The organism is Enterobacter sp. RHBSTW-00318 (assembly GCF_014101375.1).
Taxonomy (GTDB): domain Bacteria; phylum Pseudomonadota; class Gammaproteobacteria; order Enterobacterales; family Enterobacteriaceae; genus Enterobacter; species Enterobacter ludwigii.
The window spans coordinates 4702880-4756438 of record NZ_JABXQH010000001.1; the positions used below are offsets into that span (position 1 = coordinate 4702880).

At 49.2% G+C, this 53559-nt stretch carries 68 protein-coding genes and 1 other annotated feature (2 of these 69 only partly in view); of the genes, 37 read left to right on the forward strand and 31 right to left on the reverse strand.

Translation table 11 applies throughout. The features are described from left to right. The 22 genes from wcaJ to ugd all read left to right on the forward strand — a co-directional run. Nucleotides 1-204, forward strand: partial view of an undecaprenyl-phosphate glucose phosphotransferase gene (wcaJ, locus tag HV157_RS23065; RefSeq protein ID WP_014170813.1) — the 3' end only. The gene continues 1191 nt to the left of window position 1, outside the view; 204 of the gene's 1395 nt are visible here — the last part of the coding sequence; its start codon lies beyond the left edge, outside the window; its stop codon occupies nucleotides 202-204. A 1-nt stretch (nucleotide 205) separates the two neighbouring features. Further along, nucleotides 206-1684: a colanic acid undecaprenyl disphosphate flippase WzxC gene (wzxC, locus tag HV157_RS23070; protein WP_025203689.1), complete on the forward strand. Its 1479-nt coding sequence runs from the start codon at nucleotides 206-208 to the stop codon at nucleotides 1682-1684. Nucleotides 1685-1701: 17 nt separating this feature from the next. Beyond that, nucleotides 1702-2982: a colanic acid biosynthesis pyruvyl transferase WcaK gene (gene wcaK / locus HV157_RS23075; protein WP_182268975.1), complete on the forward strand. Its 1281-nt coding sequence runs from the start codon at nucleotides 1702-1704 to the stop codon at nucleotides 2980-2982. Further along, a complete protein-coding gene (wcaL, locus tag HV157_RS23080) occupies nucleotides 2979-4199 on the forward strand; it encodes a colanic acid biosynthesis glycosyltransferase WcaL (protein WP_149376393.1) in 1221 nt (406 codons plus the stop codon). The genes wcaK and wcaL overlap by 4 nt, the downstream gene beginning before the upstream one ends. A 12-nt stretch (nucleotides 4200-4211) precedes the next feature. Continuing rightward, the gene (wcaM, locus tag HV157_RS23085) at nucleotides 4212-5603 is read left to right on the forward strand and encodes a colanic acid biosynthesis protein WcaM (RefSeq protein WP_182268976.1); all 1392 of its coding nucleotides are present in this window, start codon (nucleotides 4212-4214) and stop codon (nucleotides 5601-5603) included. Between the two features lie 177 nt (nucleotides 5604-5780). Then, nucleotides 5781-6677, forward strand: a complete 897-nt coding sequence (gene galF / locus HV157_RS23090) for a GalU regulator GalF (protein WP_020883269.1) — start codon at nucleotides 5781-5783, stop codon at nucleotides 6675-6677. 354 nt (nucleotides 6678-7031) lie between these two features. Next, nucleotides 7032-8117: a dTDP-glucose 4,6-dehydratase gene (gene rfbB, locus HV157_RS23095; protein ID WP_182268977.1), complete on the forward strand. Its 1086-nt coding sequence runs from the start codon at nucleotides 7032-7034 to the stop codon at nucleotides 8115-8117. Continuing rightward, on the forward strand, nucleotides 8117-8980 hold the full coding sequence (gene rfbA, locus HV157_RS23100) for a glucose-1-phosphate thymidylyltransferase RfbA (protein ID WP_182268978.1): 864 nt from the start codon (nucleotides 8117-8119) through the stop codon (nucleotides 8978-8980). The genes rfbB and rfbA overlap by 1 nt, the downstream gene beginning before the upstream one ends. A 14-nt stretch (nucleotides 8981-8994) precedes the next feature. Then, complete coding sequence (rfbC, locus tag HV157_RS23105) at nucleotides 8995-9546, forward strand: dTDP-4-dehydrorhamnose 3,5-epimerase (protein ID WP_182268979.1); 552 nt, start codon at nucleotides 8995-8997, stop codon at nucleotides 9544-9546. 2 nt (nucleotides 9547-9548) lie between these two features. Beyond that, entirely contained in the window at nucleotides 9549-10373 is an 825-nt protein-coding gene (locus HV157_RS23110) for an SDR family oxidoreductase (RefSeq protein WP_182268980.1), read from the forward strand. A gap of 1 nt (nucleotide 10374) precedes the next feature. Beyond that, nucleotides 10375-11871: an oligosaccharide flippase family protein gene (locus tag HV157_RS23115; protein ID WP_182268981.1), complete on the forward strand. Its 1497-nt coding sequence runs from the start codon at nucleotides 10375-10377 to the stop codon at nucleotides 11869-11871. Between the two features lies 1 nt (nucleotide 11872). Beyond that, nucleotides 11873-12382, forward strand: coding sequence for an acyltransferase (locus HV157_RS23120; RefSeq protein WP_182268982.1), 510 nt, complete (start codon nucleotides 11873-11875; stop codon nucleotides 12380-12382). Beyond that, nucleotides 12379-12969, forward strand: a complete 591-nt coding sequence (locus HV157_RS23125) for an acyltransferase (RefSeq protein ID WP_182268983.1) — start codon at nucleotides 12379-12381, stop codon at nucleotides 12967-12969. The genes HV157_RS23120 and HV157_RS23125 overlap by 4 nt, the downstream gene beginning before the upstream one ends. Further along, nucleotides 12959-13852, forward strand: coding sequence for a glycosyltransferase family 2 protein (locus tag HV157_RS23130; protein ID WP_198922407.1), 894 nt, complete (start codon nucleotides 12959-12961; stop codon nucleotides 13850-13852). Before HV157_RS23125 ends, HV157_RS23130 begins: the two co-directional genes overlap by 11 nt. Further along, complete coding sequence (locus HV157_RS23135; RefSeq protein ID WP_182268984.1) at nucleotides 13849-15093, forward strand: hypothetical protein; 1245 nt, start codon at nucleotides 13849-13851, stop codon at nucleotides 15091-15093. The genes HV157_RS23130 and HV157_RS23135 overlap by 4 nt, the downstream gene beginning before the upstream one ends. Beyond that, nucleotides 15077-16114 (forward strand): glycosyltransferase family 1 protein, encoded by a 1038-nt coding sequence (locus HV157_RS23140; RefSeq protein ID WP_182268985.1) that lies wholly within the window; start codon nucleotides 15077-15079, stop codon nucleotides 16112-16114. Before HV157_RS23135 ends, HV157_RS23140 begins: the two co-directional genes overlap by 17 nt. Beyond that, nucleotides 16114-16710 (forward strand): DapH/DapD/GlmU-related protein, encoded by a 597-nt coding sequence (locus HV157_RS23145; protein WP_182268986.1) that lies wholly within the window; start codon nucleotides 16114-16116, stop codon nucleotides 16708-16710. Before HV157_RS23140 ends, HV157_RS23145 begins: the two co-directional genes overlap by 1 nt. Before the next feature lie 40 nt (nucleotides 16711-16750). Then, nucleotides 16751-17722 (forward strand): hypothetical protein, encoded by a 972-nt coding sequence (locus tag HV157_RS23150; protein WP_182268987.1) that lies wholly within the window; start codon nucleotides 16751-16753, stop codon nucleotides 17720-17722. Nucleotides 17723-17725: 3 nt separating this feature from the next. Next, a complete protein-coding gene (locus tag HV157_RS23155) occupies nucleotides 17726-19153 on the forward strand; it encodes a mannose-1-phosphate guanylyltransferase/mannose-6-phosphate isomerase (RefSeq protein ID WP_182268988.1) in 1428 nt (475 codons plus the stop codon). 10 nt (nucleotides 19154-19163) lie between these two features. After that, a complete protein-coding gene (gene cpsG, locus HV157_RS23160) occupies nucleotides 19164-20534 on the forward strand; it encodes a colanic acid biosynthesis phosphomannomutase CpsG (RefSeq protein ID WP_182268989.1) in 1371 nt (456 codons plus the stop codon). Nucleotides 20535-20701: 167 nt separating this feature from the next. Next, nucleotides 20702-22108 (forward strand): NADP-dependent phosphogluconate dehydrogenase, encoded by a 1407-nt coding sequence (gndA, locus tag HV157_RS23165; protein WP_182268990.1) that lies wholly within the window; start codon nucleotides 20702-20704, stop codon nucleotides 22106-22108. Nucleotides 22109-22335: 227 nt separating this feature from the next. Then, complete coding sequence (gene ugd, locus HV157_RS23170) at nucleotides 22336-23502, forward strand: UDP-glucose 6-dehydrogenase (RefSeq protein ID WP_020883283.1); 1167 nt, start codon at nucleotides 22336-22338, stop codon at nucleotides 23500-23502. A 51-nt stretch (nucleotides 23503-23553) separates the two neighbouring features. Here the strand turns inward: ugd and HV157_RS23175 are convergent, their stop codons facing one another. Then, complete coding sequence (locus HV157_RS23175) at nucleotides 23554-24558, reverse strand: NAD-dependent epimerase (protein ID WP_182268991.1); 1005 nt, start codon at nucleotides 24556-24558, stop codon at nucleotides 23554-23556. Between the two features lie 193 nt (nucleotides 24559-24751). On the opposite strand from HV157_RS23175, the gene wzzB reads away from it, so the two are divergent. Then, a complete protein-coding gene (gene wzzB / locus HV157_RS23180; RefSeq protein WP_182268992.1) occupies nucleotides 24752-25732 on the forward strand; it encodes an LPS O-antigen chain length determinant protein WzzB in 981 nt (326 codons plus the stop codon). A gap of 40 nt (nucleotides 25733-25772) precedes the next feature. Here the strand turns inward: wzzB and hisIE are convergent, their stop codons facing one another. The 9 genes from hisIE to hisL all read right to left on the reverse strand — a co-directional run bounded on the left by hisIE (nucleotide 25773) and on the right by hisL (nucleotide 32989). Next, nucleotides 25773-26384: a bifunctional phosphoribosyl-AMP cyclohydrolase/phosphoribosyl-ATP diphosphatase HisIE gene (gene hisIE, locus HV157_RS23185; RefSeq protein WP_014170795.1), complete on the reverse strand. Its 612-nt coding sequence runs from the start codon at nucleotides 26382-26384 to the stop codon at nucleotides 25773-25775. Then, nucleotides 26378-27154, reverse strand: coding sequence for an imidazole glycerol phosphate synthase subunit HisF (gene hisF, locus HV157_RS23190; protein ID WP_032680652.1), 777 nt, complete (start codon nucleotides 27152-27154; stop codon nucleotides 26378-26380). Before hisF ends, hisIE begins: the two co-directional genes overlap by 7 nt. After that, entirely contained in the window at nucleotides 27136-27873 is a 738-nt protein-coding gene (hisA, locus tag HV157_RS23195) for a 1-(5-phosphoribosyl)-5-[(5-phosphoribosylamino)methylideneamino]imidazole-4-carboxamide isomerase (protein WP_182268993.1), read from the reverse strand. Before hisA ends, hisF begins: the two co-directional genes overlap by 19 nt. Continuing rightward, entirely contained in the window at nucleotides 27873-28463 is a 591-nt protein-coding gene (hisH, locus tag HV157_RS23200) for an imidazole glycerol phosphate synthase subunit HisH (protein WP_032680653.1), read from the reverse strand. The genes hisA and hisH overlap by 1 nt, the downstream gene beginning before the upstream one ends. Next, nucleotides 28463-29530 (reverse strand): bifunctional histidinol-phosphatase/imidazoleglycerol-phosphate dehydratase HisB, encoded by a 1068-nt coding sequence (gene hisB, locus HV157_RS23205; protein WP_025203709.1) that lies wholly within the window; start codon nucleotides 29528-29530, stop codon nucleotides 28463-28465. Before hisB ends, hisH begins: the two co-directional genes overlap by 1 nt. Further along, entirely contained in the window at nucleotides 29527-30588 is a 1062-nt protein-coding gene (gene hisC, locus HV157_RS23210; protein WP_182268994.1) for a histidinol-phosphate transaminase, read from the reverse strand. The genes hisB and hisC overlap by 4 nt, the downstream gene beginning before the upstream one ends. Continuing rightward, nucleotides 30585-31889, reverse strand: a complete 1305-nt coding sequence (hisD, locus tag HV157_RS23215) for a histidinol dehydrogenase (RefSeq protein ID WP_182268995.1) — start codon at nucleotides 31887-31889, stop codon at nucleotides 30585-30587. Before hisD ends, hisC begins: the two co-directional genes overlap by 4 nt. 5 nt (nucleotides 31890-31894) lie before the next feature. After that, nucleotides 31895-32794: an ATP phosphoribosyltransferase gene (gene hisG, locus HV157_RS23220; protein WP_126547631.1), complete on the reverse strand. Its 900-nt coding sequence runs from the start codon at nucleotides 32792-32794 to the stop codon at nucleotides 31895-31897. 45 nt (nucleotides 32795-32839) lie between these two features. Continuing rightward, nucleotides 32840-32963: a sequence feature (His leader region), on the reverse strand. Beyond that, the gene (gene hisL, locus HV157_RS23225; RefSeq protein ID WP_001364200.1) at nucleotides 32939-32989 is read right to left on the reverse strand and encodes a his operon leader peptide; all 51 of its coding nucleotides are present in this window, start codon (nucleotides 32987-32989) and stop codon (nucleotides 32939-32941) included. Its footprint overlaps the feature before it by 25 nt. A gap of 174 nt (nucleotides 32990-33163) precedes the next feature. Between hisL and HV157_RS23230 the strand changes: the two genes are divergently transcribed. The 4 genes from HV157_RS23230 (at nucleotide 33164) to plaP (ending at nucleotide 36588) form a co-directional block, all read left to right on the forward strand. Next, nucleotides 33164-33988: an SDR family oxidoreductase gene (locus HV157_RS23230; protein WP_014170788.1), complete on the forward strand. Its 825-nt coding sequence runs from the start codon at nucleotides 33164-33166 to the stop codon at nucleotides 33986-33988. Nucleotides 33989-34029: 41 nt separating this feature from the next. Then, entirely contained in the window at nucleotides 34030-34959 is a 930-nt protein-coding gene (locus tag HV157_RS23235) for a LysR substrate-binding domain-containing protein (protein WP_182268996.1), read from the forward strand. A gap of 218 nt (nucleotides 34960-35177) precedes the next feature. Next, nucleotides 35178-35240 carry a membrane protein YoeI gene (gene yoeI, locus HV157_RS23240; protein ID WP_099458931.1) on the forward strand — a complete coding sequence of 21 codons (63 nt, stop codon included), beginning with the start codon at nucleotides 35178-35180 and terminating at the stop codon, nucleotides 35238-35240. Then, nucleotides 35230-36588 carry a putrescine/proton symporter PlaP gene (plaP, locus tag HV157_RS23245; protein WP_014170786.1) on the forward strand — a complete coding sequence of 453 codons (1359 nt, stop codon included), beginning with the start codon at nucleotides 35230-35232 and terminating at the stop codon, nucleotides 36586-36588. The genes yoeI and plaP overlap by 11 nt, the downstream gene beginning before the upstream one ends. A 59-nt stretch (nucleotides 36589-36647) precedes the next feature. On the opposite strand, the gene sbcB is transcribed toward plaP, so the two are convergent. Continuing rightward, complete coding sequence (gene sbcB, locus HV157_RS23250; RefSeq protein WP_182268997.1) at nucleotides 36648-38072, reverse strand: exodeoxyribonuclease I; 1425 nt, start codon at nucleotides 38070-38072, stop codon at nucleotides 36648-36650. Nucleotides 38073-38253: 181 nt separating this feature from the next. Between sbcB and HV157_RS23255 the strand changes: the two genes are divergently transcribed. Next, nucleotides 38254-39432: a site-specific integrase gene (locus HV157_RS23255; protein WP_182268998.1), complete on the forward strand. Its 1179-nt coding sequence runs from the start codon at nucleotides 38254-38256 to the stop codon at nucleotides 39430-39432. On the opposite strand, the gene HV157_RS23260 is transcribed toward HV157_RS23255, so the two are convergent. From HV157_RS23260 to HV157_RS23340, 17 genes are all read right to left on the reverse strand, one after another. Further along, complete coding sequence (locus HV157_RS23260) at nucleotides 39413-39604, reverse strand: AlpA family phage regulatory protein (protein WP_028018495.1); 192 nt, start codon at nucleotides 39602-39604, stop codon at nucleotides 39413-39415. The two genes, HV157_RS23255 and HV157_RS23260, sit on opposite strands and share 20 nt — an antisense overlap. A gap of 10 nt (nucleotides 39605-39614) precedes the next feature. Further along, nucleotides 39615-39815 carry a hypothetical protein gene (locus tag HV157_RS23265; RefSeq protein ID WP_182268999.1) on the reverse strand — a complete coding sequence of 67 codons (201 nt, stop codon included), beginning with the start codon at nucleotides 39813-39815 and terminating at the stop codon, nucleotides 39615-39617. A gap of 191 nt (nucleotides 39816-40006) precedes the next feature. Further along, nucleotides 40007-40192, reverse strand: coding sequence for a hypothetical protein (locus HV157_RS23270; protein WP_160863170.1), 186 nt, complete (start codon nucleotides 40190-40192; stop codon nucleotides 40007-40009). Then, nucleotides 40192-40410: a TraR/DksA family transcriptional regulator gene (locus HV157_RS23275; RefSeq protein WP_182268264.1), complete on the reverse strand. Its 219-nt coding sequence runs from the start codon at nucleotides 40408-40410 to the stop codon at nucleotides 40192-40194. Before HV157_RS23275 ends, HV157_RS23270 begins: the two co-directional genes overlap by 1 nt. 2 nt (nucleotides 40411-40412) lie before the next feature. Continuing rightward, complete coding sequence (locus tag HV157_RS23280; RefSeq protein WP_182268265.1) at nucleotides 40413-40682, reverse strand: hypothetical protein; 270 nt, start codon at nucleotides 40680-40682, stop codon at nucleotides 40413-40415. A gap of 88 nt (nucleotides 40683-40770) precedes the next feature. Then, nucleotides 40771-40962 (reverse strand): DUF1382 family protein, encoded by a 192-nt coding sequence (locus HV157_RS23285; protein WP_096216705.1) that lies wholly within the window; start codon nucleotides 40960-40962, stop codon nucleotides 40771-40773. Beyond that, a complete protein-coding gene (locus HV157_RS23290; RefSeq protein ID WP_047352291.1) occupies nucleotides 40959-41255 on the reverse strand; it encodes a DUF4406 domain-containing protein in 297 nt (98 codons plus the stop codon). Before HV157_RS23290 ends, HV157_RS23285 begins: the two co-directional genes overlap by 4 nt. Continuing rightward, nucleotides 41255-41470: a hypothetical protein gene (locus HV157_RS23295; protein ID WP_063137349.1), complete on the reverse strand. Its 216-nt coding sequence runs from the start codon at nucleotides 41468-41470 to the stop codon at nucleotides 41255-41257. The genes HV157_RS23290 and HV157_RS23295 overlap by 1 nt, the downstream gene beginning before the upstream one ends. Then, on the reverse strand, nucleotides 41467-42018 hold the full coding sequence (locus tag HV157_RS23300) for a phage N-6-adenine-methyltransferase (protein WP_182269000.1): 552 nt from the start codon (nucleotides 42016-42018) through the stop codon (nucleotides 41467-41469). The genes HV157_RS23295 and HV157_RS23300 overlap by 4 nt, the downstream gene beginning before the upstream one ends. Next, nucleotides 42015-42494: a hypothetical protein gene (locus tag HV157_RS26460; protein WP_341767519.1), complete on the reverse strand. Its 480-nt coding sequence runs from the start codon at nucleotides 42492-42494 to the stop codon at nucleotides 42015-42017. The genes HV157_RS23300 and HV157_RS26460 overlap by 4 nt, the downstream gene beginning before the upstream one ends. Continuing rightward, nucleotides 42491-43063 (reverse strand): hypothetical protein, encoded by a 573-nt coding sequence (locus HV157_RS23315; protein WP_182269001.1) that lies wholly within the window; start codon nucleotides 43061-43063, stop codon nucleotides 42491-42493. Before HV157_RS23315 ends, HV157_RS26460 begins: the two co-directional genes overlap by 4 nt. Beyond that, nucleotides 43063-43884 (reverse strand): PD-(D/E)XK nuclease-like domain-containing protein, encoded by an 822-nt coding sequence (locus tag HV157_RS23320; RefSeq protein ID WP_182269002.1) that lies wholly within the window; start codon nucleotides 43882-43884, stop codon nucleotides 43063-43065. The genes HV157_RS23315 and HV157_RS23320 overlap by 1 nt, the downstream gene beginning before the upstream one ends. Nucleotides 43885-43897: 13 nt before the next feature. After that, nucleotides 43898-44182, reverse strand: coding sequence for a host nuclease inhibitor GamL (gene gamL / locus HV157_RS23325; RefSeq protein ID WP_182269003.1), 285 nt, complete (start codon nucleotides 44180-44182; stop codon nucleotides 43898-43900). 8 nt (nucleotides 44183-44190) lie between these two features. Then, nucleotides 44191-45228 (reverse strand): hypothetical protein, encoded by a 1038-nt coding sequence (locus tag HV157_RS23330; protein ID WP_182269004.1) that lies wholly within the window; start codon nucleotides 45226-45228, stop codon nucleotides 44191-44193. 83 nt (nucleotides 45229-45311) lie between these two features. Further along, nucleotides 45312-45515 carry a hypothetical protein gene (locus HV157_RS23335; RefSeq protein ID WP_047500187.1) on the reverse strand — a complete coding sequence of 68 codons (204 nt, stop codon included), beginning with the start codon at nucleotides 45513-45515 and terminating at the stop codon, nucleotides 45312-45314. A 9-nt stretch (nucleotides 45516-45524) separates the two neighbouring features. Then, the gene (locus HV157_RS26340; RefSeq protein WP_047500189.1) at nucleotides 45525-45731 is read right to left on the reverse strand and encodes a phage encoded cell division inhibitor protein; all 207 of its coding nucleotides are present in this window, start codon (nucleotides 45729-45731) and stop codon (nucleotides 45525-45527) included. Nucleotides 45732-45882: 151 nt separating this feature from the next. Next, nucleotides 45883-46122 carry a hypothetical protein gene (locus HV157_RS23340; protein ID WP_225990819.1) on the reverse strand — a complete coding sequence of 80 codons (240 nt, stop codon included), beginning with the start codon at nucleotides 46120-46122 and terminating at the stop codon, nucleotides 45883-45885. A 766-nt stretch (nucleotides 46123-46888) separates the two neighbouring features. On the opposite strand from HV157_RS23340, the gene HV157_RS23345 reads away from it, so the two are divergent. Then, nucleotides 46889-47098 (forward strand): hypothetical protein, encoded by a 210-nt coding sequence (locus HV157_RS23345; RefSeq protein WP_023303584.1) that lies wholly within the window; start codon nucleotides 46889-46891, stop codon nucleotides 47096-47098. Here HV157_RS23345 and HV157_RS23350 read toward each other — a convergent pair. Next, on the reverse strand, nucleotides 47085-47405 hold the full coding sequence (locus tag HV157_RS23350; RefSeq protein WP_103142820.1) for a hypothetical protein: 321 nt from the start codon (nucleotides 47403-47405) through the stop codon (nucleotides 47085-47087). The genes HV157_RS23345 and HV157_RS23350 overlap by 14 nt on opposite strands. A gap of 298 nt (nucleotides 47406-47703) precedes the next feature. On the opposite strand from HV157_RS23350, the gene HV157_RS23355 reads away from it, so the two are divergent. After that, nucleotides 47704-47901 carry a hypothetical protein gene (locus HV157_RS23355; RefSeq protein ID WP_048206836.1) on the forward strand — a complete coding sequence of 66 codons (198 nt, stop codon included), beginning with the start codon at nucleotides 47704-47706 and terminating at the stop codon, nucleotides 47899-47901. 38 nt (nucleotides 47902-47939) lie between these two features. Here HV157_RS23355 and HV157_RS23360 read toward each other — a convergent pair whose 3' ends face one another. Both HV157_RS23360 and HV157_RS23365 read right to left on the reverse strand, forming a co-directional pair. Continuing rightward, a complete protein-coding gene (locus HV157_RS23360) occupies nucleotides 47940-48347 on the reverse strand; it encodes a hypothetical protein (RefSeq protein WP_045621983.1) in 408 nt (135 codons plus the stop codon). Between the two features lie 237 nt (nucleotides 48348-48584). Further along, nucleotides 48585-49274, reverse strand: coding sequence for a helix-turn-helix transcriptional regulator (locus HV157_RS23365; RefSeq protein ID WP_016042178.1), 690 nt, complete (start codon nucleotides 49272-49274; stop codon nucleotides 48585-48587). A gap of 110 nt (nucleotides 49275-49384) precedes the next feature. Here HV157_RS23365 and HV157_RS23370 point away from each other — a divergent pair, with 110 nt between their 5' ends. The 7 genes from HV157_RS23370 to HV157_RS23400 all read left to right on the forward strand — a co-directional run. After that, complete coding sequence (locus HV157_RS23370; protein WP_016042179.1) at nucleotides 49385-49612, forward strand: helix-turn-helix domain-containing protein; 228 nt, start codon at nucleotides 49385-49387, stop codon at nucleotides 49610-49612. Between the two features lie 29 nt (nucleotides 49613-49641). Then, nucleotides 49642-50208: a toxin YdaT family protein gene (locus tag HV157_RS23375; protein ID WP_001514165.1), complete on the forward strand. Its 567-nt coding sequence runs from the start codon at nucleotides 49642-49644 to the stop codon at nucleotides 50206-50208. 88 nt (nucleotides 50209-50296) lie between these two features. After that, nucleotides 50297-50464 (forward strand): hypothetical protein, encoded by a 168-nt coding sequence (locus tag HV157_RS23380; protein WP_013095956.1) that lies wholly within the window; start codon nucleotides 50297-50299, stop codon nucleotides 50462-50464. Further along, the gene (locus HV157_RS23385; RefSeq protein WP_182269005.1) at nucleotides 50451-51536 is read left to right on the forward strand and encodes a replication protein; all 1086 of its coding nucleotides are present in this window, start codon (nucleotides 50451-50453) and stop codon (nucleotides 51534-51536) included. The genes HV157_RS23380 and HV157_RS23385 overlap by 14 nt, the downstream gene beginning before the upstream one ends. Then, entirely contained in the window at nucleotides 51533-52906 is a 1374-nt protein-coding gene (locus HV157_RS23390) for a replicative DNA helicase (protein ID WP_059596192.1), read from the forward strand. The genes HV157_RS23385 and HV157_RS23390 overlap by 4 nt, the downstream gene beginning before the upstream one ends. 4 nt (nucleotides 52907-52910) lie before the next feature. Beyond that, on the forward strand, nucleotides 52911-53207 hold the full coding sequence (locus HV157_RS23395) for a protein ren (protein ID WP_182269144.1): 297 nt from the start codon (nucleotides 52911-52913) through the stop codon (nucleotides 53205-53207). Beyond that, on the forward strand, nucleotides 53204-53559 hold the 5' portion of the coding sequence (locus HV157_RS23400) for a hypothetical protein (RefSeq protein WP_182269006.1). Its footprint extends 139 nt past the window's final position; 356 of the gene's 495 nt are visible here — the first part of the coding sequence; it begins with the start codon at nucleotides 53204-53206; the stop codon falls past the right edge of the window. Before HV157_RS23395 ends, HV157_RS23400 begins: the two co-directional genes overlap by 4 nt.

The following is a 53559-nucleotide window of genomic DNA, read 5'->3' on the forward strand; positions in this document are numbered from 1 at the left end:
TACATGTTGCGCCATAAAGTGAAGCCAGGCATTACCGGCTGGGCGCAGATCAACGGCTGGCGCGGCGAGACCGACACGCTTGAAAAAATGGAAAAACGCATCGAATTCGACCTGGAGTACATCCGTGAATGGAGCCTCTGGTTCGATATCAAGATCGTCTTTCTGACCATCTTCAAAGGTTTCGTGAACAAAGCGGCGTACTAAGATGAGCTTACGTGAAAAAACCATCAGCGGCGCCAAATGGTCAGCGATGGCGACCATTGTCATCATTGGCCTCGGCCTGGTGCAGATGACGGTGCTGGCGCGCATTATCGATAACCACCAGTTCGGTCTGCTGACCGTCTCGCTGGTGATTATCGCGCTGGCCGATACGTTGTCTGACTTCGGCATTGCTAACTCGATTATCCAGCGCAAAGAGATCAGCCATCTGGAACTGACCACGCTCTACTGGCTGAACGTTGGGTTGGGGGTGTTCGTTTTCGTGCTGGTGTTCCTGTTGAGCGATACCATCGCCAGCGTGCTGCACAACCCCGATCTGGCACCGCTGATGCGTACGCTCTCGTTTGCTTTTGTGGTGATCCCGCACGGGCAACAGTTCCGCGCGCTGATGCAGAAAGAGCTGGAATTCAACAAGATTGGGATGATCGAGACCAGCGCCGTTCTCGCAGGATTTACCTTTACCGTGGTCAGCGCCCATTTCTGGCCGCTGGCCATGACCGCTATCCTCGGGTATCTGGTTAACTCTGCCGTGCGTACGCTGCTGTTCGGCTACTTTGGTCGCAAGATTTACCGTCCTGGGCTGCATTTCTCTCTCGCTTCGGTGTCATCCAACCTGCGTTTTGGTGCGTGGCTCACCGCCGACAGCATCATCAACTATGTCAATACCAATCTCTCTACGCTGGTGCTGGCACGCATCCTCGGGGCGAGCGTCGCGGGGGGGTACAACCTGGCGTACAACGTCGCGGTAGTACCACCAATGAAGCTCAACCCGATTATCACCCGCGTACTGTTCCCGGCGTTCGCCAAAATTCAGGATGACACCGAGAAGCTGCGCGTCAATTTTTACAAGCTGCTCTCTGTGGTGGGCATTATCAATTTCCCGGTTTTGCTGGGGCTGATGGTGGTCTCGAGCAACTTCGTGCCGCTGGTGTTTGGCGAGAAGTGGAACAGCATTATCCCGATCCTGCAGTTACTGTGCGTGGTGGGGCTGCTGCGATCCGTTGGCAACCCGATTGGCTCACTGCTGATGGCTAAAGCGCGGGTTGATATCAGCTTCAAATTCAACGTGTTTAAAACGTTCCTGTTTATTCCGGCGATTATCGTCGGTGGGCATATGGCCGGCGCCATTGGGGTCACGCTGGGTTTTCTGCTGGTGCAGATCATCAACACCGTTCTGAGCTACTTCGTGATGATCAAGCCGGTGCTGGGCTCCAGCTACCGGCAGTACATTCTGAGCCTGTGGCTGCCGTTTTATCTGTCACTGCCTACCCTTGTGGTGAGCTATGGACTGGGCATCGTGCTCACTGGCCATCTGCCGCTCGCGGCCATGCTGGCAATACAGGTCGCAGCAGGTGCACTGGCGTTTGGCGTGATGATTGTGCTGTCACGTAATGCGCTGGTGGTGGAGATGAAGCGCCAGTTTTGCCGTAACGAAAAAATGAAAACGCTGCTTCGCGCAGGCTAGTTATTTAAGAGGCCATTATGAAATTACTTATTCTTGGCAACCATACCTGCGGCAACCGTGGCGACAGCGCCATTCTGCGCGGTTTATTGGATGCGATTAACACCCTTAAGCCTGAGACTGAAGTGGACGTGATGAGCCGTTATCCGGTCAGCTCTTCCTGGTTATTGAACCGCCCGGTAATGGGCGACCCGCTCTACAGCCAGATGAAGCAGCACAACAACGCTGCCGGCGTAATGGGACGCGTGAAGAAAGTTCTGCGCCGTCGCTATCAGCACCAGGTGTTGCTGTCCCGTGTAACTGATACCGGCAAGCTGCGTAACATCGCCATTGCTCAGGGCTTCACGGATTTCGTTCGACTGCTGTCGGGCTACGACGCCATTATTCAGGTCGGCGGATCGTTCTTCGTCGATCTTTACGGTGTGCCGCAGTTTGAGCACGCACTTTGCACATTCATGGCGAAAAAACCGCTGTTTATGATTGGTCACAGCGTCGGGCCGTTCCAGGATCCGCAGTTTAACCAGCTGGCAAACTATGTCTTCGGCCACTGCGATGCCCTGATCCTGCGTGAGTCGGTAAGCCTCGATATGATGAAACGCAGCGAGATTGACACCTCTAAAGTGGAACACGGGGTGGACACCGCCTGGCTGGTGGATCATCAGGACGACAGTTTCCAGGCGAGCTACGCAGTGCAGCACTGGCTGGACGTGGCGGGGAAACAGAAAACGGTCGCCATCACCCTGCGCGAACTTGCACCGTTTGATAAACGTTTAGGCACCACCCAGGCGGCGTATGAGAAAGCGTTTGCTGACGTGGTTAACCGTGTGCTGGACAGCGGATACCAGGTGCTGGCGCTTTCAACCTGTACCGGCATCGACAGCTATAACAAAGATGACCGCATGGTGGCGCTGAGCCTGCGCAACCTGGTAAACGATCCGTCCCGTTATCACGTGGTGATGGACGAACTGAACGACCTCGAGATGGGCAAATTGCTCTCAGCCTGTGACCTCACCGTGGGCACGCGTCTGCACTCGGCGATCATTTCGATGAACTTTGGCACGCCGGCCATTGCGATTAACTACGAGCACAAGTCAGCCGGCATTATGCAGCAGCTTGGCATGCCTGAAATGGCCGTTGATATTCGTCATCTGCTGGATGGTTCGCTTGGCGCGATGGTGGGCGATACCCTGGGGCAACTGCCTGCCATCAATGAACGCCTGGCCGTCGCGGTGAAAGCCGAGCGCGAGAAGGGAATTGGGATGGTGAAATCGGTGCTCGACCGCGTCCGGGAGGGGAAATGAAGGTTGGTTTCTTCTTACTGAAATTTCCGCTGTCGTCTGAAACCTTTGTGCTGAACCAAATCACCGCGTTTATCGATATGGGATACGACGTGGAGATCATCGCCCTGCAAAAGGGCGATACACAAAATACCCATGCGGCGTATACGCAGTATGGACTGGAGGCGAAAACCCGCTGGCTGCAGGACGAGCCCTCAGGAAGAGTAAATAAGCTGCGCCACCGGGCCAGCCAGACCTTACGCGGGATCCATCGTGCGTCGACCTGGCGCGCGCTGAATATTTCCCGCTATGGCGCGGAATCTCGCAACCTGATCCTGTCCGCCATTTGTGGTCAAACGGCGCAGCCGTACCGCGCCGATGTGTTTATTGCTCACTTTGGCCCGGCGGGCGTGACCGCCGCCAAACTGCGTGAGCTGGGGGTGATTGACGGTAAGATTGCGACCATCTTCCACGGTATCGACATCTCCAGCCGCGAAGTATTGAACCACTACACGCCGGAGTATCAGCAGCTTTTCCGCCGTGGCGACATGATGCTGCCCATCAGCGACCTGTGGGCCGGGCGTCTGAAAAACATGGGCTGTCCGCAGGAAAAAATCACCGTTTCGCGTATGGGCGTGGATTTAGAGCGCTTTACCCGCCGCCCGGTCAAGGTGCCGGGAAAACCGCTGCAGATAATCTCTGTTGCGCGTCTGACGGAGAAAAAAGGTCTGCACGTCGCCATCGAAGCCTGCCGCCAGCTGCGAGCGCGCGGTGTGGATTTCCGCTATCGCATTCTCGGTATTGGCCCGTGGGAGCGTCGTCTTCGCACGCTTATCGAACAGTATCAGCTGGAAGATTACGTGGAGATGCCAGGTTTTAAGCCAAGCCACGAGGTGAAGGCCATGCTGGATGAGGCGGATGTATTCCTGCTGCCTTCCGTGACCGGCGCCGATGGCGATATGGAGGGGATCCCGGTTGCGTTAATGGAGGCGATGGCCGTCGGTATTCCGGTGGTGTCGACCCTGCACAGCGGGATCCCGGAGTTAATCAAGTCTGATTACTCCGGCTGGCTGGTACCGGAGAATAATGCGATGGCCCTTGCGGATCGTTTAGCCGAATTTAGCGGCATCGACCAACAGGCGCTGGAGCCTGTTATCCACAACGCCCGACAAAAAGTTGAAGCAGATTTTAACCAGCAGGTGATTAATCGCCAGTTAGCGAGCCTGCTGCAAACGTTGTAACGCCGAGGTTGTATGCTGAAAAAGATTACCCGACGCACCTTTGTCTCTTCTTTATCCGTCCTGGCGGCTACGCCGCTGCTGTCGTCCCGCATTGCGCGGGCGGCAACCGGAAAGACGGTCTCTGTTAACCAGTACAATAACAACGACTGGATCGCCGCCTTTAAGCAGGCGTTTAACGAAGGCGACACCGTTGTTGTCCCTGCCGGGCTCACCTGTAAAAACATCAATACGGGCATTTTCATTCCTGACGGTAAAACGCTGCTGATCCGCGGTGCGTTAACGGGCAATGGTCGCGGACGCTTCGTGCTGCAGGAAGGCAGTAAAGTGATTGGTGAAGGTGACGGCCGCACGGAGAACATTACGCTGGACATTCGCGGTTCAGACTGTGTGATTAAAGGGCTGGCAATGAGCGGCTTTGGACCGGTGACGCAGATCTACATTGGCGGCAAAAAGCCGCGCGTCATGCGCAACCTGCTGATTGATAACATCAGCGTAAGCCAGGCGAACTACGCCATCCTGCGCCAGGGATTCCATAATCAGATAGATGGCGCGCGCATCACTAACAGTAAATTCAGCCATCTCCAGGGCGACGCGATTGAGTGGAACGTCGCCATTAATGACCGTAACATCCTGATCTCCGATCATGTGATTGACAACATTAACTGTACGAACGGCAAGATCAACTGGGGCATCGGCATTGGTCTCGCCGGCAGCACCTACGACAACGATTATCCGGAAAGGCAAACCGTGAAGAACTTCGTGGTGGCAAATATCACCGGCAGCAACTGTCGTCAGTTAGTCCACGTCGAAAACGGTAAGCACTTTATTATTCGCAATATTAAGGCCAAGAATATCACTCCTGACTTCAGCAAGAAGGCGGGAATAGACAACGCCACGGTAGCCATTTATGGCTGTGATAATTTCATTATTGATAATGTCGATATGGTCAATAGTGCCGGCATGCTGATCGGCTACGGTGTAATAAAGGGCGACTATCTCTCGATACCTCAGAACTTTAAGCTGAACGACATTCGCCTGGATAATCGCCAGCTTGCGTACAAACTGCGCGGAATACAAATTTCCTCCGGCAACGCCACCTCCTTTGTGGCCATCACCAACGTTGAGATGCAGCGGGCTACGCTTGAGTTGCACAACAAACCGCAGCACCTCTTCTTGCGTAATATCAACGTGATGCAGGAAGCTGCCGTCGGCCCGGCGCTGAAGATGAATTTCGACCTGCGTAAGGATGTCCGAGGCAAGTTTATGGCTAAAGATGAGACCTTACTGTCGCTGGCGAACATCAAGGCTGTGAATGAGAAAGGGCAGAGCTCCGTGGATATTGACCGCGTGGACCAGCAGGTGGTGAATACGGAGCGGCTGAATTTTGCGCTCCCGCACAGATAATCGACAATTGTCTTTTTTTGCGACTATTCCTGGCACAGAAACGCGATCTATTCAGATTACAACTACTGTTTTTTGTGATGTGGTCCCCTAACATCATATAAGAATCACGGCAAATCATGCTGGCGAAAACAGGTTAAAGAGCTATAATTCGTCAACCATTTTAAGGTGGAAGAAATAATGATTAATTTGAAAGCAGTCATTCCGGTAGCAGGCCTGGGCATGCATATGTTGCCAGCCACAAAAGCCATTCCTAAAGAGATGCTGCCGATTGTCGACAAACCGATGATTCAATACATTGTCGATGAAATTGTTGCTGCAGGGATCAAAGAAATCGTCCTGGTTACGCACTCCTCCAAGAATGCGGTAGAAAACCACTTCGACACCTCTTACGAACTCGAAGCGTTGCTTGAGCAGCGCGTAAAACGCCAGCTGCTGGCTGAAGTGCAGTCTATCTGTCCTCCTGGCGTAACTATCATGAACGTGCGTCAGGCGCAGCCGCTGGGTCTGGGCCACTCCATTCTTTGCGCACGCCCGGTCGTGGGTGACAACCCGTTCATCGTTGTACTGCCGGATATCATTATCGACAGCGCATCTGCCGATCCGCTGCGTTACAACCTTGCGGCAATGGTGGCGCGCTTCAACGAAACGGGCCGTAGCCAGGTACTTGCTAAGCGCATGAAAGGCGATCTCTCCGAGTACTCTGTTATCCAGACTAAAGAAGCGCTGGAAACGGAAGGGCAGGTGAGCCGTATCGTTGAGTTTATCGAGAAACCGGATCAGCCGCAGACGCTGGATTCTGACCTGATGGCCGTCGGCCGTTATGTTCTCAACGCGGATATCTGGGCCGAGCTGGAAAAAACCGAGCCGGGTGCCTGGGACCGCATCCAGTTGACCGATGCGATTGCTGAACTGGCTAAGAAGCAGTCTGTTGATGCGATGCTGATGACCGGTGACAGTTACGACTGCGGTAAGAAACTGGGCTATATGCAGGCATTTGTGAAGTATGGCCTGCGTAACCTGAAGGAAGGTCAGAAGTTCAGAAGCCGGATTGAGAAGTTGCTGGCTAACGACTGATTCACATCTTTTCACTTTATATAAGCGGTAGTCGGTATTTTGGTGTTGTAACATAACCAGAATGCGGGCTACCGCTTTTTGTTATTAATTTGAGTGATAACAGAGAGTTATCTGATTTAAATCTCGACAAATTTGTAACGATTTGTGCTTGTTTCTGATGCCATTTAGGACGACAATTAACGCCAGTTTTTTGTCTGTATCCAGACAAGAAAAATCATTTAATCAAACATCGCTCAGTGCACTGGTAGCTTTCAAGCCAGGGGCGGTAGCGTGCTTAATTTCTGAAAGCGTTAATAAACGATCGGATTTCAGAGCGCCAGTATCCAGACATTTCCAACAGGCGGAATAGATAACGTGAAAATTCTTGTGACGGGTGGAGCCGGCTTTATCGGCTCAGCGGTTGTACGACATATTATTAAGAATACCCAGGACGACGTCGTCAATGTGGATAAGCTGACTTATGCCGGCAACCTTGAGTCGCTTAGTGAAGTCAGTGACAGCGAACGATATGCTTTTGAACATGCGGACATTTGCGACAAAGACGCCTTGGAACGTATCTTCGCAAAGCATAAACCGGATGCGGTAATGCATCTGGCTGCTGAAAGTCACGTCGATCGTTCAATTACCGGCCCGGCCGCGTTTATTGAAACGAATATCGTCGGCACTTATGTGCTGCTGGAAGCCGCTCGCGCGTACTGGTCAATGTTGGATGAGCAGGCGAAGAAAGCGTTTCGTTTCCATCACATCTCTACCGACGAAGTGTATGGTGATTTACCGCATCCTGATGAGCATCCGGCATCAACTGAGCTGCCACTCTTTACGGAAACTACCGCGTATGCACCTAGCAGCCCATATTCAGCGTCGAAAGCATCCAGCGACCATCTGGTTCGCGCCTGGCTGCGTACCTACGGTTTCCCGACCATTGTCACCAACTGTTCAAACAACTACGGCCCATACCACTTCCCGGAAAAGCTGATCCCGCTGGTCATCCTGAATGCGCTGGACGGTAAAGCACTGCCTATTTACGGCAAGGGCGATCAGATTCGTGACTGGCTGTATGTAGAAGATCATGCGCGTGCACTATATACCGTAGTCACTCAAGGGAAACCGGGGGAGACGTACAATATTGGCGGCCATAACGAAAAGCAAAACCTCGATGTGGTCCATACCATTTGTGATTTGCTGGATGAAATAGTGCCGAAAGAAGGTTCATATCGTGATCAGATAACTTATGTTAAAGATCGGCCTGGGCACGATCGTCGTTATGCTATTGATGCAACTAAAATTGGCAATGCACTAGGTTGGCATCCTCAAGAAACTTTCGAGAGTGGTATTCGTAAAACAGTTATGTGGTATTTATCAAATGAATCGTGGGTAAATAATGTTAAAAGTGGAGCATATGCTTCATGGCTTTCAAAACAATATGGAGATAATAAATAATGAAAGGCATTATTCTTGCGGGAGGTTCCGGTTCGCGTTTGCATCCGATTACATTAGGTACGTCTAAGCAGTTGTTACCTATTTATGACAAACCAATGATTTATTATCCACTGTCGGTGCTGATGCTTGCTGGTATTCGCGACATTTTATTGATTACTACACCGGAAGATCAGGCAAGCTTCAAACGTATTCTTGGCAACGGTAATCAGTTTGGTATCAATTTACAATATCAGGTTCAACCCTCTCCAGATGGGCTCGCTCAAGCATTCATTTTGGGTGAAGATTTCATCGGTGAAGATAGTGTTTGCCTGGTACTAGGTGATAATATTTTCTTTGGTCAGTCTTTTGGTAAACAACTTAAGCACGCAGTCGAAAATCTTAATGGTGCGACGGTCTTTGGTTACAAAGTTATGGATCCGGAACGTTTTGGGGTCGTTGAATTTGATAAAGATTTTAATGCAATCTCCATAGAAGAGAAACCAAAAGCGCCCAAATCAAATTGGGCTGTTACCGGTCTTTATTTCTATGATAACCGTGTAGTTGACATTGCTAAGAAAGTAAAGCCTTCAGAGAGGGGCGAGCTTGAAATAACAAGTGTTAACCAAAAATATCTTGAGATGGGTGAACTGAGAGTTGAGCAGCTAGGTCGTGGTTTTGCCTGGCTGGATACAGGTACGCATGACTCGTTACTTGAGGCATCACAATTCGTGCAAACTGTCGAAAAACGGCAGGGCTTTAAAATTGCGTGCCTCGAAGAAATTGCATACAACCAGGGATGGTTAGATAAAGAAACGATCAAGTCTATTGGTGACTCTTTATCTAAAACTGGTTACGGTAACTACTTGTTAAATCTTGTCAAATAAGAGTCCATTTCATCATGAATGTTATAAAAACAAAGCTGGAAGGTGTGCTGGTAATTGAACCCCGAGTTTTCGGTGATGAACGTGGTTTCTTCTATGAGACATTTCATGTAAAACGCTACAAAGAAGTGGGCATTAAAGAAGAATTTGTTCAGGATAACCGCTCTCGTTCAGCAGGAGGCGTGCTCAGAGGACTCCATTTCCAGAAAACAAAACCCCAGGGAAAATTGGTAACCGTTACCCAAGGGGAAGTTTTCGATGTCGCGCTTGATCTCCGTCCTGATTCAGCAACATTTGGGCAGTATGAAGCGATTATGTTAACCGGAGATAATAAAATTCAGTTTTACATCCCGCCCGGTTTTGCTCACGGCTTTTGCGTGTTAAGTGATAGTGCTGATTTCCAATATAAATGCACGGATTTCTATGACCCATCTGATGAAGGCGGATTAATCTGGAATGATACAAGTGTGAATATTGATTGGCCTATTAAAAATCCAATTCTTTCAGAGAAAGACAAAATTCTTCCTTCATTAGTTCAAATAACAAAAAATATTAAGGAGGGATGGTAAATATGGCTCAGTATACAGTCATTGGTGGACGAGGGTTCATTGGTAACGAAATCGTCGACCAGTTAAAAAAACTAAAACATGATGTTTGGGTACCTCAACGGGACGAACAAACCCTTTTTACAAAAGACCTGGGTATCGTTATTTATTGTGCCGGCAATGGTGATTGTCAAAACACACCATTTAATGTCTTTCAGGCAAACTGCGCACTTTTGTCTGATATTTTACAGCATTCGAAATTTAACCGCTTGGTGTTTATGTCCTCTACTCGTGTTTACATGAATGGTAATGACACACAAGAAAATGCTGATTTGGTTGTTTGCCAGGATGATGCTCGTCGTTTGTTTAATCTGACGAAACTGGTATCAGAAGAGCTATGCCTGAAAAGTGGGAAAGATATTGTCATTGTCAGACCGAGTAATGTTTATGGCGTAGCATTGAATAGCCCGTTGTTCTTACCATCAATTACTCGTAATGCAATTAATAACGGCCATATCGATATGTTTATTGATCGCCATTATGAGAAAGATTATGTGTCTGTTGAAGACGTAGCACTAGCTTGTATCAATTTATCTCAGTATAAGAATGCATCGGGTAAAATTTATAACATAGCCGCTGGGTATAATATTTCGGCAGAACAGATAGCTAATGTACTGATTCAAACGACGAATTGTACTGTAACATGGCACGAGTGTAATTTCCCACGTGAAGTTTTCCCGGTCAACGATATCAGTGCTCTTGAATCAGCGATCCCAAACTATAATCCAAAAAACGTACTTGATGATATTGACTCGATGGTGACTCGTTTTCGATCAGAAATGGTAAATTAAAATGAGTGGTTTCAATCGACTCATAAAAAATGCCATATCAAATGTAATAAACGGTTTTTCGAATGTGATTTTGGGGATAATTATATCCCCATTATTGATCAAAATACTGTCAATAAATGACTTTGCTATATGGTCGCTGGCTTTACAAGTTGGTGCTTTCTTCTCTTTGATCGGTTTTACAGGACAATTATCTGTTGCACGTTATATTACATTAGCAAAAGCACAACTTAATGAATTGCAAGTGCATCGTGTTATAAAGTATGGCTTAACTGTTTCTTCAATTGGAGTGCTGATCTCAATTGCGATACTTTTTATAAGTTATGTAAATTTTTATTCCATTTTTGAAGCCATTAATCATAATGACTCTCCATCTGCGCCTACTGTGTTCTTCATAGTTTCATTATCCTTTATATTGGGCTTAATCACGTCTTCTTTTAATGGATATTTTACAGGTGTAGAGAGGAATGAAATCCCCGCAATTATAAATTTTGTTTCGCGTATTATACTTGGCATCGGGATATATTTTTCAGCCAAACATAGTATGCTCACAATGGCGTGGGTTTATTTAACAATAAATATGCTGTCTTATATTATAATTTATTGTTTATATAGGAATTTCAGTATTACAAATAAAACGGACAAAAATCGACTTGACGATTCATTGTCAGGTGCTAGTTTTGGTTGTTTTTTGAATTATTGCTTAGGGGTCTTCGTTTTTAATTTGTCGACCTTTTTAATTGTTAATCTCAATAGTGTACTTGTCGGAAAGTTTGCCTTTAAAGAATATGCATATTATGCATTGTCAATAACTTTAGTTACTGCAGTAGTTGGCTTTCTCAATGCAGCGATCACCCCAGTATTGCAACCCTTAGTAAAAATGGTTCATGCGGATGATAAAAACAAACTCGACCGTTTTGTTTATATGTTATCACAGACGCTATTTTACCTTACTTTCTTTATTCTTATTGCAAATTTCGTCATTGGTGATTACATAATGAAATTGTGGGTAGGTGATAATGTGGCAATCATGACCTATCCTATCTTTTCTTTATTACTTCTTACTAACTTAACTCGCTTAATCAGTTCACCACTTGGACTTGTGTATCTTGCAAAAGGGAAACAGAATGAAATTATGTATTTACCTTTGCTAGAAGGCATAGTTAGTGTAGCCCTTACATATGCCTTTGTTAAAACGTATGGAATATATGCCTCCGCTATATCGTTAGGAATCTCGACTATTCTTATTATGCTTATTTATTCATTTAAGCTGATAGATATTTCTGCAATAGAAACCAGTAAAGGTCGTTATCGATTATTACTTGCGGGTGGGCCACTAATTCTATTTACTGTTATTACAGCGCTTGTCAAACTAAAGATGGAATTTATAGATTACGAAGAAAAGCAGTTATTTTTAATTTTTATGTTAGTAATATTGTTAATTATTGCAAATATGATTTATAAGAATGTAAAAATAATAAAGGCATTATTAGGGGGTTAATATGTTTAGCAGAATTAAAAGTCTATTTTATAAGATAAAATATCTATATTTTTTAGATCGAAGAGTTAAGATAGATAAGACAGCATTTATTCATCATGGCGCAACTTTTATTATCCGAGAAAATACTTCTGCAGTAATTGAAATCGATTCAGGTGTATATATTGGGCGATATGCTAATATTCATACCAATTCAAAAATTAAAATTGGCCAAAACTCAGTTCTAAGTGATTACGTTTTTTTAAGCACTCTGGCGCATGGGATGGAGCCTTCTGCTGGGCGTATCCTTTCGCAACCAGATATTGATAAAGGCGAAATAGTGCTTGGCGATAATGTTTTTCTTGGTTTTTCCTCGAAGGTTCTTCCTGGAATAGAATTGGGTAACTGGACAATAGTCGGCGCTGGAGCAGTTGTGACAAAATCTTTTCCCGATGGTTTTGTTATGATTGCCGGTAATCCGGCGAAAGTAATCAAACGTTACGATATTAATATCGGAAAATGGGTTACACCATGATTTTAATAAAAATCTATAATAAGATTTCTTACTTTATAGGTCAATTATGGTACAAGAGTATTATGGGTAAATTTGGCTCAGGGAGTCGTATCATACACCCGATGCTTTTGCGAAATACTTCTCGAATAGCAATAGGCCGAAATGTGTTAATCCGTAACGGTGCTAGAATTGAGGTAATAAAAAATGGTAAGAACATTGTAATCGAAATTGGTGATAATGTTAATATCGAACAAAATGTTCACTTAGTAGCTAAAGATAGCATCAAAATTGGTAATAATGTTTCTATAACAGGTTGTTGCTCTATTGTAGATATTATCCACCCTTTTGATGAGCAGTATGAAGTAGAAAAAATTGGTAATAGAATTTCAAGTAAAATATTACCCGTATCAATTGGCGATAATAGCTTTATTGGTTTTGGGTCACATATAAACCCAGGGGTTTCAATTGGCAGGAATTGTGTTGTTGGCGCTCGGTCAGTAGTTACAAAAAATATCCCTGATAATAGTATCGTGGCTGGAAACCCTGCGCGAATTCTTAAAACATTTAATGTTAAGAGCAACACATGGGAAGTTTATAATGATGAATAATCCCAAGATCGGATTGGTAACAGTATTATATAATTCACCAAATGTTTTACCAGATTTCTTTTCAAGTCTGGCACTCCAGGATTACAAAAATTATTGTTTATATATTGTTGACAATAGTTCATCACCTGAATCGAAAGAGTTAGCACTAAAGCTAGGTAATAATTATGGCATGTCAATCTATTTTATTGATAATCAAGGCATAAATGTTGGTGTTGCTGCGGGAAATAATCAGGGCGCGTGGGAAGCATATAACCAAGGGTGTGATTATATTGTCTTCCTTAATAACGATTTATTGTTTTCTGACTCAGAAATACTGATGAAATTGGTTACGACAGCGGAGGGCAATAAACTAGACATGATTGGTCCAACAATACTGAATTATCCAGAGAAAAAAATTTGGTATTGCGGTGGTCATTTTGATGAATTTAAAGCATTGGCACCACATGAAAATATTGATCAAGAATTTATCTGTTCGGATTTTCCTGAAATTCATCAACATACCTATGCGCCGACATGTTTCTTGATGATTACTCGACGATTGTGGGATGAAGTAGGTGAAATGGATGAGAAATATTTTGCTTACTATGATGATACGGATTTCCTTTATCGAGCCAATAAAGCTGGTTATTTGGTAAATGTTGTAACGAGTCTAATCATTTATCATAAGGTTGGTTCTAGTACTGGTGGAGATCTTTCTTATTTCGGCATGTACCATCTGACACGAAATCGGCTTTATTTTATTCGTAAAAATTTAAGAGGACTAAAGTGGTTCATTTCCCTGAGTTATGTGCTTTCGTCAAGAATATTTTTGTTATTAATGTCATCTAATAAACAAAAAAAGGCAATTTGGAAAGGGTTAATTGATGGCTTAAAAATGAAATGAAAATTAATATAAATGTGATTTATCAATCAATTATAGCTTTTATGGTGGTTTTTTTACCATCGCTATTAATGATATTTGCTCATCAGTCATCATTTACTGTTGGAATTGTCATAAGCTCACTGGCAATTATCCTCTATCGCGTACTTTTAAATAAGAAAAGAATTGTTTTTAAAAAAAGAGATATCACTCTCTTTGTTTTATTGTTTGTGTCTTTTTTATTTATTATTCTTCATTTTACACTGATCACTCTTTTCTATAGTGTTGATTTGGCTCCGCCAGATTATTTTAAATTCTTTTTAAGCTTCATTTTTGGTATCATCTGTGCTTGTGCAGCATATATTTTTAAAAACGCAATTGATGATGCTTTTGACTTTGATATACATTCAACCATAGTTTTTGTAATGTCGATTATCATGTTGAATGGAATGATCAGTCTTTCAAAAATAGACTTTTTCAATACTGGTTTAGAAAAACCTACTTTTTTATTTCAGGAACCTTCTCACTTTGCTCTGGCTTGCGCACCGTTTTTGATATACTTTTCTTTTACAAATATCAGAAACCGACTTCGTTTAAGTCTTTTGTTAGCCTTTGGGTTGTGGGGAGTATATATACAGAATTTCACTATGATTTTTGCAGTTATGTTGGCTTATTTAATTACAGCAAAAAATCTACTGCCTGCATTCATTATATTTTGTATAAGCGGAATACCAGTTTATATTTTTATCGAGAGTGACTTCTTTGTTTATTACCGTGAACGTTTAGATTTGTCTGGGGATACTAGTAACTTATCTGCACTTGTATTGATGCAGGGGTGGGAAAATGCATTTCTGACTTTACGGCAAAGTCTGCTAGGCGCAGGTTTTCAACAATATGGTATATCTACAGTATATGGTGATATATCTAATAAAATTTTTGGGATGATCAATATATATATCAATCAATTTGATGGCGGTGCAACCGCTCCTAAAATTATTGGTGAGTTCGGGGTGTTTGGCATTCTTATAATTATTTTATATGTTATAGGATGGTGTAAGGTTTTCATCGCTGCCAGGCGAAACCGTTTTACAGCAGACCGGAAAATATTATTGTTTTATAGTTTGTATTTAGCTAGCCTTCTAGAGTTTTTCATTCGAGGTGCAGGCTATTTTACACCGGGCATGTTCTTTTTAATTGTATCTATTCTTTATTTCATTTCTAATAAAATACCGCGGAAAGAGATATATTATGAAGCTAACCGTTGATGGGATTATTGAAAATTTACAAAATGGTGGAGGGTGTACAGTTTATTTTGAGCAGTTACTGTCATATTATCAACAAGATAATAATAAATTAAATTACATAAGATACAATGGCAGTCACCAGAACATTACACTGGATGGTGCTAATACAAAGCTCTATCAACGTGAGCAAAGGATTCAAGAACGTTGGCGTGATATTGATATCAATGGTATTGATCATGAGGCAATCTTTCATTCGACACATTATCGATTGCCTATAAATAAAAAATCGTCCAAAATTATTACTACTGTTCATGATTTTACTTATGAACTTTTCCGCAAGGGGCCTGCGCAATGGATGCATTCCTGGCAAAAAAACCGTGCAATTAATAATAGTGACGTGGTTATTTGCGTTTCTCATAATACAGCTAAAGATTTAATGAGGTTTTGTGCTGTATCAGAAGAGAAAGTGCGTGTTGTACATAATGGGGTTTCGGAGAAATATTATCCCATCCTTGATGTTAATAAAACTAACGAAGTTTTGTTTGTTGGTGCAAGACATGGATATAAAAATTTCTTAATGGCCGTTGATGCTCTTTCACTTTCTCCATCGCTTCGATTGAGTATTGTTGGTGGCGGTAAATTAACTAGCGCAGAAATAGCACTACTAGAAAATAAAATCCCTGGACGTTATAAGCACCTTGGACGTGTTTCGGACGAAGAACTTAATAGTATATATAACCGTGTTTTCTGCCTTCTTTATCCTTCTCTTTATGAAGGCTTTGGCATACCCGTGATTGAAGCAATGCGTAGTGGATGTGTTGTCATTGCTGTCAATGTTTCATCTATACCAGAAGTTGCAGGTGATGCAGCAATTTTGTTAGATGATCCACATCCTGCAGCTATAGCCCATGCTCTAAAAGAACTTGAAAACCAGTTGTTCTATAACAAATTACGCAATAATGGTTTCACTCAAGCAAAGAAATTTTCGTGGGAAAAATGCTATAAAGATACCTTGGCAATATACAAGGAGTGCTTGAAATAATGTCTCTTTTAAGTCATTACGGTTTTTTCGGATGCTTGCGCTTGGTTATTGATAAATTTTTAACTTTATCAATTAGTCGTCATGCTCGTATCATACGTCGTCCTTTTGATATCCGTGGTAAAGATAAAATAAAAATTGGAAAAGGTTTTACAACTGGACGATATTGCCGTCTTGAAGCATATGGAGATAAGCCATCTCCTGCTCTAATTATTGGAATTGATTGTCAAATCAATGATTCTGTACATATTGCTGCTGGGGAATGTGTTAAGCTTGGTGATAATGTTTTAATAGCCAGTAGAGTCTTTATAACAGATCTTAATCATGGAGCTTACGTTGGAGAAAATCAATCACATCCTGACTCTATTTGCCGTAATAGAGAATTGAGTACAGCTCCGGTATACATTGAATCAAATGTCTGGCTAGGCGAAGGAGTTGTAGTATTGCCAGGTGTTGTAATTGGTAAATCCTCAATTATCGGTGCTAATTCAGTGGTTACTAAAAGTATTCCTGAACACTCAATCGCTGTTGGAAATCCTGCTAAAGTTATCAAGCGATTTGATTACACTAAAAACATGTGGATAAAGTATGATAGCTAACACAATAAAACTTTTAGGAAAGAATTAGGGGAGTAGTTGAGTGTTTTATTCAAAAAAAGCCTTGGTTTTTTGTCCTAAATTTTTTTCTTATGATATTGAGATCAAAAAGGCAATCGAAAAACAAGGCTATACTGTTGAACTACATGATGAAAGGCCTTCAACAGATTTATTTGTTCGAGCCCTCATAAGATTTGGCTTAAATTCACTTCTGAAAAAAAAGATCGAAAATTATTATTTGAATATTCTGGACTCAATAAATGAAGTTGTTGACGTTCTAGTTATAATCAATCCAGAATCTATTACTCCATATTTGCTTAATAAATTCCGGGCAAAATGCAAAAATATAGTAATCTATATGTGGGATTCATTTAAGAATAAACCCCAGGCACAAAAGTTAATTTCGCATGCTGATTCATTTTATACATTTGACTTTAACGACTCTCAAATCTTTAATATCAGGTTTAAGCCATTGTTTTATTCGGAAGCTTACAATATCGATAAGTTGTCTAATTCTGCGAGATACGACTTGTCTTTTATTGGAACAGTGCATTCATCAAGATATGAGTATGTAAAAAAAATAAGCCATGGATTTAATTCATATATTTTCTTTTATTGCCCTAGTTTTTTGGTTTTTTTCTATAAAAAATACATTACTCGTGAAATCAAGAAAGTTGCCCTTAAAGATGTTTCATTTAAATCATTAAAAGAAGATGATGTTATTTCAGTCGTTGTAAATTCTAAATGTATCCTTGATATATCTCATCCATTGCAGCAAGGTCTGACAATGCGGTCTATTGAAACACTCGGTGCTAAGCGCAAGCTAATAACAACTAATAAAAGTATCATCAATTACGACTTTTTTGATGAGAACAACATTCTGGTTGTTGATAACACAGTTACGAAAAATCAAGTCGACGAATTCCTACAAAGAAAATACAAGTTATTAGAGGCGGAGATATATAATAAATACTCTGTTAATTACTGGGTTCAGGATTTTTTAAGAGAAAATTGATTTATGAATATTATTCCTGTCATTATGGCTGGTGGTAGTGGATCTCGTTTATGGCCACTTTCGCGTCTAACTTACCCCAAGCAGTTTCTAACGCTTGAGGGGGAGCAAAGTATGCTACAGCAGACAATTTCGCGACTTAACGACTTAGAGACTGCACCACCGATTGTAATTTGTAATGAAGAGCACCGTTTCATTGTTGCTGAACAACTTCGTCAAATCAATGCATTAAATGAAATCATACTTGAGCCCATTGGTCGTAACACTGCACCTGCAGTTGCGTTGGCAGCTATTAAGTCTTTAGACAATCTTCCTGATAATGAAGATACTCTTTTATTGATTTTGGCAGCAGACCATATAATTAAAGATGATATTTCTTTTATAAATTCTATTCGTATCGCTAAACCATATGCTATTAACGGTAATTTGGTCACTTTCGGAATTGAGCCGTCAACACCTGAAACGGGTTTTGGCTATATTCAGGCAGGTGAAGAAATAAGTAGTGGTGAAATTTCTGGTGCCTTCAAAGTCAATGCATTTATTGAAAAACCAGAACTGGCAGTAGCAGAAAAACTTTTGTCTGATGGTGGGTATTATTGGAATAGTGGAATGTTTATGTTTTGTGCTCGGAAATATCTTTCTGAGTTGCATAAATTCTGTCCCGATATTCATGATTCCTGTAATAAGGCGATGCAATCACCTGACAAGGATCTGAATTTTATCCGCATTGATCATGGTGTTTTCTCTAATTGTCCTGATCTTTCAATTGATTATGCTGTCATGGAACATACAGCCAATGCTGTAGTTGTACCGATGAATGCTGGTTGGAGCGATGTTGGATCATGGTCTTCATTATGGGAAATTAGTGATAAAGACGAACAAGGAAATGTTTTAATTGGTGACATCATAACTCATAATAGTTCCAATAATTATGTCCACGCTCAATCTGGTCTAGTGACTATGCTCGGTGTAGAAGATCTAATTGTTGTACAAACCAAAGATGCCATCTTGGTGACCAAACATGATGCAGTTCAGGATGTTAAAAAAATTGTTGAACACCTGAAAACTGCTGGGCGAAGTGAATATAGAATACACCGAGAAGTTTATCGTCCCTGGGGTAAATGTGACTCTATTAATACCGGTAGACGTTATGAAGTTAAAAGGATCGAAGTAAATCCAGGTGAGGGTATTTCTCTTCAGACTCATTTCCATAGAGCAGAGCATTGGGTTGTCGTTGCCGGTACTGCGAAAGTAACTCTCAATGATAAACAATTCTTATTATGTGAAAATGAGTCTGTATATATTCCCGTCGGAGCGCAACACTGCCTAGAAAATCCGGGCAAAATTCCGCTTGAAATCATTGAAGTACGCTCTGGTGCTTATCTTGGGGACGATGACATCGTCCGTATAGCTGATCGATATGGTCGAGTTTAATTTACATAATATGAACACATTATCTTGTTTTAAAGCCTACGATATTCGCGGCAAACTGGGCGAAGAGCTGAACGAAGATATCGCGTGGCGCATCGGTCGAGCGTACGGCGAATACCTGAAACCACAAACTATCGTGCTGGGCGGCGACGTGCGTCTGACCAGCGAATCCCTGAAGCTGGCGCTGGCAAAAGGGCTGCAGGACGCGGGCGTGGACGTACTGGATATCGGCCTTTCCGGGACCGAAGAGATCTATTTTGCCACCTTCCATCTGGGTGTAGACGGCGGTATCGAAGTGACGGCCAGCCACAACCCGATGGACTACAACGGCATGAAGCTGGTGCGCAAGGGCGCGCGTCCTATCAGTGGCGACACCGGCCTGCGCGACGTGCAGCGCCTGGCGGAAGCCAACGATTTCCCGCCGGTGAATGAAGCGAAACGCGGCAGCTATAAGCAGATCGACCTGCGTAAAGCGTACATCGACCACCTGCTGGGCTACATCAACGTTGCAAACCTGAAACCGCTGAAGCTGGTGATCAACTCCGGTAACGGCGCGGCCGGCCCGGTGGTGGATGCGCTCGAAGCCCGCTTTAAGGCCCTGAACGTCCCGGTAACCTTCGTTAAGGTCCATAACACCCCGGACGGCAACTTCCCGAACGGTATCCCGAACCCGCTGCTGCCGGAGTGCCGCGACGACACCCGTAACGCGGTCATCGAACACGGTGCCGATATGGGTATCGCCTTTGATGGCGATTTCGACCGCTGCTTCCTGTTCGACGAAAAAGGCCAGTTCATCGAAGGCTACTACATTGTCGGTCTGCTGGCGGAAGCGTTCCTCGAGAAGAACCCGGGCGCGAAGATCATTCACGATCCGCGTCTGTCCTGGAACACCGTGGATGTGGTGAACGCCGCGGGCGGCCAGCCGGTGATGTCCAAAACCGGTCATGCCTTCATCAAAGAGCGTATGCGCGAAGAAGACGCCATTTATGGCGGCGAGATGAGCGCCCACCACTATTTCCGCGATTTTGCCTACTGCGACAGCGGGATGATCCCGTGGCTGCTGGTCACCGAGCTGCTGTGCCTCAAGGGACTGACCCTTGGCGAGCTGGTACGCGACCGCATGGCGGCCTTCCCGGCAAGTGGCGAAATCAACAGCAAACTGGCGCAGCCGGCCGAGGCCATTGCCCGCGTGGAGCAGCATTTTGCCCTCCATGCGCTGGAAATTGACCGTACCGACGGCATCAGCATGGCGTTCCCGCAGTGGCGTTTTAACCTGCGCTCTTCAAATACCGAGCCGGTGGTGCGCCTGAACGTGGAATCCCGCGCGGATACGGCGTTGATGGAAGAGAAGACGCAAGAAATTCTGGCTTTGCTCAGGAAGTGAAAGTCTGCCGCCAGCGTATTTCTGGCGGCTGGACTGTACCTGGATTGTGCAATCAGTGTGACATAGGTCAGCAAAAGCTATTCATGTCACCTAATACTGAGTTAACATCTCAACCACATTTCAAGCCGCGCATAAGCCGTGGTGACCACACCTGACAGGAGTATGTAATGTCCAAGCAACAAATCGGCGTTGTCGGTATGGCAGTGATGGGGCGCAACCTGGCGCTCAACATCGAAAGCCGTGGTTATACCGTCTCCGTTTTCAACCGCTCCCGTGATAAGACCGAAGAAGTGATTGCTGAGAACCCGGGCAAGAAACTGGTTCCTTTCTATACGGTTAAAGAGTTCGTTGAGTCTCTGGAAACACCTCGTCGTATCCTGTTAATGGTGAAAGCGGGCGCAGGTACCGATGCAGCCATCGACTCCCTGAAACCTTACCTCGAAAAAGGCGACATCATCATTGATGGCGGTAACACCTTCTTCCAGGACACCATTCGTCGTAACCGTGAGCTGTCCGCTGAAGGCTTCAACTTCATCGGTACCGGAGTTTCCGGTGGTGAAGAGGGCGCGCTGAAAGGTCCATCTATTATGCCTGGCGGCCAGAAAGAAGCGTACGAGCTGGTTGCACCAATTCTGACTAAAATTGCAGCCGTTGCTGAAGATGGCGAGCCTTGTGTGACCTATATCGGTCCGGACGGTGCGGGTCACTATGTCAAAATGGTGCACAACGGCATCGAATACGGCGATATGCAGCTGATTGCAGAGGCATACTCCCTGCTGAAAGACGGCCTGAATCTCTCTAACGAAGAGCTGGCTGAAACCTTTAGCGAGTGGAATAAAGGCGAGCTGAACAGCTACCTGATCGACATCACCAAAGATATCTTCACGAAAAAAGATGAAGAGGGTAAATACCTGGTTGATGTGATTCTGGACGAAGCTGCGAACAAAGGTACCGGTAAATGGACCAGCCAGAGCTCTCTGGATCTGGGTGAACCGCTGTCTCTGATCACCGAATCCGTATTTGCGCGTTACATTTCTTCCCTGAAAGAGCAGCGTGTTGCGGCATCCAAAGTGCTGTCTGGCCCACAGGCTAAACCTGCGGGTGACAAAGCTGAATTTGTCGAGAAAGTTCGCCGCGCTCTGTACCTGGGTAAAATCGTCTCTTACGCGCAGGGCTTCTCTCAGCTGCGTGCCGCGTCAGACGAGAACAACTGGGATCTGAACTACGGCGAAATCGCGAAGATCTTCCGCGCAGGTTGCATCATTCGTGCGCAGTTCCTGCAGAAGATCACCGATGCTTATGCGGAAAACGCGGGTATTGCTAACCTTCTGCTGGCGCCATACTTCAAGAAGATTGCCGACGAATACCAGCAGGCGCTGCGTGACGTTGTGGCCTACGCTGTGCAGAACGGTATTCCGGTTCCGACCTTCTCCGCAGCAGTGGCGTACTACGACAGCTACCGCGCTGCCGTTCTGCCTGCGAACCTGATTCAGGCACAGCGCGACTATTTTGGCGCGCATACCTATAAGCGTACTGATAAAGAAGGTGTATTCCATACCGAATGGATGGAATAAGTTAAATAACGCGTTGTAATTAAGGCCCGGAGCTTGTCTCCGGGTTTTTTTTACGCAAAATTTGGCTCGCGATACTCGAAGTAGTCTGAATGTCATCCTGCGAGCAGGGATTACTCCTGGTTTGCCTTGACAGTTCTGTTGGCCAGGAGGTACAAAGCCCAACAGTCAGGTTTATCGCGATGGTCAGGCGGCCATCAGTACAGTTAACTCACAGAAGTCATTAGCGAATGAAAATAACAATCTCCGGAACAGGCTATGTCGGTCTCTCAAACGGCATTCTGATTGCCCAGAACCATGAAGTGGTTGCGCTGGACATCGTACAGTCCAAAGTGGATATGCTGAATCAGAAGAAATCGCCGATTGTAGACAAAGAAATCCAGGATTACCTTTCGAACAAACCGCTGAATTTCCGTGCTACCACCGATAAAGAAGATGCTTATCGTGATGCGGACTTTGTCATCATTGCGACCCCAACAGACTACGATCCAAAAACCAACTATTTCAACACTTCGACGGTTGAAGCGGTGATCAAAGACGTTATCGCGATTAATCCGAATGCAGTGATGATCATTAAGTCGACCATTCCGGTCGGTTTCACTAAATCAATCAAAGAAGAGTTGGGTATTGATAATGTCTTCTTCTCGCCAGAGTTTCTGCGCGAGGGCAGAGCGTTATACGATAACCTGCATCCATCCCGTATCGTCATCGGTGAGCGCTCTGAGCGTGCGGAGCGTTTTGCTGCTCTGCTTCAGGAAGGCGCAATCAAGAAAGATATCCCTGTGCTGTTTACCGATTCCACCGAAGCCGAAGCGATCAAGCTGTTCGCGAATACCTACCTGGCAATGCGCGTGGCTTACTTCAACGAGCTGGACAGCTATGCCGAGAGTCTGGGCCTGAATACCCGCCAGATCATCGAAGGTGTTTGCCTCGACCCGCGTATCGGTAACCATTACAACAACCCGTCGTTTGGCTATGGCGGCTACTGCCTGCCAAAAGATACCAAACAGCTGCTGGCGAACTATCAGGCTGTGCCAAACAATTTGATTTCAGCGATTGTTGATGCAAACCGTACGCGTAAAGACTTCATTTCCGATTCCATTCTCGCCCGTCAGCCGAAAGTGGTGGGCGTATATCGCCTGATCATGAAGAGCGGTTCTGATAACTTCCGCGCCTCTTCCATTCAGGGAATCATGAAGCGTATTAAGGCTAAAGGCGTTCAGGTGATTATTTATGAGCCAGCGATGCAGGAAGATGAATTCTTCCATTCCCGTGTGATTCGTGACCTGGATGCATTCAAACAGGAAGCGGATGTGATTATCTCTAACCGTATGGCGGAAGAACTGGCCGACGTGGCGGATAAAGTGTATACCCGCGATCTGTTTGGTAGCGACTGAGTCTCTGCTTAAGGCGCATAAAAAAACCGGCACTTGCCGGTTTTTTTGTTTTTATACTTTGTAGAAGTCGCGATACCAGTCAACGAAATTCTTCACGCCTTCTTTAACGGAAGTCTGCGGTTTGAAGCCAATAACGTCATACAGCGCTTTAGTATCTGCGCTGGTTTCTAGTACGTCACCCGGCTGGATTGGCATCATATTCTTTTCTGCCTCTATCCCGAGCGCCTCTTCAAGAGCCGTAATGTAATCCATCAGTTCAACCGGAGAGCTGTTTCCAATGTTATAGACGCGATAAGGCGCAGAGCTGGTTGCCGGTGAACCGGTTTCAACGGTCCAGTTTGCATCGGCCTGAGGAATAACATCCTGCAGACGGATAATGGCTTCGGCGATGTCATCAATATAGGTGAAGTCACGCTTCATCTTACCGTAGTTGTAGACATCAATGCTTTTGCCTTCAATCATCGCTTTGGTGAACTTAAACAGCGCCATATCCGGACGACCCCACGGACCGTATACGGTAAAGAAACGCAGGCCCGTCGTGGGCAGGTTGTACAGGTGGGAATAGGTATGCGACATCAGTTCATTGGCTTTTTTGGTCGCGGCATAAAGTGAGACAGGGTGATCGACCGAATCGTCAGTCGAAAAAGGCATCTTGCGATTCAGACCGTAAACGGAGCTGGAAGACGCATACAGAAGATGTTGTACCTTGTGATGGCGACAGCCTTCCAGCACGTTGAGATGCCCTATCAGGTTGGCATCTGCATAGGCATGAGGGTTTTCAAGCGAGTAGCGTACACCGGCCTGTGCGGCCAGGTGGATGACGCGATCAAATTTCTCACGGGCGAACAGTGCGGCCATGTCTTCACGGTCGGCCAGGTCAAGCTTGTGGAAGGCGAAACTGTCAGATGCCAGCAGATCTAGACGTGCCAGCTTAAGATTGACATCATAGTAGTCATTCAGGTTATCAATACCGACGACCTGATGACCGGCATCCAGGAGTCGTTTGCTGACATTTGCGCCGATAAAGCCTGCTGCACCCGTTACCAGAAATTTCATACCTTCCCTCATAAATATGTGTTCTTACTGATGCCATCACGCATCACATTGCGTCTATCATAGCGCGGCGGATGCCAGTTACATAACCCATCTTTCCGATTTAACTCATCGGATTCTTATAGAAAAATCCGTAGCAAAAGATACACTATGTGAACATGTTTAATTTTGCCCTTTATCATCTGTTTGGGATTGTATGACGCAGAACAACAATAACCTGGTCAGCAGAAGTAATGACCCGGAGCAAATTGATTTACTTGATTTAGTGCTGCAATTGTGGCGTGGGAAGTGGGTTGTTGGAGCTTTTGTTGCTGTATTTATCATATTGGCTGGGATCTACATCACTGTAGCAAAAGAGAAATGGACATCGTCCGCCATCATAGCCCAACCGGATGCCGCGCAGATTGCAACGTATGCAAACGCGTTGAATATCCTTTATGGTGGAGCAGCACCATCGATTCTGGATATCCAAACTCGTGCAATTAGTCGTTTTAATTCATCTTTTTCAGCATTAGCGCAGGCGCTTGAAAATCAGGAAATTCCGGAAAAGCTGACCATCGATACCACGGTTAAGGGACAAGCATTTCCATTGACCGTCAGCTATGTTGGTGAATCTGCTGAAGCAGCTCAAAAGCAGCTAGCCCAGTATATTCAACAGGTTGACGAGCAAACCGCGAAAGAGTTAACCGTAGACCTTAAAGATAACATTAAGCAGCAGATCACAACACTGAATGACTCGCTGGAAAACCAGGAGAAAGTCTCTCAGGAGCAAAAAGATCTGCGCATTAAACAGATTACGGAAGCGCTGAAGAACGCTGAAGCGGCTAAAATCACCTCTCCACAGATTCAGCAAACTCAGGACGTGACGCAGGAAACCATGTTCCTGCTGGGCAGCGAAGCGTTAAAATCGATGATTGAAAACGAAGCGTCTCGTCCGCTGGTGTTCTCAGGAGCGTACTACCAGACCAAGCAGAACTTGCTGGATATTGAGAAGTTGAATGTTAACCCGGACACCATTCATGTCTATCGCTATGTCATGAAACCGGATCTTCCTGTTTATCGCGATAGCCCGAAAAAAGCCATCACTCTGATCCTTGCTGTCCTGCTTGGCGGGATTATCGGTTCAGGTGTGGTGTTGGGTCGCAACGCGTTGCGGAACTACAAACCAAAATCGTGATTCTCATGAGATAAAAAACCGGGGAAATTCCCCGGTTTTTTTATTTATGTCTCTTACGTAGATTCTCAATCACCGCCGTTAAATCCAGCTCCTGATCCTGCAGCAGCACCAGCAGGTGATACATCAAATCCGACGCCTCGTTGGTCAGCTCCTCGCGGTCATGCACGGTCGCGGCCAGCGCGGTCTCAACACCTTCTTCCCCCACCTTTTGCGCAATACGTTTAGTCCCGCTGGCGTACAGCTTAGCCGTATACGAACTTTCAGGATCCGCCGTTTTACGCTCAGCGAGTAACTGTTCCAGCTGATACAGGAACAGCCACTGGTGGCTTGCATCGCCGAAGCAGCTGCTGGTCCCTTTGTGGCAGGTTGGGCCGATCGGATTCGCCAGCACCAGAAGCGTATCGTTATCGCAGTCCGGCGTAATGCTGACCACATTCAGGAAATGGCCAGAGGTTTCCCCTTTGGTCCACAGGCGTTGTTTGGTACGCGAGAAAAAGGTGACCTTGCCGCTGTCGATGGTTTTGGTTAGTGCATCCTGGTTCATATATCCCAGCATCAGCACTTCACCTGAGACGGCATGCTGTACAACCACCGGCAGTAATCCGTCAGTTTTTTCCCAGTCCAGTTGTGCCTGTTGTTGCTCTGTTAACATACCCTGATCTCCACGCCCTGGTCGGCCAGGTACGTTTTTAACTCACCAATATTGATAATCTGTTTGTGGAACACGGAGGCCGCCAGCGCGCCGTCAACGTTTGCATCGCGGAAGGCTTCGAGGAAGTGTTCCATGGTGCCTGCACCGCCGGAAGCAATCAGCGGTACGTGGCAGACCGCGCGGACTTTTTTCAGCTGCTCCAGGTCGTAGCCGTTACGCACGCCGTCCTGGTTCATCATATTCAGCACAATTTCTCCTGCGCCACGTTTCTGGACTTCCTGCACCCAGTCCAGCGTCTCCCATTGGGTGACGCGGGTCCGGTTTTCATCGCCGGTGTACTGGTTGACATGGTATTTACCCGTTGCGGCGTCATACCAGGTGTCAATCCCCACAACAATACACTGTACGCCAAAGCGATCGGCCAGACGGGTAATCAGCTCCGGGTCTGCCAAAGCAGGGGAGTTAATGGAAATCTTATCGGCACCAAAGGAGAGGATTTTTGCCGCGTCTTCCGCAGATTTAATCCCACCTGCCACGCAGAAGGGAATATCAATCACTTCTGCCACGCGCGCCACCCAGCTTTTATCCACGACGCGGCCATCGCTGGAGGCGGTGATATCGTAAAATACCAGTTCATCTGCGCCTTCTTCAGCGTAGCGTTTTGCCAGCGGGACGATATCGCCAATGATTTCGTGGTTGCGGAACTGCACGCCTTTCACTACCTGGCCGTCACGTACGTCCAGGCAAGGGATTATCCGTTTTGCCAGCATTGAATCGCCTCCGTCACAGTAAATTTACCTTCCAGCAGGGCCCTGCCCACAATCACGCCCTGTACACACGTTCCGCGCAGCGCGGCAATATCAGCGATATCACCAATACCCCCCGATGACTGGAAGGCCACCTGCGGATAACGCGCACAGACTTCTTGGTATAAAGAAACGTTAGAGCCTGCCAGCGTGCCGTCGCGGGAGATATCGGTGCACAGCACGTGCTTCAGGCCAACGGGCAGATACCTCTCGACCAGCTCTTCCAGCGTCACCCCGGAATTTTCCTGCCAGCCGCTGACTGCAACCTGCTTGTTACCCTGTTCGTCGATACGAACATCCAGCGCCAGCACCAGCGCGTCAGCGCCAAAGCGGCGGAACCAGGCTTTAACCTTTTCAGGATCGTTAACGGCAGTCGAGCCGACGACCACCCGCGCCACGCCAGCGTCCAGCAGCGCCGCAACGTCATCTTCCGTACGTACGCCACCGCCTACCTGGACCGGCACATCTACGCCGGCCACCAGTTTTTTAAGAAGTGGGATTTGACGTTTTGTCGGATCTTTTGCGCCAGTCAAATCCACCAGGTGCAGCACCTGCGCGCCCTGGGCTGCGTAATCCTGCAAACGTGGCAAGGGGTCGTTACCGTAGTCGCGTTGCTGCCCGTAATCGCCCTGATGGAGACGGACAACCGTGCCGTCGATTAAATCTAAAGCGGGAATAATCATTACATCTCCAGGAAGTTTTTCAGCAACTGTGCGCCTGCGGCACCCGAACGTTCCGGGTGAAACTGCACGCCGAAGAAGTTATCTTTCTGCACCGCCGCGGTAAATGCTTCGCCGTAATTGCACTGGGCAATGGTGTACGTATTTACCGGCATGGCGTAGCTGTGCACGAAGTAAAAATAGGCCCCGTCTTCAATGCCGCGAAACAGTCTGTCACCGGCTTTGGCATAAACACGGTTCCAGCCCATGTGCGGCAGAGGCAGACCGTGATCGGTCATTTTCGGCACGTCTTCGTCGATAATCCCGAGCAGATCAACACCGTTGCTCTCTTCACTGCGTCGGCCCAAGAGTTGCATGCCCAGACAAATTCCCAGCACCGGTTGAGTACAGGCTTTGATGAGACTCACCAGCTCACGCTCGTGGATCTGATCCATCGCCGCCTGCGCTGTCCCTACGCCGGGCAGAAAAAGCTTATCGGCGCGCAGTACGACGTCCGGGTCGCGACTCACGTCCGGCACATAGCCGTGACGGGCAATCGCCGATTTTACGGAGTTCAGGTTGGCGCATCCGGTATCCAGAATCACCACATTCATTACAGCACTCCTTTCGATGAGGGCAGGGCGTCACCTTCCACACGAATCGCCTGGCGAAGGGTACGGCCAAAGGCTTTGAACAGGCTTTCCACGCGGTGATGGTCGTTCTTGCCCTTGGTCTTGAGGTGCAACGTCAGGCCCATGGTGTAGGACAATGAACGGAAGAAGTGTTCAACCATTTCGGTGCTGAGGTCGCCCACGCGCTGGTAGGTGAAATCCGCTTTGTATTCCAGGTGTGGGCGCCCGGAGATATCCATTGCGCAGCGAGCCAGGCACTCGTCCATCGGCAGCACAAAACCAAAACGGTTGATGCCGCGTTTGTCGCCGAGTGCCAGCTTCAGCGCTTCACCCAGCGCCAGGCCGGTATCTTCCACGGTGTGGTGATCGTCGATATACAAATCGCCTTTCACGGCGATCTCCATGCGGAAACCACCGTGGGTCGCGATCTGGTCCAGCATATGGTCAAAGAAACCCACACCGGTGTGGATCTTGCTTCCGCCTTCGCGATCCAGCCAGACCTTAACGTCGATTTGCGTCTCTTTGGTGTTGCGCTCAACGTGCGAGTAGCGGTCACGCTGGGTCAACTGCTCACCAATTTTTGCCCAGTTAAGGGTGGAACGGTCATAGCGCAGCCCGGAGATACCCATGTTCTCCGCCAGCGTAATATCGGTCATGCGATCGCCAATAACATAGCTATTGGCTTTATCCAGCACGTCATCCGCCAGGTAGCGTTCGACCAGCTTTACCTTAGGCTTGCGGCAGTCACATTCATCGGCAGGCAGATGTGGGCAGATCAGCACCTCATCAAATTTAACGCCCTGAGAGGTCAGTACCTGCATCATCAGGTTATGCGGGCCGTCAAAATCCGCCTGCGGGAAACTGTCGGTACCCAGCCCGTCCTGGTTCGTGATCATCACCAGCTTATAGCCGGCTTTCTGCAGCTTGAGCAGCACCGGGATTACATCGGGTTCAAAAGCCAGTTTGTCGAAACGATCGACCTGAAAATCGGTTGGCGGCTCCGAAATAAGGGTACCGTCACGATCGATAAAGAGGGTCTTCTGGCTCATACTTTCTCCGCTTTCAGGGCGTCAATCACGCGCTGACTCTCTGCACGGGTGCCTACGGTAATACGCAAACAGCCGCTTAAGGATGGTTGTTTATTTTGGTCTCGTAAGATAATGCCCTGATCCCATAAAGATTTAAATACGGCACTCGACGCGGTAAAGCGTACCAGGATGTAGTTGGTTTCAGAGTCGAATACCTGCTCCACGCAGGGAATATCTTTCAGGGCAGTGATCAGATACTGCCGTTCTTCAAGAATTTGTGCCACGCGTTCGCGCATCGCCTTGATCCCCTGAGGGGCCAAAGCCTGCGCCGCAATGTCGGCAACCGGCGTAGAGAGTGGATATGGCGCAATCACTTTCATCAGCAGGTCGATGACTTCTTTATTGGCCAGCGTAAAGCCGCAGCGCAGGCCAGCGAGAGCGAAAGCTTTTGACAGCGTACGCAGTACAACCAGGTGCGGGTACTCCTCGAGCCAGCCAGCCAGCGTCGCCTGCGGGCAGAACTCAATATAGGCTTCGTCAGCCACCACCAGCGCTTTACCGCGCGTCATCTCCAGCAGGGTTCGAATGTCCTGCGGGTTGATAATCTGCCCGGTCGGGTTATTTGGACTGCAGACGAACACCACTTTCACGCCGTCAAGATTATCGGCAATCCCCTGCAGATCGAGCTGCCAGTCTTCCAGCGAAAGCACGTTACGGCACGCCACGCCAAAGGTTTCTGCGCTGACGCTGTACATTCCGTAGGTTGGCTGGCAGTACATCACCGCGTCTTTACCCGGTTCGCAGAAGGCTCGGATCAGCAGTTCAATGCCTTCATCTGCACCCCGGCTGACCAGCACCTGCTCAGGCTTTACGCCTGCGTACCGGGCGTAATTTTCGATAACCGTTTTCGGCTGGCATTCCGGATAGCGGTTCAGCGTTTGCTGCGACAGCTCGAACTGTACGGCCGTCGGGTATTCGTTAGCGTTCAGCCAGACATCACCATTGCCACCCAGACGACGAGCAGACTGATAAGGCGTCAGGCGACGGACATTTTCGCGGGCTAATTCTTCAATGCTCATGCTTGCTCCTTCAGGGCTGCAACGCGCAGCGTAACGGCGTTTTTGTGGGCGGTCAGACGTTCGGCGGCGGCCAGTGTCTCAATGGTGGAGGCCAGAGAGGCAAACCCCTCGCGGGACAGCTCCTGTACGGTCATGCGTTTCTGGAAATCCGCCAGCCCGAGGCTCGAACAGGTTGATGTATATCCGTAGGTTGGCAGAACGTGGTTGGTGCCGGAAGCGTAATCGCCGGCGGATTCCGGTGACCAGTCGCCAAGGAAGACCGAACCTGCGCTGGTAATGCTGTCAACCAGATCGCGCGCATTGCGGGTCTGGATAATCAGGTGTTCCGGGCCGTACTGGTTGGAGATGGCAATGCACTGCGCCAGATCGCGCGCCACAATCAGGCGGCTTGCTGAGAGTGCCTGGCGTGCCGTGTCGGCGCGCGGCAGGTCGGCAAGCTGACGTTCAACGGCTTCACCCACGCGTCTTGCCATATCCGCATCCGGCGTCAGCAAAATAACCTGTGAGTCCGGGCCATGTTCTGCCTGGGATAACAGATCGGAGGCGACGAAGTCCGGCGTTGCACCGCTGTCGGCAATCACCAGCACCTCAGAAGGACCGGCAGGCATATCAATTGCGGCACCGTCCAGACGCTGGCTGACCTGACGCTTTGCTTCGGTCACATACGCGTTGCCCGGGCCAAAAATTTTGTCCACTTTAGGAATGGATTCGGTACCAAACGCCAGCGCGGAAATTGCCTGTGCACCCCCCACTTTATACACCGCCTGTACGCCACACAGTTTTGCCGCATAGAGAATTTCATCGGCAATCGGAGGCGGCGAGCACAGTACTACTTTCTGACAACCGGCGATGCGTGCCGGGGTTGCAAGCATTAATACGGTAGAGAACAGCGGGGCGGAACCACCGGGGATGTAAAGCCCCACCGACGCAACCGGACGCGTGACCTGCTGGCAGCGTACGCCGGGCACGGTTTCCACATCGACCGCTTGCAATATCTGCGCGGTGTGGAAGGTATCAATGTTTTTCACCGCGACGGCCATCGCCTGTTTGATCTCGTCACCGAGGCGGTTTTCCGCGTCCGTGATTTCCTGTTCAGTTACCTTTAAAGCGCCAACCTCGGTTTTATCAAACTTTGCGCTGTATTCCCGCAGCGCATCGTCGCCACGGGCTTTGACGTTATCAAGGATCTCGGCCACGGTGCGGGTAATGCTTTCTGAGGCAGAAATCGCCGGACGCATCAGCAGCGCGCGCTGTTGTTCTTGCGAACAATCGTTCCAGTTGATGATTGTGTTAAAGCTCATGGCCATCACTCCATCATTTTCTCAATTGGCAGCACCAGAATTGAGCTTGCGCCTAGCGCCTTCAGTTTTTCCATGGTTTCCCAGAACAGGGTTTCGCTACTGACCATGTGCATGGCGACGCGCTGCTGGTCACCGGCCAGAGGCAGGATGGTCGGGCGCTCTGCGCCCGGCAGCAGGGCAATGACCTCATCAAGACGTTCGGTTGGCGCGTGCATCATGATGTATTTCGATTCACGGGCCTGAATCACGCCCTGAATACGGGTCAGCAGTTTGTCGATCAGCTGTTGTTTCGCATCGGCCACTTCGCCGTCGCGCTGGATAAGGCACGCTTTGGAGCGGTAAATCACTTCCACTTCGCGCAGACCGTTCGCTTCCAGCGTGGCGCCCGTAGAGACGAGGTCACAGATGGCGTCAGCCAGACCCGCGCGCGGCGCCACCTCAACAGAGCCGTTCAGCAGGCAGGATTTAAACTGCACGCCTTTCTGATCCAGGTAACGTTTTAACAGGTGAGGGTAGGAGGTGGCGATACGTTTGCCGTTCAGCGCGGCCGGGCCGTCCCAGGCTTCATCGACAGGCGTGGCCAGCGACAGGCGGCAGCCGCCGAAGTCCAGACGACGCAGGGTAAAATAGCGTGGATCTTCACCCTGGGCACGGCGGGTCAGGAGTTCTTCTTCCAGCACGTTTTCACCGATGATGCCGAGGTCAACAACGCCATCCATCACAAGGCCGGGAATATCGTCATCACGCACGCGCAGAATGTCGATGGGCATATTTTCAGCCAGGGCAATCAGGCGCTGGGTGTGCAGGTTGATTTTAATCCCGCAGCGGGCGAGCAGTTCGCGTGAATCATCACTCAAACGGCCTGATTTTTGAATAGCTATGCGTAAACGTGAGTTATCTAACATTCTGTTTTCCTCGTTAACCTGTTTTAACCTGTCTGAATTTGGTCCAAAAAAAAGCCCCCGGAAGAAGATCTTCCGGGGGCTTTTTCATGCGTTCATGCACCACTGGAAGATCCAAACGTCTTCCAGCACACATCGCCTGAAAGACTAGTCAGGATGATGGTGATGATGGTGGTGTTTAAATTGAACGCGTGTCATAAAATTCTCGATGAATGCTTATTCATTTGATGTCTTTTAACCTAAACCAGTTGTATGACTGATTGCAAGGGCTTTTTTTGATCATTAATTCATTTCATATTGACGCTATGAATTGTGTGTTCTGCCGGGCTGGCGTAGCCTTAAGAAAGACGAGTAAAAGTCAGGAGAATTCGCATGAAAAAGGTCGCGATTGTCGGTTTAGGTTGGCTGGGAATGCCGCTGGCGATGTCATTAGCCGCAAAAGGCTGGCAGGTGACCGGAAGCAAAACCACGGCGGATGGGGTAGAAGCGGCGCGCATGTGCGGTATTGACGGCGTCGAGCTGCGTCTGGAACCCGAACTGGTGTGTGATGCTGACGATCTGGACACGCTGATGAACGTTGATGCGCTGGTGATTACGTTACCGGCACGGCGCAGTGGCCCGGGCGAATCATTTTATCTGCAGGCGATGCAGGAGATTGTCGACAGCGCGCTGGCGCATCACGTCCCACGCATTATTTTTACCAGCTCAACCTCGGTCTACGGCGATGTTGACGGCGTGGTGAAGGAGACCTCTGAGCGTCATCCCGTTACCGCGAGCGGTAAAGTGCTGAAAGAGCTGGAAGACTGGCTGCATCATCTTCCCGGCACCCAGGTCGATATTGTACGGCTGGCAGGTCTGGTTGGCCCCGGACGACATCCAGGGCGCTTCTTCGCGGGAAAATCCGCGCCAGACGGACAACATGGCGTCAATCTTGTGCATCTTGATGACGTAATTGCCGCAATAGAACTACTCTTACAGGCTCCAAAAGGTGGGCACATCTATAATATATGTGCGCCTTCTCATCCAGCGCGTAGCACGTTTTACCCGCTGATGGCACGCCAGCTGGGTCTGGTTCCGCCTGTTTTTGGTGAAGCAAAGGACGAAAGTAAAGGCAAAATTGTTGATGGCAATCGCATTTGTCATGAGCTGGGGTTTGAGTATCAATATCCCGATCCGCTGGTGATGCCGATGGAATAAGTTTCTCAGCGGAAACGATCGCACACCGGAAGGGGGCGAACATGAAACCGCTGCTGGATGTTCTTATTATTCTGGATGCACTGGAAAAAGAGGGGAGCTTTGCCGCTGCTTCGGCAAAGCTCTTCAAAACCCCGTCGGCGCTGAGCTATACCGTTCATAAACTGGAAAGCGATCTTAATATCCAGATCCTCGATCGCTCTGGTCACCGCGCCCGTTTTACCCGTACCGGGCAGATGCTGCTGGAGAAGGGGCGCGACGTCCTGCATACCGTTCGCGAATTGGAAAAACAGGCCGTCAAACTGCACCAGGGATGGGAGAACGAACTGGTCATCGGCGTTGATGATACTTTTCCGTTTTCTCTTCTGACGCCGCTGATTGAGGCGTTCTATCAGCACCACAGCGTAACCCGATTAATCTTCATTAATGGCGTGCTGGGCGATTCATGGGATGCCTTAACTCAGGGCAGGGCAGATATTTTTGTCGGTGCGCTGCATGAACCGCCCCAGTTAAGCGATTTCGGTTTCGCCCGGCTGGGTGTGCTGGAGCAGGTTTTCGCCGTCGCGCCACACCATCCGCTCGCGCAGGAGCCGGAACCCCTTAACCGGCGCACGATTAAAGGCTACCGCGCCATTGTGGTCGGTGACAGCTCGCGTCCCGACTGTGCGGCCTCCACGCAGTTGCTTGATGAGCAGGAGGCGATCACGGTGTTCGACTATAAAACCAAGCTGGAGCTGCAAATAAGTGGCCTGGGGTGCGGCTATTTACCCCGCTATCTGGCACAGCGGTTTTTAGACAGCGGTGCGCTTGTTGAAAAACAGGTGCTTGCACAAAGCAGCAATGAATCGGTGTGGGTCGGCTGGAATGAACAAACTGCGGGGCTGGCAAGTGCCTGGTGGCGGGACGAAATTTTAGCAAATAGTGCTATTGCTGCCGTTTACTCGCAAAGCAGCATCGAGAAATCAGCCAGTTAGAAAAAAGAAAATCGCCCCGGGCGTTGCAAAGTATTGCCTTTTGTATCCGATGTGGGGCAAAATGCGCCGCTGCAACCAAATGAATAATCGACGATATAAAAGGCGTCGGTTATTTTTTTTTGCACGTATGAAACGAAACTAAAAACCAAGAGGCCGGGCTTCGTACCGGATAGATATTTACTAAAATCCGACAGTTGTTGTCGCTGAGGAATACAGAAATGGGGCAATTTTTCGCTTACGTGGCGGTTATCACCGTAAAGGAGAATAACTATGTCGCATAACGCAACTCCAAACACCTCTCGCGTGGAATTACGTAAAACCCTTACGTTAGTTCCGGTTGTTATGATGGGCCTTGCCTATATGCAACCAATGACGCTGTTCGATACATTCGGTATCGTATCAGGCCTCACAGACGGTCATGTGCCGACGGCTTACGCCTTCGCGCTGATTGCGATCCTCTTTACCGCGCTGAGCTACGGTAAACTGGTTCGTCGCTATCCGTCTGCCGGTTCTGCCTACACCTATGCCCAGAAATCCATCAGCCCGACCGTTGGCTTTATGGTGGGCTGGTCTTCGCTGCTCGACTATCTGTTCGCGCCGATGATCAACATTCTGCTGGCTAAAATTTATTTTGAAGCACTGGTGCCGTCGATCCCTTCGTGGATGTTCGTCGTGGCGCTGGTGGCCTTTATGACGGCGTTCAACCTGCGCAGCATCAAGTCCGTTGCGAACTTTAACTCCGTTATTGTTGTGCTTCAGGTCATCCTGATTGCCGTGATTCTGGGCATGGTTATCTTTGGTGTCTTCCACGGTGAAGGTGCAGGTACCCTGGCGAGCAGCAAGCCTTTCTGGTCTGGTGATGCGCATGTGATCCCGATGATTACCGGGGCAACCATTCTGTGCTTCTCCTTTACCGGTTTTGACGGCATCAGCAACCTGTCTGAAGAGACCAAGGACGCAGAGCGTGTTATCCCGCGTGCTATCTTCCTGACGGCGCTGATTGGTGGTCTGATCTTTATCTTTGCGACCTACTTCCTGCAGCTGTACTTCCCGGATATCTCTCGCTTTAAGGATCCGGATGCCTCTCAGCCAGAAATTATGCTCTACGTGGCGGGTAAAGCGTTCCAGGTTGGCGCGTTGATCTTCTCCACCATCACGGTACTGGCATCCGGCATGGCCGCGCACGCAGGCGTTGCACGTCTGATGTACGTAATGGGTCGTGACGGCGTATTCCCGAAAAGCTTCTTCGGCTACGTTCACCCAACCTGGCGTACGCCGGCGATGAACATCATCCTGGTCGGCGCTATTGCTCTGCTGGCGATTAACTTTGACCTGGTGATGGCAACTGCGCTGATTAACTTCGGTGCGCTGGTGGCGTTCACCTTTGTTAACCTGTCGGTTATTTCTCAGTTCTGGATCCGTGAAAAGCGTAATAAAACGCTGAAAGATCACTTCCAGTATCTGTTCCTGCCGATGTGTGGTGCGCTGACCGTGGGTGCGCTGTGGGTTAACCTGGAAGAGAGCTCCATGGTGCTTGGCCTGATTTGGGCGGGTATCGGCCTGGTTTACCTGGCGTGCGTCACGAAGAGCTTCCGTAACCCGGTTCCTCAGTACGAAGACGTTGCGTAAGAACTAAGTAAAAAAAAACCGGAGACCATCGCCTCCGGTTTTTTTTCGCCCAAAATCTGTCAGACGATTTCCTGTGCATACTGATACAGCGCTTTTAACAGCGCCTGCTTTTCAGCATTTCCTTCATACTGGCTATACAGCATCTCCAGCTCCTGCGCGTAGCTCTGCAGAAATTCCGGTGTAAACACATGACGACGATGCTGAAGCCAGCGCGCCTGTTCGGTTTCATCCAGCGTGCCAGGATAGTTGCGCGCGCGGTAATTAAACATCAGTTTTTCGATACGTGCGTCCGCGAAGGTAATATCCAGCGCGGGTAAGTTACGCGGTTCGGTTTGCAGAACAATATTCATTGCCGCACGGTCTGCGTCGCTGAAAAAGCCGTTGTACAATTGTGCATCGACGTTGTCTGACGGAATAAAGGGTTCGGCTTCGGCAAAGATCGCCACCGCTTTCTCACGCACCTGCGGGTTTTCACGCAGCACCTTGAGGTTATCCAGGCAACGCTGACGGTTAATCCCCAGCCTGTCGGCATCCTCTGCGCGCAGCGTATTGGCCTGGGCCAGGACCGGACATTTATTGATATGGACCAGTTTGACCGGCACCGCGGGCAGATCGCCAAGTTCATCTTTTGGGGTATAGAGCCGTTCGCGCAGCGTATCGCTGTCGAGATCGAGCAGCGGTGTAATATCACCGGCTAAATCCACCATAATCACGGCATTACGGTTATCCGGATGCCAGGCCAGCGGAGCGACCCAACTGGTATTGCCGCGCCAGGCGCCAAACATACCGGAGATATGTACCAGCGGTTTCATCTGCGGCACATCAATCAGCGTGGTGAGTTTGTGCTTGCTGCGGTGGCTCAGCAGATAGTCAAACAGCCGTGGCTGAGCGGTTTTCACCAGCTTTGCCATAGCAATGGTGGCATAGACATCGGCCATCGCATCGTGGGCATTACTGTGCTCAATACCGTTTGCGCGCGTCAGGTGTTCCAGTCTGAAACTCGGCAGCCCTTCATCATTCTCAGGCCAGTTGATGCCTTCCGGGCGCAGCGCATAGCAGGCACGCATAATGTCGAGCAAATCCCAGCGCGAGTTGCGGTTCTGCCAGCTCCAGGCATAAGGATCGTAGAAGTTGCGGTAGAAGATATTGCGCGTCACTTCGTCATCGAAACGGATGTTGTTGTAACCGACCACGCAGGTATTCGGGACGGTGAACAGGTCGTGAATGCGCCGGGCGAATGCGGCCTCGTTCACGCCTTTGTCCCGGGCTTCCTGTGGGGTGATCCCGGTGACCATTACTGCGCCGGGCTGGGGCAGGTAGTCATCGGCCGGCTTACAGTAAAAGACCTCAGGCTCGCCAATGATGTTGAATTCATCGTCGGTACGGATGGCCGCAAACTGTGCCGGTCTATCCAGCGCCGGGTGGGTGCCAAAGGTTTCGTAGTCGTGGAATAGGAAGGTAGGTTGTTTATCTGTGTCTGCCATTGTTTAATATTGTCCACAATAGTTAATTAACTGCCTGTTATCACTCGAAAAACAACCCTTTTCTCACCTGAGTTTGTCCACGAACGTTAAATATAGTTGTTTACTGTGTCTCGATGTCCATGTGATATTGCGTACCAGAAGTGTACCAAACCACTATTTCTGAGCGTACCAAATATTATTTATGGCTATCAGCGACACAAAACTGCGTACCATTCATGGTAAACCATATTCGGGCCCACAAGAAGTGGCTGATGCTGATGGCCTCAGCGTGCGCATTTCTCCAAAGGGGGTCATCCAATTCCAGTACCGGTATCGCTGGCATGGTAAACCTCATCGTCTTGGCATTGGCCGCTACCCGTCGGTATCTCTAAAGGATGCCAGGCAGATCACGTCTGATTTACGAAACCTTTATTTCTCCGGCACAGATCCGCGCTCCTACTTTGAGGAGAAGACGCAAAACTCTCTGACGCTCGCTCAGTGCCTCGATTACTGGTTCGATAATTACGTCTCTACAACACTCAGGGAAAAGACCCAGGCACTATACCGCTCAACGGTTATGAAGCGGATGCATGACGCTTTCCCGAATCGACCAGCATCCTCCATCACTGTGAAGCAGTGGGTGGATCTCCTCACCGAAGAGGAAAGGGATAATCCGCGCCGCGCGCGTCAGGTGCTCAGTCAGTTAAGATCGGCAATAAGTTGGTGCATGCGGCGTCAGGTGATAGATAGCTGCGCAATAATGAGCATCCAGCCCAGAGACTTTGGCTCCCGTGCTGCTGTGGGCGACCGCGTTCTGTCGTATAACGAGCTGGCTCAGATTTGGATGGCTATTGAAAGAAGCCGGGCGTCTACCTCAAACAAGCTTCTTCACCAGATGCTGATGCTATGGGGGGCGAGGCTCTCAGAGCTAAGGCTGGCAACCAAGACAGAATTTGACCTGCTGGACAACGTCTGGACCGTTCCGAAAGAGCACAGCAAGATGGGCAATGTCATCCGCCGCCCCATCTTCGAACAGATTATGCCTTTCCTCGAAAAGGCCATGACAACTTACAATGATGTGCTTTTCCCCGGGGAGGACATAAACGAACCGATCAGCATTGCGGCCGCCAACCGGTTCGTAAATCGAATAAGGGGAGGAATGGACCTTGGATACTGGCGAACCCACGACTTCAGGAGGACGCTGGTAACAAGGCTGTCTGAAATGGATGTCGAGCCCCATGTTACTGAGAGGATGCTCGGGCATGAACTTGGCGGGGTAATGGCCGTGTACAATAAACACGACTGGATAGAGGCTCAGCGCAAAGCGTATGAGCTTCACGCTGATAAGCTGTTCTGGCACATCAGGAACATTTCTGGTTAACGCCGCCATTGAGGATCCATCCATCAACAGCTTCCCGCAGGTACGCTTTCGGGTGGGTCCTGACTGGCTTGGGAAACCCGTGCCGGTTGGTGTAGTTCCAGATGGTCTGGCGTGATGAAACGCCAAGCTTGTTCATCACTTCTTTTTCTGGAATCAGGCTGGTATCGGTCATTGTGATCTCCTTACGCCATTTCTTTATACAGGCGTGGCCCATCGATTGTGGCCGCGCGTAATTCGTTTTCCGGATGCACTGAATAATCTCTGTCATCCCACCGCACCCAATACTGCGGATGGTCGCTGTCCGGATCCTGCAGGCTATCCACCACGCCATGGATTCCGCCGGTCTTCTTCTGGACTATTTCGCCCACATTAAAAGCAGCCATTGCACACCTTCCGGTTCGTGAAGAAATGAGATGAGAGCGCCTAGCGCCATAAGTGCGGCGATGAGCCAGTTCATGGGGTTTGATTGCATGGTAAACTCCCAAAAAGAATGCCCTCATAGTGGAGGGCAAAAGGGATAACGGAGCAGTGCTTTCGCACCCAAAAGCCAGCTCATAACTGGCTATCAGTTGCGTCATAACCGGCTGAGGCTTTTTTCCAGCCATTCAGGGTCGGGCACCATCTCATCACATACTTCTGGCTCTTCGAGAGCATCACGAAAAGCTGCTGCAACAATCTTCCCGCCCATAAATTCCATGCCAGCACTAACCGGCGGCTCTTTGCCGTCCTCATATTCAAAGACGAACGTCATTTTCCCCATCACATCCTCCCCGTCTTCATTCTTAATTCTTCATCCTGCTGGCACGACGCGCAGCGCTGGCAGCCCGGCACCTTCATTCGGCGCAGGTCTGGAATATCCTCGCCACAATCGGAGCAATGCGTTGCTGATACTGCGTTGTGGTCGATGAGATGAGCGGAAAGTGCAGCGTTACGCTGAAGCTCTTCAATCTCTGCTGCTGTGTCGATGATGTCGGCCATGGTCACTCCTTACCGAGGGCTTTGTTGATGGCCGAGCGGGCTTTGTTGATTACTCCGTACCATTCCGGGTATGTAACGTTTCGACCTTCTGCCATTGCTTTTTCGGTTAGCTGCAACGCTTCCAGCAATTCCGGTGCGGCGGCCATGAGCGCGCCGTTATCGTCTTCGGAGCCATTAATCAGTAACTCAGCGAGAAGGCCACCATCACCGCGTATTGTTCCGGTCTCTTTGCTGTATAACCAATTACCTTTAGTGCCTTTAAAATCTTCCATATTCACTCCGCGAACTGTCGGTTAATTCGGTTGAAGGTGAACGCAAGCAATAAAAAAGGAGCCTTAAGCTCCCGGGTGATTAGTGCATTCATGCTGCACCGCCATCATTCTTCTCGGCTTCGACTGCCATCTGCTCAAGCCGTCGAGATAGCTCGGCGGCCAGCGTCTGGAATTCTTCCTCGGTCGCCACCGGGATCGGCACAAAACGAATCCCGATGTGCGCCAGGTGGTTGGCTATTTCGAGGCTCTTCCTCAAATCAACGGGCGAGGCTCTGTTCATGCGGCACGCTCCTCTTCCTGGAAGATAATTTCCATTTCAAGCTTCTCGGCCAGCGCATTCTCCGCTCGGGCACCAGCGGAGTGCTCCCAGCCTTCAAGCATGTAGATAGCATCAGCACAGCGAAGCATAGACAGACAGATGTCCATGTACTCGGCCTGGGTTAATCCATCTGGTAGACGGGCGGGATTCAGAACAATATGGCCTTTCGACCAGAGATGAAAATGCGCATGGTTAAAAGCGGCACGGTTAAAATTAGGTAGGCCGCTCATTGGCCCAGCGATGTATATTTTCACTATTCAACTCCGAAGCGGCGATTAAGCCGCCCTGTGTATACGACGAACTCCAGGAGGCTAACTCCCAGAGCTTCTATTTTCTTGTGATGCTTGTTGATGATGGGAGGCACCGTTTCGTTCCAGTTTGGCTTTGGCTTCTTGCGCATGGCCTGCTGGATTTCCTCGGTGCATCGGCGGCAGGCGGCGCGGATAGCGTTGTCTGTTTCTGGCGTCATGCGGCCTCCCGACGGGCGAGAAGTTTCGCTCCGAAAGCCATAAGCTCGTCCCGGTCCACAGTTGCGAAGTGGCAGTGTGTACGCGGGTACGGTCGCCAGATGATGAGCATTGAGCCTTTGTTATTTCCCGAGACCGGCTTACCGGTGATCGGGTTGATAAATGCCAGTCGCCCGGCGGTAATGAAGCGAACCTCGCTGGCGGTCTGGATTGCCTCCTTAAACCAGCCAACCGAAGTGTCTGCCGGAACCAGCATGACGGTGCCGATCTGATTCTTGCTCTCCGCTGCAGCCTTCTTCACAAACGGCGTGATGTCGCTATAAGGTGGGTTCAACCAGCAGTAACCGGGAATAGTGAGGTAATCACCCCACGGCGTCTCAAGCGTGTTCTGCTCGGCGGCGATGAACTTGCGGCATAGCGTGTTGTGCGGCGCTGCGGCGGCGTCCAGTTGAAAGCAGAACTCAGCATCCAGCGCGGTGAACAGTGCCGGTGGTGTGCGCCACAAATCACGCTGATCTGCTGGCGTGTTACTTCCGGTGTAATCGGTCATGCCGCCTCCCACTTAGTCACCGCCTCGGGGTTATGTTTGTCCCACCCGTTGCGCTCCAGATTCACCTGCAGGCGCTTATCGCCCACCTCTTTGATGCTGCGACCGGTGAGGGCTGCAACCTCTTCGTTGTTGTGGCGCCACAGGAGCGCCAATTCCTCTTTCGTCCATTCACGCATAGACTTTCCTCCTGACGCTCGGGCCAGTGAATTCAGTTTCCATCGCACAGAGGGCACGGTTCGGCCTGTTGCCAGGGCTATCTCTTCCGGGGTGAATCGACCGAGTAGGAATAGCTCTGCCTGCGTCCATTCGCGACCGCGCGGCCTTACCATCAATGGCACTTTCAACAGGTGAGCCATGCTGATGATGGCCTTCTCGGTGCGTTCCAGCTTCTCGGCGATGACCGGGATCGGCATCGTGCTGCCGACCTCATACAAGAACAGCTTTTCCCACGACTCCCACAGGGCGTATTTCATCATTCACCCGCCAGTTCCTTTTTGCGTGACCCATAAACCTCAGTGAGTTTTTTATCGTGGTCAGGGAATGCTGCCAGTGCCGCCTTTGCCCGTCCGTAGGTGGTTTCCAGTGAAGCTAAATCAGCGGTGATCGCGTTTTCACTAAACCAGGTGAGGATTGTCTGCGGGTCGGTGATTTTTTTGGTCGCTTCTAGCTTTCTGACGCGATGCTCCTGCCGTTTACCGCGAGATACCGACAGCATCATTGAGAAGTCAGCCTCAACGTCACTCATTGCAGAAATCTTGATGCCGCCCACTGCAACGCCGCCGTATCTGACTGATGGGTCACCAACGAGTGTGAGGGAGCGACCAACCCACGAATGGCCATCAACGCCCCAGCCACCAATTAACACGCGACGCATCGATTTAGATGGCTTGTATGGGCGGCCGTCGAAGCCTTCTAGGTCAATAAAAACGGGTTGCTCAGAGTTACCGGCCCGGACAGATTTGATGGCTGCCGTAATGTTCAGGCTCTGAACATCTTCAAAGTTGAGCTGGTCTGATTTGGGGATAATTGTGCGTGAGAGATCCATCAGAGAATTACCTCGTCGTCGTATTCTTCATCCAGCAGATAGGCTGGAACGTTAATTTCGTTGGATGGCAGGACGATCCCTTCATATTTCAGGCCTTCGTCTTCCTGACATTCTTTGATTTTCCAGAGTGCTGAGAGCATCTGCTGGCGACCGAGCTCTAACGACTCCTCGCCGATGTAGTACATGCAGTTGCGATATGGCGCGGTGTTCTCGATGGCAAAGAATGCAAATTGGTTGCGTTCGATTCCGGTTGCCAGCTTGAGAACGTAGAGGTAGAAGGCGGCCTGAATGTGATAACGGTACTGGCCGAACGCGTTACTGAATCCGCGCTCTGTTGCGTCACGGCAGCTCTTAACGTCCAGCGGATATGGGGCATTATCTGACAGGCGGTCAAATCGGCATTTCAGCGCAAGACCCGTCTCTGGGCATGCGGCGAACATGGATAACTCAGATGCGCCAGGCGCTGCCAGATAATCCATGAAGTCGTCATTCATCCGTGATGATTCGAGCATGCGGGTTACAGTCTCTACTTCACTGCCGACCAAGATGTATTCCGGGTTGGTGCTTGCTGCTGCCGCCTTGTATTCCTTTGACGCTCTCGATGTCACGTCGGCCATCAGCAGGTAGTCTTGCCTGAACAATTCAGGCTCGAGCAGGGCAGAGTGAATGGCGCTGCCGAGGTGGGCAGACTTGCTGCCCTTGAATGGGTTGAAATAGAGATTGGCCGGGCTGTCGCTGACTGCCTTAACCGATGTTGATCCAATGGCCGGGTCGGCGTGGTAGTCCGCATTGGACATGCCGCGATAAATTCCTGCTTTCATGATTTATATCCTGCTAGAACGGGCAGCCGGTTCGGTATTCCCAGTCATGCTCTGCCTGGGCATAAGCCACCGCCGACACAAAGTCGTTATAGGCCTCAGTCGCCTTATCGTGGCGCAGGCCTTCATATGGGCTGGAGTCGATGGGAACTGAGAAGAGAAGCAAGCCGGTGGGGCTTGTTGGTAGCAGGGCGATAATCTCCTTTGCCCGGTCGTCGACCCACTTCTCCTTCTCGTCGGCGAGTTGCTGATCAACCCAGCGACGATCCTCTATGTGGTCGTAAGCGCGATACGCTGCCATGGTTCACCTCAGTAGTTAATTTCGACGCGGGGGATCAGGTCGTCTTTCAGCACGGTAAGCACTTCAATCGCCTGCTCGCGGGTGATGCTGGTATGTGCGGTCAGCGCGTTGACGATGGCGGTGCCGACTGTCTTGCGGTGGTTCACGTCAGCCTGCCGCGCTTCCAGTTCATCGGCGATGCGCTTCTCTTCTGCCAGGCGGGCCGCTTCCCTCTGGTCAGCCTCACGCTTAATGCGGGCTGCTTCTTCCTGTGCCTTGCGCTGCTCGGCGGCAATCGCTTCCTGCTTCTCGCGTTCTGCCCGCTCAAATGCTGCCTTCTTATCTGCTTCTGCCTTCTGCTCGGCGTCGATACGGTCACGTTCCGCCTGCTCTGCTTGTGACTTCAAAACATATTCACGGTGCGCCGCTTCAAGTCGGTCCTGCTCGGCTTTCACTTCCACTGCCCGGCGCGCGGCGTTCTCTGCCAGGCGGGTTAATTCCGCTTCGTACTCGATGCGTTTTCGCTCCTTCTCAGCTGCTTCTTCTGCCGCTGCCCGGTCGAAAGCGTCATTCATCAGCAGGGCCATTTCGTGGTCGGTTTCGATCTGCTTTTTGAGCGCCTCAGTCTTTGCCACGTCGAAAGCGGCGTTCATGCTGTCTGCTTCGTCGCGCATCAGGGAGTAAGCCTCTGCCGCGAGTCGGGCCTCTTCTTCCTGCTTGAGGCGTTCCTGTTCGGCTTCCCAGTCATCACGCGGTTTCAGGATGGCGTCACGGATAACGTCACACTCACGGGTAAAGCGGCGAAGTTCTTCCTCCGCAGGCTTAACCGCTTCCTTAAGGTGTTTAAGGTAAGCGCGGCCCGGATCCTCAATTGCCTTTTTGCTTGAGCCAACGGCGCGGGCCAGACTGCCTATGCGGTCGCGGCCTTTTTTGGTGGTTACGTCGGGCACTTCCTGTGATAACTGGCGGATCTGGTCGAGATAAGCATCAAGGCCGCCCGCTACGTAAAGCACTGGCGCCTGTTCCGGCTTTATTTCGATGACAGTTAAGTCCGTTACTTCACTCATGGTCTCTCCTGAAATTTGGTTGTGCGCTTCCCGTCTGCGATAGCTGGACGAGTAGGGGAATGGGGGATGTATTTGAAGCGGTATTAAATTTCGCGGATTAACTCGAAATCACCGCAAGAAGAATCGCTAACAACTGGGGCGCGGACTAATACAGCATCCATATCACCCCAATCTCTGCGTAATTGCTTATTTGATGGCAACTGTCTACCCAAAGCCTCAAACACTACAGCGCTGTCGAAATCGAATTTTGCACGACCATCCATAACGAAATATTCAAACTCTTGCATAACTACCCCTCAATGACTCAATCCACCACCAAGCCCACTGAGATAAACCTCAACGAGCAACTCTTTCGTATAAGTGCGCTCACATCCGCGATGGAGGTACAACTTCCCGCGCTTATGTGCTGATGCTGTCCATGTCGCATCTTTGTGCTTAACCAGCATTCCTGGCTGAACAGCACCACGGTTAACTTCCTGCGTTCCGTAATGATGTAGGCTCATGATTTACCCTCCACCTGCTGCAATAAACCGGCTAAATCCATCTACCAGCGGTTCATTGTGATTTTCTCGCGAGGTTTATCGACTGATGAGAGTTGCCACTCGTTGGCGTTGAGTTTTGATACGCGGTACTGCTTGCCGTTGTGAGTGATCGTCATGATGCCTCCCGAGCTTTGAGCATTGCGTCGGCCATTAAATATGCGTCAGCCGCAACTCCGTCTCTCCATCCATCCTGAAATCCTTCAACTTCCGCATGATTGATATATTGCGCGAAACACAAACCAACGGCCTTAGCTGCGAAGTAGTCACGCAGATTTGCCTCTTCCACGAACGGGATTGCCTTCTGCTTTCCGTTTTGCTCTGTAGTTTCGTTGCTGATCGTTGTATTTTTCACGGTTAGATTTTCTCCAGTTATTGATGGCTTCATCGCTGCATTTTTTGCAGTGCGACTTTGTTTTCAGCTCGCCAGATCTGCCGGCATCCACATAAAATTCAGATCGGCTTTTAGATGTTTTGCAGCAGGGGCAATATTTGTGGTCGGAGGGGATATCTCTGAAGCTATCTCCCTGCATGTAAGCGTGTCGGGTATTGCATGACCGGCACACTATTCCAAACGAACCATCCCTGTAGTGCTGAAGAGATGCCACTGAAGACATCCCATCCTCTGACAGCCAATTCATTAGCCTTCCGCAATCCGGGCAAATTAATCTTTCGTCGCACAGTCCATGCAAAACCTCATGTGAAGGAACTGCGAGACCTCTCCGCTTAGCTAAAACCCTCATCTGCCCGAACCGATAATGCTTGGCGCATAGAAATTGGTGACCTTGCTTTCTAACCGCCCCATCATTGCATTGAGATTTGCCACACCTTTTCGGTAAGCCATCAACAATTGAGCTAACCATAATCATCTCCGCGCTTAAGCCGCGCCGCTGAACGTTAAACAAGACTTCTGCGCTAATGGGCGGTGGATGGCCGCCGGTTGTCATAACTTGAGTCACTCGTAAATAACTCCAGGTATGAAAAAGGCCGCCTACCTGGCAGCCTCAACTTGAATGAGTGCCGGGATGTTTAGCCACGCCCGGCGCGTGATTTCCTTCACTTTCCACAGTCAAAGGAATGCCGTAGACTGGATATTCCACAGTCAATAAAAGGATTTCTTTATGTCCATGAATGTATTTGCAGGAAAGAGAACTGAGGAATCAGTGGCATATGATTTAGCGCTGGCGCTTGCAGTAAAAGACCCATCCGCCAACACGCCAGAAGCTTTAATTGAGCGCATTGCTGATTTGCTTCCTGCCTGTCGTGAAGCAGCAAAGGAAAAGTACAAAGCAGAAGCACCTACGCCTTTTGGGATCGCTATAAAACGATAACTGATGCCAGGGCAGTCTCCAGTGCTGCCTTTATCAAATTCTGCCGATACCTACGGTCATCTGATGCCCCTTTAACCGCTTCTTCAGCAGCAGCATAAGCTGCGTCAGCTGCTAAAATTACGCCATTGTTGCTTTTAAACATCGCTACTTCATCGTTTTTTATATCCATCACCATCACCTCAAATAAGTGGAGTAGATTTGCCGTCAGCCCCTCGCAAAGAGCTGCTGGTAAAGCTTCCCCGATGTTCGGGAACTGAGCAGCAAACCATTCCGGTGCGGAGTCCTCTTCGTGTGCTATACCCGCCACGCGTTACACACCTGCCTCAATCCCATTGGGCGCCATTTCAATTTGCCAGGAGCGCTCCGGGTGATTTGCTGCTTGACTGAATTCTTAATGAGCAGGCGACTTGGTGTCCGCCGCTGGCTAACTTCGCTCAGCTGTCGATGTTTCGTTTCGATGGGTTAAAGATAACCTTAGTTATGAGTGATGGCAATAACCTAATTTATAATATCAATCACATAAGTTATAAATTAATGATAACTAAATGAATTTATTTTTGTAAATCATGAGTGCTATGCTTAAAAAAACAGCAGGAGGGATGTGCATGGTTCTGGATGAAGAGCGTATAAGCATGAAAATTCAGGCGATGGGGCGGGCGGTGATGGAATTGTCACTGGCAGATTTACCTATGACCCAGCAAAACATCATCGACAAGCTGGAACGGTACCGGAAGGAAACGGGAAACGTGATAGGTAAGGGTGTGAACAGGGATGCAGCTGAGATAGTGCGGAAGGGTAAATAAAAACCCGGCGCGGTGGCCGGACTGCTGTGACTATAAAATTATTTCCTTTCAATGAGAGGCATGAGTTCTTTTAAGAATGCCAATGCCTCATTAAAATCTACAATGTCATAGTCTCCATATTCATCAGTCGTTATGCTGGAATTAAGGGATTTTTGATACTTGTCGCACAAGGTGCGGATCGTTTTTCTATCCCTTTCATATGCAACGTCTGCCAGGGTGTCAAATTCTTGTTGTGATATTTCTAAATACTCACCAGATGGATAGATGTTTTGCTCCATATGCCTCTGGTGTTCACGCAACTTATGGCGAATATTATCCGCAACTGCGTTAAATTCCTTACGGCGCTCACCTAAAATTGCGTATCTGTAACTTATGAATCCGCTTGCAGGAATTGCAATAAATGATACTGTTGTTGCTATAATTGAAAGAACCCTGTCAATCGTCATGAGGTTTCCATATGGAGAGCGTAAGCACATTAACTTGGATTGCTCTCGGTTTGTCCTGCACAAATCTTGCCGTGATACTCATCCAACTTTGGTTTTTGAGGCGGATTTAGCGCCAAATTTTCATCACCAAACCGTCTTTTCAGGCCACCATAAGCACGATCGCAACAACCGAGAGCAAAGTAACCACGCCTACTATCAGATATTCTCTTATCACCCAAACACCTCATCAGGCCACTGCTACAGTTTGTTGTAAGCTATCGATTCATGGATCAGCGCCTTTCCCATGATGTAGAGCTGGTCCTGATTCTCTTCTGTTACATACCAGTCTTTGTAAGCCGGGTTATCTGAAAGCACGGCTAACTGCAGGCCCTGCATCTGCAGGCGCTTGACATGGAAGTGCTGCCCGAAGACAAATGCGTATACTCCGTCAACCTTGAAGTTCCTCACCGAAACGTCAAAGAACAGGCGATCTCCCGACTGAATCGTTGGGCACATGCTGTCACCGTCTACGGTCATCACCTTCACATCATTTTGAGTGCGGTTCCCGAAAAGAGATCTGGCATGCTCAGTTGTGAACTCAATAGCATGCAGGACCTCAACAAATTCAGAAATCATAAAAGACCCCGGACCAGCGCTTACTTTCAGGTCTAAAACATCAACCCGAAAGACATCAATTGTTTCCGAGACTGGTTGGGCCGCCGATGGCACATTACCATCAATCCGCATTTCCCCCACTCCAGAACTAAGCCATTCCGGCCTTACACCCAGAGCATGAGCTAGCTCGACCATCTTACGGCTGCCGCTCGTTTTACCTGACGTCATCTTTTGAATTGCAGGCTGGGATATACCGACTTTATCAGCCAACTGTCCTTGAGATATGTCAGCGGCCGACATAGCCGCGTTCAGTCGTTCTGCAAATGTTTTCATCTTATCAATATATAACCGAGGTTATGTAGAGTAAAATAACAAAGGTTATGGACAATACCCATAACTTGGGTTATCTTTTCATTAATCCAGTAATCGGATAGGTAAAATCCATGAACAAAGTTATTCAACGAGCTTTAGAAATCGTTGGCAGCCAGAAGCGACTCGCAGATATTTGCGGCGTTAGCCAGCCAGCGGTTCACAAGTGGCTTAACGGTGGTTCCGTATCTCCGGAAAAAGTAACAGCCATCGTAAACGCTACTGGTGGCGAGATTAAGGCACACGAAATTCGACCTGATCTTCCCGACCTGTTTCCACACCCAGAGAACCATGCCGCTTAACGGCGGCCCTAACCACGAAAGGGAAAGCAATGCATTCACTTGCGTATCAACAGAGTACCGGACTTGAACAACGTCCGTTGATTTCGATTTATCAAAGTGTTCCGCGTAATAACCGTAAGCTAACTCGAATACGGGAGGCAGTTAAGGCCTGGCAAAAAGCTACGCCGGGCCAGTCTCAGGTTCACATTTCTCAGCTGGTTGCGAAAGAGTGGCTGGCGCGCGGCGGGAAGGGGTTGTTACTGGCAGGTTCTGAACACAACACGAAGCAGAACTTCTTCCGGATGATTAACGATCCGGGCCCGAAGAACGACAAGGGGTTGATGCTACTGATCCCCGTCATTATCGACGTGATGGCGCGGGATAACGAGAAAGTGGCGAGAGAGTTCGGTCTGGTCGCAAAGACTGAGGCCGAACTGATAGCCGAGGCCATGAAAGAGTGCACTGAAGCGCATCAGGCGAAGTTACTTGGTCAGCCGATACAACGCCTTGAGAAAGAGGTGAGAGAAGCTGCTGAAGCACTGCTGCGCTTCCTGCCAACTGAATCAATCGCTGCGGTGGTGACAAGTCTGGCCGCTATGGCGCCGGGAGTTATGTGATGGGTACTACCAAAAAAGCGAAAGCCCTTGAAGCGGTCACTTCAAAGGCCCTTATCACACTGTGTTACGCCAAGTAACGGGAGTAAGTATGTCAAAAACTCGCAAAAAGTACCAGGAAAAAGAGGAACGTCGCCATCCAGATTCACCAGATGGCCTGGTTGTCGCCGCCTCAAAAAACAGGGCGTTCGCTGAGCGCTTCGTTGGCATGGCAAGACTGGCACTGATTCAGGCAGGGGTGAAGCATGGGCGTCGTTAAGCATTTAGCAGACTACAGGCCGCCGCTGGAGGTCGTGGAGCATCGTGTGGCGCAACTGGAAGATGGGTTCACTCGCGTTGCGAATGAGCTTCTTGATGCCGTTATGGCTTCAGGTTTGAGCGAAACTGAGATGTGCATTGTGCTGGCAGTCTGGCGCAAGACATACGGCTTCAATAAAAAAATGGATTGGGTCAGCAACGAGCAATTGGAGCAGATGGTTGGTAAGCACCACACGCATTGCTCTACTGCAAAAAATATGCTGATCAGCAAGAAGGTATTCATTCAGGAAGGCCGCAAAGTTGGCATGAATACCAATGTTTCCGACTGGAAAACGAAGGTTAACGGATTCTGCAAAACATTAGCTAAACCTGCTAAGAAAACATTAGCGGAAGTTGCTAACAGAACTAAGCAGAAGGTGCTAACCACAAAAGACAATAATCAAAATACAGAAAGACAAGATCCCCCTAAATCCCCCAAGGGGGAAAACTCACTCGCTCAGGAAGTGATGGATTACTTCAACGAACTAACCGGTAGTCGTTGTGCTGCGCTGGCACCTTTTGAGAAAGCTCTCTCCACAGTGAAGAGCAAAGACCAGTGCTACACCGCTGAAGAGCTGAAGCTGGTTATCCGCTGGGCCCATGTGAACTGGGGGCACAGCTTCAAGCCAGAGAACCTGTGCCGTATGACCCGCTTTGATGGATACCTGTCAGACGCCCTGGTATGGGCAGATGGTCATGGAAGCAACCCGGCAGCCTGTCCGCACGAAGAGATCATCAAACTCTGGAATGAAAAATTCCCTTCGAAGGCCGTTTCACTGCATGAGTGGAACCGCCGCCGTCCGGCCTATCGAGACCTGGAAGCTGTGTGGAACGGCAAAACCACCCAGGGCAACTGGCGAGAACTGAAGCACATGGGAATGGCCTTCGAGCTGATTAGCAAGTCTTCCCTGTTCGGCACCAGAGGCGATCAGCCATGGCTGACTCTCGACTGGATACTGAATCCGAAGAACTGGGGATCTGTCTACGAGCAGGCCATCAACGAGCACCGTGAGCGCAAGGGAGTCAAAGCATGAGCCGTTTTATTGATTTATACGTTGAGCAGGCCGTCATTGGCGGAATAATGCTTGCAGCAGGTCGCGCAGATGGCGCCGACATGGCTACCGATGCGATTGAGGGTCTGACTGAGGACCACTTCACAGCAACGCCCCATAAAGTGGCTCTGCGGTCATATAAGCGACTCAACGAATCCGGTTCGAAGATAGACCTGCTTACGCTGACCAGCGATCTTGAGCAGCTCGGAGTGCTTGAGAGCGCTGGTGGTTTCGCTTACCTGGCTGAATGCAGCAAAAACACTCCGTCTTTCGCAAACCTGGCGGCCTACTGCGAAAAGCTTCGTGAAATGTACCTTGGTCGCCGCATGACCCTGGCGTTACAGGTTGGGATCCAGAAGCTGTCCGAACCAACTACCGAGGGTATCGCAGACATCATCGGCAACATTCAGGCCGACATCTCTGGAATTGAGCACAGCGCTGACTACGGAACTGAACACATCACCACTGGCATCGATATGTCGCTGGAAACAATCCAGGCGATCATCAATGGCGACATCTGGAAATACAAAACAGAGCTGGGTATGTCGACTATCGATAGCGCTTTCGGAGGATTCAACAATACGGATTTTATCGTCGTTGGCGGACGCCCTGGCATGGGGAAAACCATGTTTAGCACCACAGTGACAGAAACCGTAGGCCTGAAAAACAAAAAGCCGGTGCTGTTCTTCAGTCTCGAAATGCCAGTGGAACAAATCTCTGAGCGAGTCGCTTTCCACCGGGCGCGGGTAAGCAAAGAAGATCTGCTGAGCAAAGTTAGCGGGAAAATGGACGAGGCATGGGGGAAGGTTAGTCACTGCATGAAGGAGTTCATCGACTCTCCAATCTACATCAATGACAAGCCATCCCTGAGCGTTCACCAGGTGCGTGCTGAAGCGCGCAGAATGAGCAAGAAGCTGGGCGGCCTGGGCGTGGTCATCGTCGATTATCTTCAGAAAATGCGGATGTCAGACCCGGATAACATGAACCGCAGTGTAGGGGAGATCGCCACTGGCCTGAAGAACCTGGCGAAAGAATTGCGTTGCCCGGTCATCGCTCTGGCCCAGCTGAACCGAAACCTTGAACAGCGCGCTAATAAGCGTCCCGTTGCCGCAGACCTGCGAGAGTCTGGCGTCATTGAGCAGGAAGCAGATGTGATCTTCATGGTTTACCGGGATGAGAAGTACAACGAAAACACCGAACTGAAAGGCATCACCGAAATCATCTGTGTGAAGTCCCGCCATGCGCCGGGGGCAGAAAAGACCTACCACTTCAGCAGCCGCTACTCCGGCCTGGACCCGGTAGATTTCACCTACAGCGGCCAGATGCAACAGGAGGCTGACTATGAGTGCTAAGACGATGAAAGGCAAACAGGAAATTCTGCGTTATCTCGAAACGCACCGGACCTTCACCGCGAAGGATGTGGCCACAGAGTGCGGCATGACTATCAACTGCATCACGAAGAACGCTATCGACCTGGAGCGGGCCCGCAAGATTGTCCGGGTGAGCAAGGTCTGGCGAACGGTGACTTATCGCCTGGCGACGCCAGAAGAACAGGATGGCACCGCGCGCAGCTGCACCAACGGAATATTTCAGGAGTGCCGCAACAGTCCGGCGATGAAGCGAATTTTAAGCGTATATGGGGTGAGAGCATGAAACCGAGTTATGAAGAGTTAGAGCAGAAGCTCATCGAGTCAGAGCGCTACGGCCGCCAGACTGATATCACAATTGATAATCTGGAGATGCAACTTAAGACAGAGCGAGAAGCGAAGTTGGCGTTGGCTGCGGAGAATGCGGGGCTGAAGGGTGCGTTTGATAAGCCTCAAGCATATCTATCCTGGCACGCTATTCCACCAACCTGGGAAGACCCGCTCCCATGCGGTGAATATCTTGATGTTCATGACGAGGCAGGACACAAAAACTCCGATGGAACTGATTGCTGGCCGGTATATGCCAAGCCAGAAATCGAAACCCCAGCCACCGACGCTTTCCTGGCTGAAGTGCGGGC

Excerpts from the sequence above, each read along its gene's own strand:
- HV157_RS23140 (WP_182268985.1), top strand. The coding sequence starts at position 15,077 with ATGAAGCTAACCGTTGATGGGATTATTGAAAATTTACAAAATGGTGGA.
- HV157_RS23390 (WP_059596192.1), top strand. The coding sequence starts at position 51,533 with ATGAGCCGTTTTATTGATTTATACGTTGAGCAGGCCGTCATTGGCGGA.
- HV157_RS23280 (WP_182268265.1), bottom strand. The coding sequence starts at position 40,682 with ATGGAAGATTTTAAAGGCACTAAAGGTAATTGGTTATACAGCAAAGAG.
- HV157_RS23255 (WP_182268998.1), top strand. The coding sequence starts at position 38,254 with ATGGCTATCAGCGACACAAAACTGCGTACCATTCATGGTAAACCATAT.
- HV157_RS23135 (WP_182268984.1), top strand. The coding sequence starts at position 13,849 with ATGAAAATTAATATAAATGTGATTTATCAATCAATTATAGCTTTTATG.
- HV157_RS23265 (WP_182268999.1), bottom strand. The coding sequence starts at position 39,815 with ATGGCTGCTTTTAATGTGGGCGAAATAGTCCAGAAGAAGACCGGCGGA.
- HV157_RS23300 (WP_182269000.1), bottom strand. The coding sequence starts at position 42,018 with ATGACCGATTACACCGGAAGTAACACGCCAGCAGATCAGCGTGATTTG.
- wzxC (WP_025203689.1), top strand. The coding sequence starts at position 206 with ATGAGCTTACGTGAAAAAACCATCAGCGGCGCCAAATGGTCAGCGATG.
- HV157_RS23335 (WP_047500187.1), bottom strand. The coding sequence starts at position 45,515 with ATGCAAGAGTTTGAATATTTCGTTATGGATGGTCGTGCAAAATTCGAT.
- gndA (WP_182268990.1), top strand. The coding sequence starts at position 20,702 with ATGTCCAAGCAACAAATCGGCGTTGTCGGTATGGCAGTGATGGGGCGC.
- wcaK (WP_182268975.1), top strand. The coding sequence starts at position 1,702 with ATGAAATTACTTATTCTTGGCAACCATACCTGCGGCAACCGTGGCGAC.
- rfbA (WP_182268978.1), top strand. The coding sequence starts at position 8,117 with ATGAAAGGCATTATTCTTGCGGGAGGTTCCGGTTCGCGTTTGCATCCG.
- HV157_RS23260 (WP_028018495.1), bottom strand. The coding sequence starts at position 39,604 with ATGACCGATACCAGCCTGATTCCAGAAAAAGAAGTGATGAACAAGCTT.
- HV157_RS23175 (WP_182268991.1), bottom strand. The coding sequence starts at position 24,558 with ATGAAATTTCTGGTAACGGGTGCAGCAGGCTTTATCGGCGCAAATGTC.
- HV157_RS23115 (WP_182268981.1), top strand. The coding sequence starts at position 10,375 with ATGAGTGGTTTCAATCGACTCATAAAAAATGCCATATCAAATGTAATA.
- HV157_RS23275 (WP_182268264.1), bottom strand. The coding sequence starts at position 40,410 with ATGGCCGACATCATCGACACAGCAGCAGAGATTGAAGAGCTTCAGCGT.
- HV157_RS23355 (WP_048206836.1), top strand. The coding sequence starts at position 47,704 with ATGGTTCTGGATGAAGAGCGTATAAGCATGAAAATTCAGGCGATGGGG.
- HV157_RS23235 (WP_182268996.1), top strand. The coding sequence starts at position 34,030 with ATGAAACCGCTGCTGGATGTTCTTATTATTCTGGATGCACTGGAAAAA.
- sbcB (WP_182268997.1), bottom strand. The coding sequence starts at position 38,072 with ATGGCAGACACAGATAAACAACCTACCTTCCTATTCCACGACTACGAA.
- hisH (WP_032680653.1), bottom strand. The coding sequence starts at position 28,463 with ATGAATGTGGTGATTCTGGATACCGGATGCGCCAACCTGAACTCCGTA.
- HV157_RS23330 (WP_182269004.1), bottom strand. The coding sequence starts at position 45,228 with ATGAGTGAAGTAACGGACTTAACTGTCATCGAAATAAAGCCGGAACAG.
- hisIE (WP_014170795.1), bottom strand. The coding sequence starts at position 26,384 with ATGTTAACAGAGCAACAACAGGCACAACTGGACTGGGAAAAAACTGAC.
- HV157_RS23285 (WP_096216705.1), bottom strand. The coding sequence starts at position 40,962 with ATGAACAGAGCCTCGCCCGTTGATTTGAGGAAGAGCCTCGAAATAGCC.
- HV157_RS23125 (WP_182268983.1), top strand. The coding sequence starts at position 12,379 with ATGATTTTAATAAAAATCTATAATAAGATTTCTTACTTTATAGGTCAA.
- HV157_RS23145 (WP_182268986.1), top strand. The coding sequence starts at position 16,114 with ATGTCTCTTTTAAGTCATTACGGTTTTTTCGGATGCTTGCGCTTGGTT.
- HV157_RS23230 (WP_014170788.1), top strand. The coding sequence starts at position 33,164 with ATGAAAAAGGTCGCGATTGTCGGTTTAGGTTGGCTGGGAATGCCGCTG.
- HV157_RS23130 (WP_198922407.1), top strand. The coding sequence starts at position 12,959 with ATGATGAATAATCCCAAGATCGGATTGGTAACAGTATTATATAATTCA.
- hisG (WP_126547631.1), bottom strand. The coding sequence starts at position 32,794 with ATGTTAGATAACTCACGTTTACGCATAGCTATTCAAAAATCAGGCCGT.
- wcaL (WP_149376393.1), top strand. The coding sequence starts at position 2,979 with ATGAAGGTTGGTTTCTTCTTACTGAAATTTCCGCTGTCGTCTGAAACC.
- HV157_RS23380 (WP_013095956.1), top strand. The coding sequence starts at position 50,297 with ATGTCAAAAACTCGCAAAAAGTACCAGGAAAAAGAGGAACGTCGCCAT.
- HV157_RS23155 (WP_182268988.1), top strand. The coding sequence starts at position 17,726 with ATGAATATTATTCCTGTCATTATGGCTGGTGGTAGTGGATCTCGTTTA.
- plaP (WP_014170786.1), top strand. The coding sequence starts at position 35,230 with ATGTCGCATAACGCAACTCCAAACACCTCTCGCGTGGAATTACGTAAA.
- HV157_RS23315 (WP_182269001.1), bottom strand. The coding sequence starts at position 43,063 with ATGGATCTCTCACGCACAATTATCCCCAAATCAGACCAGCTCAACTTT.
- HV157_RS23365 (WP_016042178.1), bottom strand. The coding sequence starts at position 49,274 with ATGAAAACATTTGCAGAACGACTGAACGCGGCTATGTCGGCCGCTGAC.
- hisF (WP_032680652.1), bottom strand. The coding sequence starts at position 27,154 with ATGCTGGCAAAACGGATAATCCCTTGCCTGGACGTACGTGACGGCCAG.
- rfbC (WP_182268979.1), top strand. The coding sequence starts at position 8,995 with ATGAATGTTATAAAAACAAAGCTGGAAGGTGTGCTGGTAATTGAACCC.
- HV157_RS23385 (WP_182269005.1), top strand. The coding sequence starts at position 50,451 with ATGGGCGTCGTTAAGCATTTAGCAGACTACAGGCCGCCGCTGGAGGTC.
- ugd (WP_020883283.1), top strand. The coding sequence starts at position 22,336 with ATGAAAATAACAATCTCCGGAACAGGCTATGTCGGTCTCTCAAACGGC.
- HV157_RS23320 (WP_182269002.1), bottom strand. The coding sequence starts at position 43,884 with ATGAAAGCAGGAATTTATCGCGGCATGTCCAATGCGGACTACCACGCC.
- HV157_RS26460 (WP_341767519.1), bottom strand. The coding sequence starts at position 42,494 with ATGATGAAATACGCCCTGTGGGAGTCGTGGGAAAAGCTGTTCTTGTAT.
- galF (WP_020883269.1), top strand. The coding sequence starts at position 5,781 with ATGATTAATTTGAAAGCAGTCATTCCGGTAGCAGGCCTGGGCATGCAT.
- hisB (WP_025203709.1), bottom strand. The coding sequence starts at position 29,530 with ATGAGCCAGAAGACCCTCTTTATCGATCGTGACGGTACCCTTATTTCG.
- gamL (WP_182269003.1), bottom strand. The coding sequence starts at position 44,182 with ATGGCAGCGTATCGCGCTTACGACCACATAGAGGATCGTCGCTGGGTT.
- hisD (WP_182268995.1), bottom strand. The coding sequence starts at position 31,889 with ATGAGCTTTAACACAATCATCAACTGGAACGATTGTTCGCAAGAACAA.
- HV157_RS23120 (WP_182268982.1), top strand. The coding sequence starts at position 11,873 with ATGTTTAGCAGAATTAAAAGTCTATTTTATAAGATAAAATATCTATAT.
- HV157_RS23375 (WP_001514165.1), top strand. The coding sequence starts at position 49,642 with ATGCATTCACTTGCGTATCAACAGAGTACCGGACTTGAACAACGTCCG.
- HV157_RS26340 (WP_047500189.1), bottom strand. The coding sequence starts at position 45,731 with ATGAGCCTACATCATTACGGAACGCAGGAAGTTAACCGTGGTGCTGTT.
- HV157_RS23295 (WP_063137349.1), bottom strand. The coding sequence starts at position 41,470 with ATGACGCCAGAAACAGACAACGCTATCCGCGCCGCCTGCCGCCGATGC.
- HV157_RS23395 (WP_182269144.1), top strand. The coding sequence starts at position 52,911 with ATGAAAGGCAAACAGGAAATTCTGCGTTATCTCGAAACGCACCGGACC.
- HV157_RS23360 (WP_045621983.1), bottom strand. The coding sequence starts at position 48,347 with ATGACGATTGACAGGGTTCTTTCAATTATAGCAACAACAGTATCATTT.
- HV157_RS23370 (WP_016042179.1), top strand. The coding sequence starts at position 49,385 with ATGAACAAAGTTATTCAACGAGCTTTAGAAATCGTTGGCAGCCAGAAG.
- hisA (WP_182268993.1), bottom strand. The coding sequence starts at position 27,873 with ATGATTATTCCCGCTTTAGATTTAATCGACGGCACGGTTGTCCGTCTC.
- hisC (WP_182268994.1), bottom strand. The coding sequence starts at position 30,588 with ATGAGCATTGAAGAATTAGCCCGCGAAAATGTCCGTCGCCTGACGCCT.
- HV157_RS23270 (WP_160863170.1), bottom strand. The coding sequence starts at position 40,192 with ATGGGGAAAATGACGTTCGTCTTTGAATATGAGGACGGCAAAGAGCCG.
- HV157_RS23110 (WP_182268980.1), top strand. The coding sequence starts at position 9,549 with ATGGCTCAGTATACAGTCATTGGTGGACGAGGGTTCATTGGTAACGAA.
- cpsG (WP_182268989.1), top strand. The coding sequence starts at position 19,164 with ATGAACACATTATCTTGTTTTAAAGCCTACGATATTCGCGGCAAACTG.
- wzzB (WP_182268992.1), top strand. The coding sequence starts at position 24,752 with ATGACGCAGAACAACAATAACCTGGTCAGCAGAAGTAATGACCCGGAG.
- wcaM (WP_182268976.1), top strand. The coding sequence starts at position 4,212 with ATGCTGAAAAAGATTACCCGACGCACCTTTGTCTCTTCTTTATCCGTC.
- HV157_RS23345 (WP_023303584.1), top strand. The coding sequence starts at position 46,889 with ATGTCCATGAATGTATTTGCAGGAAAGAGAACTGAGGAATCAGTGGCA.